The organism is Mesorhizobium sp. M8A.F.Ca.ET.208.01.1.1 (genome assembly GCF_004791315.1).
In the GTDB taxonomy this organism is placed as follows: Bacteria; Pseudomonadota; Alphaproteobacteria; order Rhizobiales; family Rhizobiaceae; genus Mesorhizobium.
Genome location: NZ_SRUT01000001.1, coordinates 56,524 through 114,194, shown reverse-complemented (window position 1 = coordinate 114,194; position 57,671 = coordinate 56,524). Strand labels below are relative to the sequence as shown.

The 57,671-nt window shown below is 64.0% G+C and carries 44 protein-coding genes (2 of these 44 only partly in view); 22 read left to right on the top strand and 22 right to left on the bottom strand.

Annotated features, from left to right (window positions below):
• Positions 1 to 112 carry the 3' end of a DoxX family protein gene (locus tag EN851_RS00530; RefSeq protein WP_135928307.1) on the top strand. It extends 284 nt beyond the left edge of the window, so the window shows 112 of its 396 coding nt (coding positions 285-396); its start codon lies off the left edge, out of view; the stop codon is at positions 110 to 112.
• Between the two features lie 22 nt (positions 113 to 134).
• Here EN851_RS00530 and EN851_RS00525 read toward each other — a convergent pair whose 3' ends face one another.
• Together EN851_RS00525 and EN851_RS00520 are read right to left on the bottom strand one after the other, a co-directional pair.
• Complete coding sequence (locus EN851_RS00525) at positions 135 to 2,576, bottom strand: FAD-dependent oxidoreductase (protein WP_135928306.1); 2,442 nt, start codon at positions 2,574 to 2,576, stop codon at positions 135 to 137.
• Positions 2,577 to 2,645: 69 nt separating this feature from the next.
• Entirely contained in the window at positions 2,646 to 4,184 is a 1,539-nt protein-coding gene (locus EN851_RS00520; protein ID WP_127277959.1) for a trimethylamine methyltransferase family protein, read from the bottom strand.
• A 216-nt stretch (positions 4,185 to 4,400) separates the two neighbouring features.
• Between EN851_RS00520 and EN851_RS00515 the strand changes: the two genes are divergently transcribed.
• A complete protein-coding gene (locus tag EN851_RS00515; protein ID WP_127277960.1) occupies positions 4,401 to 4,991 on the top strand; it encodes a transglycosylase SLT domain-containing protein in 591 nt (196 codons plus the stop codon).
• Between the two features lie 13 nt (positions 4,992 to 5,004).
• On the opposite strand, the gene EN851_RS00510 is transcribed toward EN851_RS00515, so the two are convergent.
• The 6 genes from EN851_RS00510 to EN851_RS00485 all read right to left on the bottom strand — a co-directional run bounded on the left by EN851_RS00510 (position 5,005) and on the right by EN851_RS00485 (position 19,697).
• Complete coding sequence (locus tag EN851_RS00510; protein ID WP_127873172.1) at positions 5,005 to 7,335, bottom strand: ABC transporter ATP-binding protein; 2,331 nt, start codon at positions 7,333 to 7,335, stop codon at positions 5,005 to 5,007.
• Positions 7,336 to 7,383: 48 nt separating this feature from the next.
• On the bottom strand, positions 7,384 to 8,541 hold the full coding sequence (locus tag EN851_RS00505) for an ABC transporter permease (protein WP_127277962.1): 1,158 nt from the start codon (positions 8,539 to 8,541) through the stop codon (positions 7,384 to 7,386).
• An 11-nt stretch (positions 8,542 to 8,552) separates the two neighbouring features.
• Positions 8,553 to 9,587 (bottom strand): ABC transporter permease, encoded by a 1,035-nt coding sequence (locus EN851_RS00500; RefSeq protein ID WP_127277963.1) that lies wholly within the window; start codon positions 9,585 to 9,587, stop codon positions 8,553 to 8,555.
• A gap of 217 nt (positions 9,588 to 9,804) precedes the next feature.
• A complete protein-coding gene (locus tag EN851_RS00495) occupies positions 9,805 to 11,457 on the bottom strand; it encodes an ABC transporter substrate-binding protein (RefSeq protein WP_135928305.1) in 1,653 nt (550 codons plus the stop codon).
• A gap of 252 nt (positions 11,458 to 11,709) precedes the next feature.
• The gene (locus EN851_RS00490) at positions 11,710 to 17,766 is read right to left on the bottom strand and encodes a translocation/assembly module TamB domain-containing protein (RefSeq protein WP_135928304.1); all 6,057 of its coding nucleotides are present in this window, start codon (positions 17,764 to 17,766) and stop codon (positions 11,710 to 11,712) included.
• A 2-nt stretch (positions 17,767 to 17,768) separates the two neighbouring features.
• A complete protein-coding gene (locus EN851_RS00485; protein WP_135928303.1) occupies positions 17,769 to 19,697 on the bottom strand; it encodes an autotransporter assembly complex family protein in 1,929 nt (642 codons plus the stop codon).
• Positions 19,698 to 19,977: 280 nt separating this feature from the next.
• Between EN851_RS00485 and EN851_RS00480 the strand changes: the two genes are divergently transcribed.
• The 7 genes from EN851_RS00480 to EN851_RS00440 all read left to right on the top strand — a co-directional run bounded on the left by EN851_RS00480 (position 19,978) and on the right by EN851_RS00440 (position 32,792).
• A complete protein-coding gene (locus EN851_RS00480; RefSeq protein ID WP_135928302.1) occupies positions 19,978 to 25,458 on the top strand; it encodes an alpha-2-macroglobulin family protein in 5,481 nt (1,826 codons plus the stop codon).
• A 244-nt stretch (positions 25,459 to 25,702) separates the two neighbouring features.
• Positions 25,703 to 27,793: a penicillin-binding protein 1C gene (pbpC, locus tag EN851_RS00470; protein WP_189521738.1), complete on the top strand. Its 2,091-nt coding sequence runs from the start codon at positions 25,703 to 25,705 to the stop codon at positions 27,791 to 27,793.
• A 204-nt stretch (positions 27,794 to 27,997) separates the two neighbouring features.
• Positions 27,998 to 28,747: a M15 family metallopeptidase gene (locus EN851_RS00460; protein WP_135928301.1), complete on the top strand. Its 750-nt coding sequence runs from the start codon at positions 27,998 to 28,000 to the stop codon at positions 28,745 to 28,747.
• Positions 28,748 to 28,958: 211 nt separating this feature from the next.
• Positions 28,959 to 29,987, top strand: a complete 1,029-nt coding sequence (locus EN851_RS00455; protein WP_135928300.1) for a sulfate ABC transporter substrate-binding protein — start codon at positions 28,959 to 28,961, stop codon at positions 29,985 to 29,987.
• A gap of 23 nt (positions 29,988 to 30,010) precedes the next feature.
• Positions 30,011 to 30,862, top strand: coding sequence for a sulfate ABC transporter permease subunit CysT (gene cysT / locus EN851_RS00450; RefSeq protein ID WP_127278933.1), 852 nt, complete (start codon positions 30,011 to 30,013; stop codon positions 30,860 to 30,862).
• Positions 30,855 to 31,739 (top strand): sulfate ABC transporter permease subunit CysW, encoded by an 885-nt coding sequence (cysW, locus tag EN851_RS00445; protein WP_127278934.1) that lies wholly within the window; start codon positions 30,855 to 30,857, stop codon positions 31,737 to 31,739. The genes cysT and cysW overlap by 8 nt, the downstream gene beginning before the upstream one ends.
• Positions 31,740 to 31,751: 12 nt before the next feature.
• Positions 31,752 to 32,792: a sulfate/molybdate ABC transporter ATP-binding protein gene (locus tag EN851_RS00440; RefSeq protein ID WP_127280599.1), complete on the top strand. Its 1,041-nt coding sequence runs from the start codon at positions 31,752 to 31,754 to the stop codon at positions 32,790 to 32,792.
• A 53-nt stretch (positions 32,793 to 32,845) separates the two neighbouring features.
• Here the strand turns inward: EN851_RS00440 and EN851_RS00435 are convergent, their stop codons facing one another.
• Positions 32,846 to 33,322, bottom strand: a complete 477-nt coding sequence (locus EN851_RS00435) for a GNAT family N-acetyltransferase (protein ID WP_135919441.1) — start codon at positions 33,320 to 33,322, stop codon at positions 32,846 to 32,848.
• Positions 33,322 to 33,603 (bottom strand): DUF1778 domain-containing protein, encoded by a 282-nt coding sequence (locus EN851_RS00430; RefSeq protein ID WP_135916677.1) that lies wholly within the window; start codon positions 33,601 to 33,603, stop codon positions 33,322 to 33,324. The genes EN851_RS00435 and EN851_RS00430 overlap by 1 nt, the downstream gene beginning before the upstream one ends.
• Positions 33,604 to 33,839: 236 nt before the next feature.
• Between EN851_RS00430 and EN851_RS00425 the strand changes: the two genes are divergently transcribed.
• The 3 genes from EN851_RS00425 (at position 33,840) to EN851_RS00415 (ending at position 36,686) form a co-directional block, all read left to right on the top strand.
• Positions 33,840 to 34,823 carry a sulfate ABC transporter substrate-binding protein gene (locus EN851_RS00425; RefSeq protein ID WP_127280601.1) on the top strand — a complete coding sequence of 328 codons (984 nt, stop codon included), beginning with the start codon at positions 33,840 to 33,842 and terminating at the stop codon, positions 34,821 to 34,823.
• Between the two features lie 251 nt (positions 34,824 to 35,074).
• Positions 35,075 to 35,524, top strand: coding sequence for an Rrf2 family transcriptional regulator (locus tag EN851_RS00420; protein ID WP_023769580.1), 450 nt, complete (start codon positions 35,075 to 35,077; stop codon positions 35,522 to 35,524).
• Between the two features lie 10 nt (positions 35,525 to 35,534).
• A complete protein-coding gene (locus tag EN851_RS00415; protein WP_135916679.1) occupies positions 35,535 to 36,686 on the top strand; it encodes a hypothetical protein in 1,152 nt (383 codons plus the stop codon).
• Here EN851_RS00415 and EN851_RS00410 read toward each other — a convergent pair.
• The 7 genes from EN851_RS00410 to EN851_RS00380 all read right to left on the bottom strand — a co-directional run bounded on the left by EN851_RS00410 (position 36,681) and on the right by EN851_RS00380 (position 44,654).
• Positions 36,681 to 37,229, bottom strand: coding sequence for a gluconokinase (locus tag EN851_RS00410; RefSeq protein ID WP_127280762.1), 549 nt, complete (start codon positions 37,227 to 37,229; stop codon positions 36,681 to 36,683). The two genes, EN851_RS00415 and EN851_RS00410, sit on opposite strands and share 6 nt — an antisense overlap.
• Positions 37,230 to 37,231: 2 nt before the next feature.
• The gene (locus tag EN851_RS00405; protein ID WP_127873182.1) at positions 37,232 to 38,218 is read right to left on the bottom strand and encodes an ABC transporter permease; all 987 of its coding nucleotides are present in this window, start codon (positions 38,216 to 38,218) and stop codon (positions 37,232 to 37,234) included.
• A complete protein-coding gene (locus EN851_RS00400) occupies positions 38,215 to 39,195 on the bottom strand; it encodes an ABC transporter permease (RefSeq protein WP_127280764.1) in 981 nt (326 codons plus the stop codon). The genes EN851_RS00405 and EN851_RS00400 overlap by 4 nt, the downstream gene beginning before the upstream one ends.
• Positions 39,192 to 40,739 (bottom strand): sugar ABC transporter ATP-binding protein, encoded by a 1,548-nt coding sequence (locus tag EN851_RS00395; RefSeq protein ID WP_135919308.1) that lies wholly within the window; start codon positions 40,737 to 40,739, stop codon positions 39,192 to 39,194. Before EN851_RS00395 ends, EN851_RS00400 begins: the two co-directional genes overlap by 4 nt.
• 78 nt (positions 40,740 to 40,817) lie before the next feature.
• Positions 40,818 to 41,945, bottom strand: a complete 1,128-nt coding sequence (locus EN851_RS00390; protein WP_135866273.1) for a sugar ABC transporter substrate-binding protein — start codon at positions 41,943 to 41,945, stop codon at positions 40,818 to 40,820.
• Between the two features lie 290 nt (positions 41,946 to 42,235).
• Positions 42,236 to 43,264, bottom strand: a complete 1,029-nt coding sequence (locus EN851_RS00385; protein ID WP_135866271.1) for a LacI family DNA-binding transcriptional regulator — start codon at positions 43,262 to 43,264, stop codon at positions 42,236 to 42,238.
• Between the two features lie 160 nt (positions 43,265 to 43,424).
• Positions 43,425 to 44,654 (bottom strand): MFS transporter, encoded by a 1,230-nt coding sequence (locus tag EN851_RS00380; protein WP_127279255.1) that lies wholly within the window; start codon positions 44,652 to 44,654, stop codon positions 43,425 to 43,427.
• Between the two features lie 177 nt (positions 44,655 to 44,831).
• Here EN851_RS00380 and EN851_RS00375 point away from each other — a divergent pair, with 177 nt between their 5' ends.
• Positions 44,832 to 45,122 carry a DUF3175 domain-containing protein gene (locus EN851_RS00375; RefSeq protein WP_135928299.1) on the top strand — a complete coding sequence of 97 codons (291 nt, stop codon included), beginning with the start codon at positions 44,832 to 44,834 and terminating at the stop codon, positions 45,120 to 45,122.
• 41 nt (positions 45,123 to 45,163) lie between these two features.
• Here EN851_RS00375 and EN851_RS00370 read toward each other — a convergent pair whose 3' ends face one another.
• From EN851_RS00370 to EN851_RS00360, 3 genes are all read right to left on the bottom strand, one after another.
• Positions 45,164 to 45,607, bottom strand: a complete 444-nt coding sequence (locus tag EN851_RS00370; protein ID WP_135919311.1) for an SRPBCC family protein — start codon at positions 45,605 to 45,607, stop codon at positions 45,164 to 45,166.
• A 156-nt stretch (positions 45,608 to 45,763) separates the two neighbouring features.
• On the bottom strand, positions 45,764 to 46,540 hold the full coding sequence (locus tag EN851_RS00365) for a FadR/GntR family transcriptional regulator (protein ID WP_135919312.1): 777 nt from the start codon (positions 46,538 to 46,540) through the stop codon (positions 45,764 to 45,766).
• Positions 46,541 to 46,640: 100 nt separating this feature from the next.
• Positions 46,641 to 47,537 carry an NAD(P)-dependent oxidoreductase gene (locus tag EN851_RS00360; RefSeq protein WP_135928298.1) on the bottom strand — a complete coding sequence of 299 codons (897 nt, stop codon included), beginning with the start codon at positions 47,535 to 47,537 and terminating at the stop codon, positions 46,641 to 46,643.
• 120 nt (positions 47,538 to 47,657) lie between these two features.
• On the opposite strand from EN851_RS00360, the gene EN851_RS00355 reads away from it, so the two are divergent.
• Entirely contained in the window at positions 47,658 to 48,596 is a 939-nt protein-coding gene (locus EN851_RS00355) for an NAD(P)-dependent oxidoreductase (protein ID WP_127873189.1), read from the top strand.
• Between the two features lie 18 nt (positions 48,597 to 48,614).
• Here the strand turns inward: EN851_RS00355 and EN851_RS00350 are convergent, their stop codons facing one another.
• On the bottom strand, positions 48,615 to 49,397 hold the full coding sequence (locus tag EN851_RS00350) for a FadR/GntR family transcriptional regulator (RefSeq protein ID WP_127280593.1): 783 nt from the start codon (positions 49,395 to 49,397) through the stop codon (positions 48,615 to 48,617).
• A gap of 188 nt (positions 49,398 to 49,585) precedes the next feature.
• Entirely contained in the window at positions 49,586 to 50,575 is a 990-nt protein-coding gene (locus EN851_RS00345; protein WP_127280594.1) for a sugar-binding protein, read from the bottom strand.
• Between the two features lie 446 nt (positions 50,576 to 51,021).
• Here EN851_RS00345 and EN851_RS00340 point away from each other — a divergent pair, with 446 nt between their 5' ends.
• The 8 genes from EN851_RS00340 to EN851_RS37640 all read left to right on the top strand — a co-directional run.
• A complete protein-coding gene (locus EN851_RS00340) occupies positions 51,022 to 51,765 on the top strand; it encodes an ATP-binding cassette domain-containing protein (protein ID WP_127280595.1) in 744 nt (247 codons plus the stop codon).
• A gap of 52 nt (positions 51,766 to 51,817) precedes the next feature.
• On the top strand, positions 51,818 to 52,816 hold the full coding sequence (locus EN851_RS00335) for an ABC transporter permease (protein ID WP_135916686.1): 999 nt from the start codon (positions 51,818 to 51,820) through the stop codon (positions 52,814 to 52,816).
• Between the two features lie 175 nt (positions 52,817 to 52,991).
• Positions 52,992 to 53,819, top strand: coding sequence for an AraC family transcriptional regulator (locus tag EN851_RS00330; RefSeq protein ID WP_135928297.1), 828 nt, complete (start codon positions 52,992 to 52,994; stop codon positions 53,817 to 53,819).
• A gap of 114 nt (positions 53,820 to 53,933) precedes the next feature.
• The gene (locus EN851_RS00325; protein ID WP_135928296.1) at positions 53,934 to 54,377 is read left to right on the top strand and encodes an SRPBCC family protein; all 444 of its coding nucleotides are present in this window, start codon (positions 53,934 to 53,936) and stop codon (positions 54,375 to 54,377) included.
• A gap of 11 nt (positions 54,378 to 54,388) precedes the next feature.
• Positions 54,389 to 55,183: an FAD binding domain-containing protein gene (locus EN851_RS00320; RefSeq protein ID WP_135928295.1), complete on the top strand. Its 795-nt coding sequence runs from the start codon at positions 54,389 to 54,391 to the stop codon at positions 55,181 to 55,183.
• A gap of 109 nt (positions 55,184 to 55,292) precedes the next feature.
• Positions 55,293 to 55,775: a (2Fe-2S)-binding protein gene (locus EN851_RS00315; RefSeq protein WP_135866259.1), complete on the top strand. Its 483-nt coding sequence runs from the start codon at positions 55,293 to 55,295 to the stop codon at positions 55,773 to 55,775.
• Between the two features lie 12 nt (positions 55,776 to 55,787).
• Positions 55,788 to 57,155 carry a xanthine dehydrogenase family protein molybdopterin-binding subunit gene (locus EN851_RS37645; RefSeq protein WP_135866257.1) on the top strand — a complete coding sequence of 456 codons (1,368 nt, stop codon included), beginning with the start codon at positions 55,788 to 55,790 and terminating at the stop codon, positions 57,153 to 57,155.
• Position 57,156: 1 nt separating this feature from the next.
• Positions 57,157 to 57,671: the 5' portion of a molybdopterin cofactor-binding domain-containing protein gene (locus EN851_RS37640; protein WP_135928294.1), read on the top strand. 487 nt of this gene lie beyond the right edge of the window; 515 of the gene's 1,002 nt are visible here — the first part of the coding sequence; the start codon lies at positions 57,157 to 57,159; its stop codon lies off the right edge, out of view.

Sequence of the window (57,671 nt, the reverse complement as noted above, 5' to 3'; positions counted from 1 at the left end):
CTTCCCCATCAACAACAGCGGCGATTCGGCGATCTCGTTCTGCTTCATCTTCCTCTATCTGGTCTTCGCCGGCGCCGGCGCCTTCGCGCTGGACAACCGCCGCAACGCGTGATCCCCCATGTGGGGGTGAGCCCTCACCCCCGCATCCGTTCGAAATTCGCGTCGAACAGCGGCGCCGCCTGCATGCGCGCCGCATGCCGCTTGCCGAGTAGCTCTATTTCGAAGCCGTGGCTCTCGTCGGCGATCTCCTTCGGCACATAGCCGACGGCAACCGACTTCTTCGAATGATGGGCATAGCCGCCCGACGTCACCCAGCCGCGCACCGCGCCGCCGAACCAGATCGGCTCATCGCCGATGACGTCGGCATCGTCGGAGTCGACGATGAAGGCGCGCAGCCTGAGCTTGCCGCCCTGCTTGCGCTCGGCCAGCGCCGCCGCCTTGCCGATGAAATCCGCGTCCTTGCCGTAAGCGACGAAACGGTCGAGCCCGGCCTCCAGCGGCCCGTAGATCGGCCGGTATTCGCGCCCCCATGAGCCGTAGTTCTTCTCCAGACGCAGCGCGTTGAGCGCGCGCGAGCCGAACAGGCCGATGCCGAACTCTTCTCCCGCCGCCATCAGCGCCTGATAGGCGGCGCGCTGATATTCCGGCGCCACCCAGATCTCGTAGCCGAGATCGCCGGTGTAACTGACGCGGCCGACCAGGCACGGCGCCATGCCGACATCCATCTTGGCTATGGCCATGAACGGAAACGCCGCATTCGATATGTCGGAGCGGGTGGCTTTCGCCAGCACGTCCCTCGCCCTGGGACCGGCGATCGACAGGCCGGTGAGCTTCTGCCCCAGCGCCTCGATGGGGACGGACCCGTCATCGGGCAGATGCTGTTCGAACCAGCGCATGTGATATTGCTCGGCAATGCCGGAACCGGCCAGGAACCAGCCCGCTTCTTCCCGATCTTGGGCGCCCAGATTGGCCAGCGTGAAATCGCCGATCAGCCTGCCGTCTTCCTTGAGCATCGGCGCCAGGGTCATGCGACCGGGCTTCGGCAGCTTGCAGGCGAGCATCCGGTCGAGCCATGCCGCGGCCCCTTCGCCCGTCACCTTGTATTTGGCGAAGCTCGATATCTCCGACAGGCCGACGCCCGAGCGCACCGCCGCCACTTCAGCGGCGACATGGGTGAAGTCGCTCGAGCGCCGCCATGAGAACTCGTCCTTGACGCCTTCCGGCGCGTACCAGAGCGGCACCTCCAGCCCATAGGCGACGCCCCACTGCGCGCCCTTGGCCGACAACAGGTCGTAGACCGGCGTCGTCTTCAGCGGCCGCCCGGCGGGCAGTTCCTCGTTGGGGAAGCGGATCGAAAAGCGCCTGGAATAGTTTTCGCGCACCTTGGCGTTGGTGTAGGCCATGGTCGCCCAGTCGCCGTAGCGGGCCACGTCCATCGCCCATATGTCGGCGCCGGGATCGCCCTCGATCATCCAGTTGGACAGCGCCAGGCCGACGCCACCGCCCTGGCTGAAGCCGGCCATCACGCCGCAGGCGACCCAGAAGCCCGGCAGGCCGCGCACCGGCCCGACCAGCGGATTGCCGTCGGGCGCGAAGGTGAAGGGCCCGTTGATGATCTGCTTGATGCCGGTGTTCTGGAAAGCCGGGAAATGCCGGAAACCGACCTCGAGCGACGGCGCGATACGGTCGATGTCGGGCGCCAGCAATTCATGGCCGAAATTCCATGGCGTGGAGAATTCGGACCAAGGCTTGTTGGCCTTCTCGTAGGTGCCCATCAGCATGCCGCCGCGCTCCTGGCGCAGATAGAGCTCGCCGTCGAAATCGACCGCATGGATGATCTCGGTGCCGGTTTTCTCGTTCCAGGCGGCGACCTCCGGCATGTCCTCGGTGATCAGGTACATGTGTTCCATCGCCAGAACCGGCAGTTCGAGCCCGACCATGCGGCCGACCTCGCGCGCCCACAGGCCGCCGGCATTGACGACATGCTCGGCCACCACCTCGCCCTTGTTGGTAATGACGCGCCACATCCCGTCTGCACGGCGCACAATGTCTTCCACCTTGGTGAACCGTTCGATCTCGGCGCCCAGCTTCCGTGCCGCCTTGGCATAGGCGTGCGTGACGCCCGAGGGATCGAGATGGCCGTCCTCCTTGTTGCGGACGGCGCCGACGAACTGGCTGGGGTCGAGCAGCGGCATCAGTTCGGCCGCCTCTTTCGGCGAGATTTCCTCCAGCTCGATGCCGAGATAACGGCCCTTGGCGACGACCCCGCGCAGCCAGTCGAGCCGCGCCTCGGTGGCAGCCAGAAGCACGCCGCCGGTCAGGTGGACGCCGGTCGCCTGGCCGGACAGCTCCTCGATCTCCTTGTAGAGGTTGATGGTGTATTTCTGCAGCTTGGCGACATTGGGATCGCCATTGATCGTGTGCATGCCGCCGGCGGCGTGCCAGGTCGAGCCGGACGTCAGCTCGTCGCGCTCCAGCAGCACGATGTCCGTCCAGCCATGACGGGCGAGATGGAACAGCACGGAACATCCGACGACGCCGCCGCCAATGACCACGACCTTTGCATGCGATTTCATGGATTTTTCTCTGATATCAATGAGTTGGATGGGTGAGATGAATCGAGACGGGAAGAGCGGACGCTGAAATCACGGCTCGCCCTGCCCGATCGCTTCCTTGCGTCTGGCCACATAGGCCTCGAGCTCTTCGCGCACGGCGATGTCCATCGCCGGCTCGACATAGTCTTCAAGCGCCTTCTTCCACAGCCGCGTCGCGCGCGCCGTCGCGTCGAGGCCGCCGGCCTCTTGCCAGGCCTCGAAATTCTGCCAGTTGGACAGCATCGGCTGGTAGAAGGCGGTCGCATAGCGCTCCAGCGTGTGCGGCTCGCCGAAGAAATGGCCGCCTGTCGGCACCGCACCCAGTGCCTCGACGGCAAGCTCGGCCTCGTCGACCACGATCGGACGCAAAAACTCCATCATGTGCTGGATCATCTCGACGTCGATGATGAATTTCTCGAACGATGCCGTCAGCCCGCCCTCCTGCCAACCGGCGGCGTGGTAGACGAGATTGCCGTGGCCGAGCACCGCGCCCCAGAGCGCCATCAGCGTCTCATAGGCGCCTTGCGCATCGGCGGCGTTGGAAGCCGAGCCGGGCGTCGTCCGGTATGGCAGGCCGTAACGCCGCGCCAATTGCCCCGAGGCGATGTTGGCCTTGGTGTTTTCAGGCGTGCCGAAGGCCGGCGCGCCCGACTTCATGTCGACATTGGAGGTGAAGGCGCCGTACATGACGGGCGCGCCCGGACGTACGAGCTGTGTCAGTACCACGCCGAACAGCGCCTCGGCATTCTGCTGCGCCAGGGCGCCGGCCAGCGTCACCGGGCTCATCGCCCCCATCAGCGTGAACGGCGTCACCGCCACCGACTGGCCGTATTCGGCCATCGTCACCAGCCCCTCGGCCATCATCTCGTCGAAACGGCGCGGCGAGTTGACCGAGATGATGGTGGCGATACCGGGATCGTCGCGCATCTGATCCAGCGTCAGCCCGCGCGAAATCGCCATCATCTCGATGCCATCCAGCGCCCTGCCCCGGCCGATCGCCGAGACATGAAAACTCTTGTCGGTCAGCGTCAGATTGGTGAAGTAGGTGTCGAGATGGCGTGAGTTGGCCGGCAGCTCGACCGGCGCGCAGACCTGATTGCCGAGCATGTGGATACAGTTGAAATGCTGCGCCAGCCGGGTGAGATCGGCATAGTCGCGCAGGTTGCCGGCACGACGGCCGCGCTCCATGTCGTGCACGTTCGGCGGCCCGGCGACCAAGGTGAAATTAATGGTATTGCCGCCGAGGTGGATCGACTTGGCCGGATTGCGCGGTGTCAGCGTGTAAGTGGTCCGCGTCGTCTTCAGCGCCTCTTCCACCATGCCGCGATCGACGCGCACATTCGCCGTCGCATGGTCGACCGTGGCTCCGGCCTTCTCGAACAGCGACAGCGCCCTCCGGCTCATCACCTCGATGCCGAAATTCTCCAATATGTGCATCGACGCCTGATGGATCGCCTCGATCTGGTCGGACGACAACAGCGCCATCGGCGGATAGGGATTCGTCACCCGTCTGGGCGGCAGCTGCGCGATGGGCGCTGGCCCCCTGTTGCTGGTGCGCTCGGCGCCGCGCTTGCGTCTTGGTTCGGTCATGCCGGCATCAAAGCTTCGGCAGTGCGGCCGGTCTGTCAGAAATACGCCGTTTGCCGGCGTGATTTTAGCCAAGGCGGCATTTTCTCGACACCAGTTTATAAAAGGCGACCGTGTGCGTCGGAATATTGATATGATGTTTTCTCATCTGCTCGTGCCGACGAAGCGTTAACGGCCGCAGCAAGATTCCCTTTATGATTTCGGCCTATTGCTCCTCCCATGCGTAGGTCGAGTTTTAGTAAAATTGTAGCGGTTTGCGCGCTGTTGGCGCTTTCGGCTTGCGCCACCGCGCCCAGCCACATCAACAATGTCTGCGCCGTCTTCGACCAGAATGACGGCTGGTTCGACAATTGGCAGTCGGCCGCCGAGCGCTCGTCGCGGAAATACGGCGTGCCGGTGCCGGTGCTGATGGCCACCGTACGCAAGGAATCCGGCTTCAAGAGCAACGCCCGGCCGCCGCGCACCAAGCTGCTTGGCTTCATCCCCTGGAAGCACGTCTCCTCGGCTACCGGCTTCTCGCAGGCACTGGACGGAACCTGGTCGCAATATCAGCGCGAAACCGGCAACTGGGCGGCACGGCGGACGAAATTCGCCGATGCCGTCGATTTCGTCGGCTGGTATCATTCCAAGACAGCCGACAGCTACGGCGTCGCGCGCAACGACACCTACAACCTCTACCTCGCCTACTATCTCGGCTGGAGCGCCTATGGCCGCGGCAACCGTGGCGACGCCGGCGTGCAGGGTTACGCCCGGGCCACCGACAAGATGGCCCGCGACTATGACGCGCAGCTACGGCAATGCGGCTCCTGATACCTGCTTCAGGTTAGTGCCGCCGCGTCGTGTCTTTCGGCTTCGAAACACCGGTCTCCGAAACCTCGTCGCGCACTTCGTGGCGCCGGGCTCGCATGCCCGCCTCGCCCTGCTCCGCGGCGTCCCCGATCTGGTCGGCTTCCGCGCTGCCCTTTTTGCCACGTGGCCGGTTGGGCGCTGTCCCCGCCAAGCCCGGTCCGGTGCCGTGCGCATCGTCCGGCACGCCCTCATGCGCGGCATGTTCCTTGTCGAACTTGATGACCGGCTCCATGGTCTTGAGCACGTCGTCGGAAAGCCAGCACAGGCTCATATGGCCGTCGCCGAGATTCTTCACCGGCGGCACCTTGGTTTCGCAGAGATTGTCGGGCACCAGCTTCTTGTAGCCGCAGCGGGTCTGGAACGGACAGCCGGTGGGCGGGTTCATCGCCGAGGGGATGTCGCCTTCCAGCACGATGTGCTTCTTCACCACGCTGGTGTCGGCAATCGGGATCGCCGACAGCAGCGCCTCGGTATAGGGATGATAGGGCGGCGCGAAGATCTGGTCTGTCGTGCCCTGCTCGACGATATAGCCGAGATACATCACGACGACGCGGTCGGCGATGTAGCGCACGACGGACAGATCGTGGCTGATGAACAGCATCGTCGTCTTGTTCTTGCGCTGGATGTCCATCAGCAATTCGGTCACCGCCGCCTGCACCGAAACGTCGAGGGCCGAAACCGGCTCGTCGGCCACGACAACCTTGGCGTCGCCGGCAAAGGCGCGCGCCACGCCGATGCGCTGCTTCTGGCCGCCGGAAAGCTGGCGCGGCTTGCGGGTCTCGAAGGCGCGCGGCAACTTCACCAGGTCGAGCAGCTCCAGCATGCGCTTGCGCCGGTCGGCGACCGTCTTTCCGACATTGAATTTTTCCAGCGTGCGGATGATCTGCGACCCGACCGAATGGCTGGGGTTGAGCGTATCGAACGGATTCTGGAACACCATCTGGATCGACGACACGGTGTCGACGCTGCGGCTCTCGATGCCGGTCGACTGGATTTGCTTGTTGCCCAGCGTCACGGTGCCGGCACTTGCCGTCTCAAGTCCGAGCAGCACCTTGGCCAGCGTCGATTTTCCGCAGCCGGATTCGCCGACGATGGCGACCGTCTCGGATTCGCGCGCCATGAACGATATCGTCTCGTTGGCCTTGACGACGCGGCCCTCGCTCGAGCCGAACACCTCGCTGCCGCCGACCTTGTAGTATTTCCTGAGATCCTCGATCTTGAGCACCGGCGCGCCGGGCACGACCTTTTCGTTGACCTTCTTGGCGCCGGGCGGCAGCGCTTCCCAGTCGATCTCGTTGAAGCGTACGCAGCGCGAGAAATGGCCCTCGTGTCCGGCGACTTCGACCATCGGGATTTCGGCGGCGTTGCAGACGCCCTCGACGAAATGGTGACAGCGCGGACCGAAATTGCAGCCCTTCGGCCGCTCATGCGGCAGCGGCAACTGGCCGGGGATGGAGATCAACGGCCGTGAATTTTTGTCGGCGCCCGGCAGCGGGATCGAGCGGAACAGCCCTTGCGTATAGGGATGGCGCATCCGGTCGAACACGTCCTTGATCTTCCCGGTCTCCACCGCCTCGCCCGAATACATCACGGTGATGCGGTCGCAGGTCTCGAGGATAAGGCCGAGATTGTGCGACACGAAGATCATCGACGTGCCGAACTTCTCGCCCAGCCCCTTGACCAGTTCGACGATGCCCGCTTCCACCGTCACATCGAGCGCCGTCGTCGGCTCGTCGAGCAGAAGCAGCGCCGGCTTCGACAGCAGCGCCATCGCAATGACGATGCGCTGCTGCTGGCCGCCGGAGAGCTGGTGCGGATAGGAGCGCATCATGCGCTCGGGATCGGGCAGCTTGACCGCGCTCACCATTTCGAGGGAGCGTTTGTAGGCCTCTTCCTTCGACACCTTGTCGTGGATCAGCGGCACTTCCATCAACTGCTGGCCGACCTTCATCGCCGGATTGAGGCTGGCCATCGGCTCCTGGTAGATCATGGCGATCTTGTTGCCGCGGATGGCGCGCAGCTCCTCGTCGGAGAGCTCGCCCATGTCCTTGCCCTGGAACTTGATCCTGCCGCCGACGATCTTCCCGATGTTGGACAGGTCGCGCATGATGCCGAGCGACACGGTCGACTTGCCGCAGCCGGATTCCCCGACGATGCCCATCGCCTCGCCCGGCATGACCGTGCAGGAAAAATCCATCACCGCCGGTATCTCGCCCTTGCGGGTGAAAAAGGAGATCGACAGGTTCTCGATCTCGATGATCGGCCCACTGGTCGGCTTGGCGGGATTTCGAACTGCCTCGTTCATGGGTCGCTCCAATCCAAATTGTACCAGACGCGGGTCAAAGCCCGTCAATCAGTCTTTCATCGATTGTTCACGCAGCGAGTCGGCCAACAGGTTGAGCCCCAGCACGAACGACATCAGCGCGATCGTCGGCGGCAGCGCCGGATGGATGAAGGAGCGCAGCAGCCGGCTGGCATCCTTGATCGCCGTGCCCCAGTCGGGGCTTTCCGGTGCCAGGCCGAGGCCGAAATAGCCCAGCGTGCCGAGCAGGATGGTGGTGTAGCCGATACGCAGGCAGGCATCGACGATCAGCGGTCCGCGTGCATTGGGCAGGATCTCCCACAGCATGATGTACCAGGGCGATTCACCGCGCGTCTGCGCCGCGGCCACATAGTCGCGCGTCTTGATATCCATCACCAGGCCGCGCACGATGCGGAACACGCCCGGGCTGGAGGCAAACACCACCGCCACGAAGATGTTGAGCTGGTTGGGATCGATGTGGACGATGTGCAGCGGGTCCTTGTCGAACACGAGGCCAAGATAGATCCAGCCGCCGACGATGAGGGTGATGCCGAGCAGGATGTACAGCCGGTCCGGCCGGTTCTTGTAGCGTGTCCAGAACAACACGCTGAAGAAGATGATCGGAAACAGGAAGAACACGCCGGCCATGGCATAGGGGATCGGCGTGTCCATGATGCCCGGCGTCACCAGCAGGTAGAACAGCAGGATCACCGGGAAGGCCAGCACGAGATTGGCCAGGAACGACAATACCGTGTCGATCTTGCCGCCGTAATAGCCGGCAGGCAGGCCAAGCGTGATACCGACCATCAGCGCGAAGCCGGTCGCCGCCGGCGCAATGATCAGCACGATCTGGCTGCCATAGACCATACGCGAAAACACGTCGCGTGCCAGCTTGTCGCCGCCGAAGAGATAGACAAGCCCCGATTGCGGTTCGATGGCGCCGGGCAGCGTGTCCTTCATGATCGGGATCTGGCCAAGCGGATCGAAGGGCGAGATGGTCGAGGCGAAGATCGCCGTGAACAGCCAGAACAGGCAGATGCCGACGCCGACGATGCCGACGCCGCTGTCGAACAGCTGGCCGTAGAGCGCCAGCTTCTTCCTGTAGAGGAAGCTCGCTCCCATGACGATGAAAAGCGCGACCCAGACCGGCCAGAAGCGCCACAGCACTTCGAGGATGATGGTGGAGGCGCCGATATATTGAGCTTGCATGCGCCTTCTCCCTACTGAACCCGGATGCGCGGATTGAGGAATGCGTAGCCGACGTCGGAAATGAGCTGCGTGATCAAGACGATGAACACCGAGACCAGCGAACAGCCCAGCAGAAGATCGATGTCGTTGTTGCCGGCGGCCTCGACCAGCGTATAGCCGAAGCCCTGGTAGCGGAACATCACCTCGACGATGACGACGCCGGTGAGCAGCCAGGGAAATTGCAGCATGATGACGGTGAATGGTGCGATCAGCGCGTTGCGCAGCGCATGTTTCACCACCACGCCGCCGAAGGAAATACCCTTCAACCGGGCGGTGCGGATATATTGCTGCGTCATCACCTCGACCATTGAGGCACGAGTCATGCGGGCGATGTAGCCGATGCCGTAGATCGCCAGCGTCATCACCGGCAGGGTGAAATTGTAGAAGGTGATGCCCTGGCTGGCCGACGCGGCCGAGCCGTTCAACCAGCCGAGCCATGAGGCGAAGATGACGGTGAAGATGACCCCCGACACATATTCCGGCGTCGCCGTCGAGGCGATCGAGGCCACCGAAAGCACGCGGTCGGTTCGCGACCCCTCGCGCATGCCGGCCAGGATGCCGATCAAGAGCGATACCGGCACCATCACCGCCAACACACAGAACATCAGGATCCCGGTCGCGCCAAGTGCCGGGAACAGCTTGGAGGCGACGGTCGTCTTGAACTTGGTCGAGCAACCGAAATCCCCTTCGAGGACGCCGGAGAAAGTTGGTACGGCCGGATCGTTGCAGAAAGTGAAACGCTGCGTCGGCTTGCCGGTCGCCGGGTCGGTCACCGGCTGCTTGGGCAGCAGGCCCAGCCACTGTCCGTAGCGGACGAAGAAATTCTGCCGGTAGCCATGGTTGATCAGCCAGTCCTCCAGCTGTTCGGCCGAAGTGTGCATTTCCGTCTGGCTGATCGCCAGCTTCTTCAGATTGGGTTCGAGGTTGATCAGGAAGAAGACGATCATCGTCAGGCACAGCATCGTCAATGCCATGGTGCCGAGACGCCTGAGAACGAAAGAAAGCATGGCGGCCCCCTGCCGATGGGGTTGGGTTTTGAGCCGGCTTCAAAGCCTCGCCTGCCGTCACCGGCGGACTGGCCGTCAAACAGGCCCTCGAATGCGATCAACCCTGTTTTTATTGCATGGCCTTCCCGGGTGAGTCCGTATTTTTTGCGGACGAACCTGCAATGGCGACGCAGAGAGGGAGGGAAAGGGGCAATGCCCCTTTCCCCGGCCCGATCGATCAGGCCTGATCGAGCCAGACCTTGCCGTAGTCGCGCTCGAAGGTCGGATGCATCTTGTAGTTTTGCACCGCCTTGACCGAGTGGCTGTAGAGCTTGCGCCAGTAGGGCTGGATGATGATGCCGGAAGCCTGCAGGATCTCCTCGATGTCCTTCATCATTTCCTTGCGCTTGGCAGCGTCGGCAACGGCGAGTGCCGCATTGAGCTTGGCATCCCAGTCGCGGTTCGACCAGCCAGCCTCGTTCCAGGCCTCGCCGGTGCGATAGGCGATGGCCAGAACCTGGACGCCGAGCGGACGCATGTTCCAGTTGGTCATTGACAGCGGATACTTCGTCCAGTCGTTCCAGAACGTCGAGCCCGGCAGCACCGTGCGCTTCACCTTGATCCCGGCCTCCCGCAGCTGGGCGGCGATCGCGTCGCCGGTGTTCTTGTGCCAGTCTTCGTCGACGGTGATCAGCTCGTGTTCGAAGTCGGCTTGGCCGGCTTCCGCCATCAGCGCCTTCGCCTTGGCCGGATCACGGGCAACCTTAGGCAGTTCGTAATATTCCGGATGGATCGAGCAGACATGGTGGTTTTCGGCGACCGAGCCGGCATTGCCATAGCCGAGCTGCAGGACGACATTGTTGTCGACCGCGAGCTGCAACGCATTGCGCACCTTCTGGTCGCCATAGGGCTTGTTGTTGACGTTGGTGCGGCAGACGATGGTCGAAGCCGTGACGATTTCCGACTTGACCAGGTCCATCTTGTCGAGGATCGACACATAGTCGGCCGACGTTTCGAAATTGGTGTGCACTTCTCCAGCCTCGAAAGCGCTGACCATGGCCGCCGGATCGGTGCCGTAGTCGATGAATTCGATGCCGTCGAGGAACACTTCGCCGTCCCACCACTTGTTGTCTTCGCGGCGCTTGTAGACGACTTTCTGGCCGACGTCGTAGGAGACGAGCTCAAATGGACCGGTGCCGATCGGGCAGTTCTTGAAGTCGCCGCCCTTCTCGTCGAAAGTCTTGTGGACGATCAGGCCGGGATAGTCGCACATGTTGGGGATGAGCGCGATGTCAGGCTTGCCGAGCTTGAGCACGACCGTGTGGTCGTCCGGCATGGTCACGGCGCTTTCGTCGAGCTTGTCATCCTTGACCAGCGAGCCGAGACGGCCGGGCATCGAATTGCCTTCGGCCTTCTTGTCGGCCCAGCGCTTCAGGTTGAAGACGACGTCAGAGGCTGTGAAGGGGTCGCCGTTGGACCAGGTCACACCCTTGCGCACATGCAGCGTATACTGGGTGGCGTCGTCGTTCACGTCCCAGCTTTCCAGCAGATAAGGGCGGAACGTATATTCGCTCGTATACTTGACCAGCGGCTCGAGCGCCTGGCGCTCGGCATTGGCAATTTCCGACCAGTCGGCCTTGCGAGGATCCTTGGGATCCTTGATCCACTGCGCGACCTTCAGCGTGCCGCCTTTCTTGCCTTTTACCTCTTCTGCCCTTGCCGGCGTCGGATCGGCGAGACCGAGAAGGCCATAAGCCATCGCCGTCGAGGCGCCGAAGACGCTTGCCATGGCCAGGAATTCGCGGCGATCAACCTTGCCTGCCTTGGCTTCTTCGGCCATGGCCAGGATATGATCCGGAACGCTGTCGCCGTTGCTCTTATAAATTGTCATGACTAACTCCCATTGTTGGCTTTCCGCCGATTAACATTCCGCATCCGGGCCATGATGTCAAAGACGGCATGGATTGGGAACATGTGAGCGAATGTGCAACTTTGAACGGGGGGCAGTTCGCGTGATAGCGACAGTCTTGGCGCAAAATTGCTAGTGCGCCCAGATTTCGCCAAAATCTCTTCGGGCGATTAAATTGAGACATTTGCACCGGTTACGACAGCGCCAGTCGAGGCCAAGGCAGGGGCCAGGCCGTCAATATTCCTTCTCGTAGAAGATGCCGCCCTTGGCTTCACCGGCGTCCGTCGCCTCGCCGCGCAATTTGACGCCGCGCCCGACATTGAGGTCGATGGTCGCCTTGCCGGAACCCGGCTTGTCGCCCTTCTGGATGGTCACATAGGTGCGGTCGTTGAGATATTTGCCGGCCGAAACCGCCGTGCCGCCCTTGTCGTCGGTGGTGACATCGAGATCGTCGACGCCGATGGCGCTGCGCAGATTCTCCAGCAGCGACGTCGAGCCGCCGACGCCGGCCAGTTGCCCGGCCGCTTCTGCCAGCTGCGCGATCTGCAACGGCGAGAGGTTCGACATCGACCGCCCGAAGATCAGTTGCGCCAGCACTTCATCCTCCGGCAGCGCCGGCACCGAACTGAAGGTGAATTTCGGATTTGTCGCCTCGCCTGACACCACGATGGTGACGGTCGCGCCGGTCGTGGTCGTCGTCGCCGTCAGATTGAGGTAAGGCACCAGCGAGCCGGAGAACCCGACCGTGCCTTCGGTGAAGGTCAGCCGCTTGCCAAGGATCGACAGCCGGCCGCGCTGCAAGGTGAAGGTGCCGACGGCTTGCGGCGACGAGGCCGGGCCGGTCAGCCTGAGCGAGCCGCCGAGTTCGGCGTCGACACCCCTGCCCTGGATGAAGATCTGGTTCGGCGCATTGACCGTGACGTCGAGCGCAAGGCCGCTGCCGCCGCTCTTGCCGCTGGTCGTCGCCGGGCGCAGCGCCTTGTCCTGTGCCTTGACCGGACCCGGCGCATTCTTGTGCTTGACGTCAAGCGCCGAGAGCGAGCCCGGCAATTTGTCCGGAACCGTGATGACGGTCTTGGCCAGGTTGACGGTGCCGGCAATCGCCGGCGCCGAAGTCAGCGGCCCTTTGATCGTCAGGTCGCCGCCAAGGTTGGCGGTCACCACGCGTCCATCCGTGTAGCGGCCATCGGTGAGCTTGATCGACAGGTCGGCTGGGAAGCCTTGCGCCGGATTGATGCCGACGGTACCGCTGGCCGACAGGCTGCCGCGCGTCGACAGGGTTCCGGTCAACCGTTTTATCGTGGCGACGCCGTTGCCTATCGAGACATCGGCCGCGATATCGTTGACTGCAAGGCCCGAGCGTGCGTCGACCAGCCGCGCACCGGAGGTTTTGACGCTGCCGCCGATCACCGGCGATGTCGCTGGACCGCGCACCTGGACATTCACGTTGGCGTTGCCGGTCAGCGACAAGCCCTGCGCGGCAAGTTTCTCACTGAGAAGGCCGAACGGCACGGCGCCATTGAAGTCGAGCACCAGCGCCGGAGTGCCCACCGTCGTCACCGTGCCGCCACCCTTGAGGCCAAGCCCGGCGCCGTCGCTGACATTGGCGTCGAAGGTCAGCTTGTTGCCGGCAAAGGTACCCGTCGAGGCAACACTCACCGCGCCGACGCCGGCGCTACGGGTCTGCGACGTCTGCACCCCGGCCGCGTCGATGTTGAAAGCAATGGCGGGGCTCGCCGGTGCGCCCGTCACCTTTACCGTGCCGGAGATGGAACCCGCTGCATCGAGCCCGGGTGAGAAACTGTTGGCGAGCGACATCGGCACGCGCGCCAGCACTGCATTGATGTCGAGCGCCTGCCCGACCTTGCCGGTTACCGTCGCGGTGCCGCCGCCAAGATTGAGCACCAGCCTGTCCAGCGTCGTCGTGCCATTGGCGATGCTGACGGTCGAGGCCTGGGCGATGGCCGCCTTGATGCCCTGGACGGTCGCCTGCCCTGACGCAAGCTCGATGGTGGTGGTGCCACCGGCTACCTTCACGCGTCCGGCTGCCCTGGCTGGAATGCCCTTCACCGTGGCGCCGCCGGAGAAGCCGGTCCAGTCGCCGTCGCGTTTCAAATCGACATCGATGCCGCGGATCACGGTGCCGCCCGATGTGACGGTATCGGCGCGGATCTTGCCCGAGATGACCGGAGCCGCGAGATAGTTGGCGATCAGCGCATCTATGGAAACGGCCTTCGCCTGGAGGTCGCCGCGCGTGATCGAGGCGGTAGCCGCCTTGATGGCGACCTGGGGTGCCGCCCCGGTCTTCGAGAAGGCGATCGTGCCGCGCACGTCGCCTTCCGCCTTTTCCAGCGCCAGCGCGGCGAGCGGCCCGATATCGGGCAGGTCGAGCGAGATGGTACCTTCGGGCACGAACTTGTCGTCCAGTGCCAGATCGCCTGAAATCCTGTTCTTGCCTAGGGACAGGAGCAGGCCATTGATGGCGCTCTTGCCGTTCGCCGTTGCCAGCACGGCACTCCCCTGCAGCGCCTGGCCGGCGACATTGCCGGTAAGCTGGACATTGGCCGCCGGATTGGCGGCGTCCGCCTTGCCGGTGGCGGTGAGCTTCAATCCGGTTATCTCGCGCGATGCCACCGAGAGCTTGTCGCTGTTGATGGTAAGCGACAGGTCGGGCGCCATGGCCGGCCCTTGCGCGCTCAGCGCGAAAGCGATGGCGCCCGTGGCATCCTTCGACAATCGCGAGATGTCACTCAGCGCACCCCTGATGTCGGCGGTCACCTTGTTGTCGGCAAGGCTTGCCTGCCCATCGGCGCTCAGCGGGCCCGAAGTGAGCTTCAATCCACCTATGTTGAGATTGCCGTTGGGCTCGCGCTTCAGAGTGGCGCTTATCTGGGCGCGGTCGCCAAGCATGCCGCGTGCCGCCGCCGGCAACGCAGACGATGGCGCATCCGCCTTCAGGTTGAGGTCGATGGCACCGTCACGCAGCGATACCTGGCCGGCGACCTGGCTGCTGAGCGCATCGCTTTTCAGCGTACCGCTGTCGATGGCGACGGCGTCGGCGCTCAGCCGGGCGGTGAGCGCCGCCGTGACCTTGCCCGCGATGAGCGGCGCGATCGTCGGATTGTCGAGCCCAACCTTGTCGACCGACACCGTTCCGGAAACCGGCCCGGCGCGATTCCTGAGATCGAACGCATCCGAGTGCAGGGTCAGGGTAAGTCCGTCCACCTTTGCCGGGCTGGTGACGACCGAGGGCAGGATCGCGGAAAGGTCCAGCCGGGCATGCGTGCTTTCGCCCGCGATTTTGGCCGACACTGACCGGACCTCGATCTTGACCGGGCTCTCGGTGCTTCCGACCGTCAGCGGCAGGCTGGGGCCGGACGAGGTCAGATCGATCGCGAAATCGCTGGCCCCGTTCGGGTTGATGGTTCCGGCGGCCTGGCCGGAGACCTTGTCGCCGGAGAGGGTGGCATGGTCGAGGACAACGCCGCCGGCAATCGTGTAGCTGCCGGCCGCATCGACGGCGAGTGGTCCGAGCCCCGCCTGTCGGGTCTGGCTGGTCTCGGCGCCGGCCAGCTTCGCGTTGAACCGGATGTCGGGAGCGGCCGGCGCTCCCCTCACTTCAGCGATACCGTCAAGCGTTCCCGCGGCATCCAGGCCAGGCGAAAACGCATTGGCAAGGGCGGCAGGCAAAGCGGAGACCTGCGCCGCCAGATCGAGCGTCTCGCCGGCACTGCCCGACAGCGCCACCCGGCCGCCGCCAACGTCGAGCGCCAGCCTGTCGATATTGGCCGTGCCGTTGGCGATGGACAGTGCCGACGGCTCGGCAATCGCCGCCTTGATGCCGCGAACGGTGGCTTCGCCCGAAGCAATCTCGACGCTGGTGGTGCCCTCGGCAATCTTAACCCGGCCGGCAGCGGTCGCAGGAATGCCCGCGATCGTGGCGCCGCCAGTGAAATTGGTCCAGTCGCCGTCGCGCTTGAGGTCGACGCCGATGGCGCCGATTTCGGTGCTTCCCGAAGTGACCGCATCGGCCTTGATGGTGCCCGACATCGCCGGCGCCTTGAGATAATTGGCGATCAGCGCTTTGATGGCGATCGCCTTGGCAGTCACCTCGCCACGCGCGACCGATGTGCTCTTGGTATCGATGGCAATGGAGGATGCGTCGCCGTCCTTGGCAAAGAGGATGGTGCCGTTGATGTCGCCGGTCACCGCCTGGCCGGCGAGCGCGGCCAACTGGTCGATTGCCGGTGCGGCGAGCGTCAGCGTGCCCAGGGGCATGAACTTGTCGTCGAGCGCCAGGTCGCCCGAGACCTTGTTGTCGCCCAGCGAGACCAGGAAGCCGTTGATCGAGCGCTTGCCCTCGCTGGTCACCAGGGCCGCCTTGATGTCGAGCGGCTGGTCGTTGACGGCGCCAGTCAGCGAGACGTTGGCGGAAGGGTTGGTTATGTCGGCCTTGCCACTCGCGGTCAGCTTGATGGCCTTCACCGTGCGGCCCGAAGCGGTCAGGCTGTCGCTGTCGGCGCTAACGGTGAAATCCGGAGCGGTGATCGCGCCGGTTGCCGACAGCGCGAAATCGACCCCGCCGGCAACCGGCACACCGACCGTCGGCGACAACACCGAAACGTCGCCCAATTTGCCCTTGATGTCGGCCTGGATGTCCGTGCCTTGCATGCTGGCCGTACCGCTGGCGCTGAGCGATCCGGAAGTGAGTTCGATCGAGTTCGCAGCGAAAGATCCCTGCGGATCGCGCGATGCAGCGGCCGAGAATTTCACCCTCCCGCCGAGCACCGAGGCGATCTGCTGCGGGAACGCGGTCGCCACGGCATCGGCATTCATTTTGAGCTGCATCGACATGTCGGCCAGCGCCACCGTCGCCGTGAGCGACGCATTGAGCGCATCGGAGCGCAGCGTACCCTGATCGATGGCAATAATGGCGTCCTTGCTGATTGAGCCGGCCAGATCGACGTCGACCTTGCCGGTGATCAGCGGCGCCAGTGTCGCGACGTCGGTTTTCAGGCCGCCCGCCTCCAGCTTGACGGCAACCGGGCCGGCGCGATTCTGGATATCGAAACCATCGGAATGGATTTGCGCCGCCAGATCATCCAGCCGCGTGCCGCCGACAACGATCGAAACGAACGAGGCGCCGATGTCGACGATCGGCGCCTTGCCGTCGCCGAAGGCGCGTGCGGTGGCGTTCTTGATCGCGAGCGTGATCGGCTGCGCCTTGCTGCCGACGCTGATCACCACGGGCGGGCCCTTGGCGGCGAGTTCGACCGAGAGATCGCTGGCACCGGCAGGATCGGCAATGCCGGCGGCGGTGCCATGTACCGCATCGCTCTCGATGCTGGCCCGGTCGATGCTGATGCCGCCCGCCGATGTGGCGGTGCCCGCGACATCGAAGCTGGTCTTGCCGGCAAACAGCGGCTTCAGGTTTTCCGGCAGGAAGCGCGCAAAATCGCCGTCGCCCTTGGCCTCGACATGATTGCCCTTGTCGGTGAGCTGGTGGCGGCCGGTAAGTTGGGTGACGATCCGATGGTCGACGAGGAAGGTGCCGACACCGCTCCAGTTGGCAAGCGGTCCGCTGCCCGAAACGACGATGTCGACCGGCGGCGCATCCGGCAGCTTGAGCAGGTTGGCAATGATGCCGCCGGCCGGCTCCGACGCCTTGAGGTCGAGGTCCAGCTTGTTGTCGGCGGGCGCGAAATGGATCTTGGCGTCGACATTGCCTTGCTTGCCGTCGTGGCGGGTGACGTTGAGCACCGTCTGGACCGCCAGTGGCGCGGCATCGGCCCTGAGCATTCCCTTGGCTGCGAGCTCGGCGATACCGCTGCCGGCCAGTTGCTCGCCGAGCGCGATTTCCGGCAGGTCGATCTGCTTGATGTCGATGGAGACAGGCAGAGTCGTCGTGCCGCCCTGCGCCGGCGGCTGCGAACCGGCCACCGGCAGGCGCGCCAGTTCGATGCGCCCGGCGGCGATCCGGTCGGCGCTGAAGCTTTTCGACAGCAGCGCCGTCGGCGACCAGTCGACGGCCACCTTGCGCGCCACCAGCCAGGCGCCCTCGCGATCCTCAAGCACGACATGGTCGACGCTGAGATTACCCGACCAGATGCCGTCGATGCCGCTGACGGTGACCTTGCGATCGTCGCTCGAGGCGAGCCGCGAGATGATGCCGGCGAGATTGTCGCGCCCACGCTCGGTCTTGGTCAGCACGACGAGCGCGCCGATCGCGCCCGCGACCATGATTAGCAGCGTGTAGAGGACAATGCGAAGGATGCGCCAGACCGTTTTCATCGTCAGAAGGCCTGGCCAATGCCGGCATAGATGCCGAAATGCGGGTCGCCGGGATCACGGTTGAGCGGCACGGCCGCGTCGATGCGCAGCGGCCCGAACGGCGTGACATAGCGCAGGCCGACACCGGCGCCAACCTTGACGTCGGAGAAGTTGGGAACCGACTTGGTCGATACCGTGCCGGCATCGACGAAGGGCACGATGCCGATCGTGTCGGTGACGGCGATGCGCATCTCCACAGAGGTCTCGAAGAAGGACAGGCCGCCGATCGGCTGGCCGGCGAAATCCTTTGGGCCGATGCCCTGATAGGCATAGCCGCGCACCGAGCCGCCGCCGCCCGAATAGAAGCGCCGGTCGGCCGGGACGTTCTGCAGCCCGGTACCGACGATCGAGCCGATGGCGACACGCTCAGCCAGCACGAATTTCGACGCGGTATCCAGCGACTGATAGGCCGATCCCTCGCCCTTCAGCTTGAGGAAGGCCGCACCACTCAGTATGTCGTAACTCGGCTCGGCATAGGCGAGCACCCTGAAGCCCCTGGTCGGGTTCAACCTGCTGTCCCTGTTGTCATAGACATATTGCAGCGGAATGCTGGCGATCAGGTAGGTGTGCTTGCCGAAGGCGTCATGGATGCGCGAATAATCGAGCGCTACCTCGGCCGACACGGTCTGCTTCTTGTCGAGTTCGTAGGACAGGCCGGTGCTGCCCTTGACCGAGAAATGGTCGTACGCATCCGGATGCTCGAGCACGGTCTTGACGCTGGCGAAGAACTTCGACGCCGGTCCGATCACGCCGGGTTTCTCGAACATGATGCCGGCATTGTAGTTCAGTTCGGACAGATTGTTGCTGCCGATGCCGCTGATGGCGCCGTCGATGCGCAGCTTTTCCGCGCGGCCAAACAGGTTGCGGTGCCCCCAGTAGCCCTCGAGGCCAAGCCCCTCGGTGTTCGAGAAGGTGCCGCCAAGGCCGAAAAAGCGCGGCTTGCGCTCGCTGACCTGGACGCCGATCGGAATGTTGCCGTCGGCGTCGAGCTTGTCGGCTTCCTTGAACGTCACGCTGTTGAAGACCTCGAGCGCCAGCAGCCTGTCGCGCGCGTCGCTGATCTCCTGTGGCGAGTATTGCCTGCCGCGCTTCAGCCCGGTCATGTATTCGGTGAAGTCCCTGTCGACCTTCTCGGTGCCTTCCACGGTGGTCGCGCCATAGCCGGCGACCGGCCCGGCTGCGACCGTCAGCGTCACATCGAGCGTCGATGTGGCATGGTCGGCGACGATATGCCGGTCGGTCACCTTGGCCAGCGGCCTGCCCTGCTCCTTCAGCGTCCGCACGATCAGCGCCTCGGCCTTGAGCACCGCGCCCGATCCGGCGTCGCCGCCGGATATCAGCCCATAATCGGCGCTCATCAGCCCCGCCGCGTCGCCCTCCAGCCGGATGTCGCCAAGGGTGAATTTGGGGCCTGTGGCGATATTGATCGCCACAGGGATAGGCTGCGGCCCCTTGAACTCGGCGTCCGGAGGCAGTTCGTCGAGCGGCTTGCCGTCGATGGTGATGGTGACGACGCCTTCATAGCGGGCATCGGCATAAAGTGCGGCGACCAGCTGTTCGCGGTCGCCGCGCGCCTTGGCCATCAGCCCGAGCGAACCCGAAACGGGCCGGTCCTCGTCGCCTTTCAGCGCCGAGGCGTTTTCGAGCTTCTTGACGAGGTCCTTGTCGGCGTCGGGCGCGGAGATAGTCACCGCGTAGCGCAGCGGATCGACAATGTCCGCGTCCTCGTCGCTGGACGATCCCCACAGCTTGATGCCGAAAAGCTCGAACGCGGCCACGGATCTTGATTCGGCGATCAGCGCGGTCCCGCACATCATGGCCAAAAGCAGGGCGCGCGGAAGCACGCGCCCTGGCGCGGTCCCTCCTGACATCTGCTCTTCATGCGCCGGCATTAAGACAACCTAGGTTACAAAACTAAAATTGGAATGAAGTTCTGAAGCGCTCGTAAAGGGGCCACAATCCAATTGTCTGAAATAGGGTGGGCTTGGAATTCACACCTTCTGCGTTTCCGCAAGAAAGCGTGATCCCCTTCCCGTGGAGGTTACTGTCCGCATACCGGTCCTTGGCCGGAAAATAAACCGTTGGCAGGCGGAGACCTGCCGCGTCCGCGCGTTGACAAGCCTGACTGAAGCTTGAACATGCCCGGACGTCTGCAATTGTCTGGAGGGTGTTATGGCAATGCGCGCGGCTCGTGGTCTGTCGATTCTCGTCCTTCTTTTCTTTGCCTGGGGTAGCGTCGCGCAAGCGGCGGAAGCGCGAAGAATCGCAACGACGGACAATTCCGATTATTTCGGCTTCGATCTCAGGTCCGACCAGAACGTCACGCTCGACCAGTGCAAGACGACATGCCTCGGCGATCCGACCTGCCGCGCCTTCACCTACAACACCAAGGCCAAATGGTGCTTTCTCAAATCCGACTATAACCAGTTGAAATCCTTCAACGGCGCGGTCGCCGGCAAGGTCGTCAACATCGACGGCGATCCAGATATCGGCGCGCCGCCGGAACTCGCCTTCTTCCCCAACTGGATGGCCGACCAGGCCCAGCAATACCGCAACAAGCTGCTTGGCCCTGCCTTTGACAAGCCGACGGAGGGCATGGCGGCGCTGATCAACTCGGCCGAACAAGCCGTACAGACCGGCGACCATCGCTCCGCCATGCAGAAATACGAGGCCGCTGTCTCGGTCATGCCGGATGACGGCCAGCTCTGGCTCAAGCTGGCGCGCGAAACGCTGGCCGTACAGCCCGCCGCGAGCACCTCCGAAGCCTCAACTTTGCCGTCAAACGCCACGTCGGCCGCCTTCAACGCCTACAAGTTGCTGCGCACCACCAAGACGCGCGCCGAAGTGCTGGCGCTGCTCGGCAATGGTCTCGACAAGCGCGATCTCTACCGGCCGGCGCTGCAGGCCTATGAAGCCAGCCTTGCGCTGGAAAGCTCGCCCGCGGTCCAGGCCGACTATGCTGATCTGAAGGCCCGCAAGGGATTCCGCGTCATCGATCACTCTGTCGATGCCGACACCAGCGCGCCGCGCATCTGCGCGCAATTCTCCGAGGATCTGGTCAAGACCGGCGTCGACTACGCGCAGTTCGTCACCGTCGACAACGCCGCGCCCAAGGGCATCGAGGCCAAGGACAAGCAGATCTGCGTCGAAGGGCTCGAACACGGCCAGCACTATGACGTCACCTTCCGCGCCGGCCTGCCGGCCGCGATCGGCGAAGTGACCGCTGCCCCCGTGGTGCTGTCGATCTATGTGCAGGACCGCGCGCCATCCGCCCGCTTCACCGGCGACAGCTTCGTGCTGCCGGCCGGCGCGCGCCGCGGCATCCCGGTCGTCACCGTCAACACGAACGCCGCCGAGATGAAGCTCTACCGCATCGGCGACCGCTCGCTGGCGCAGTTGCTGTCGGGCTATCAGTTCCTGCACCAGCTCGACGGCTATGACATTTCCAACATTTCCGAGCAGATGGGCGCGCCGGTCTGGCAGGGCCAGCTCGACATCGTCAACGATCTCAACAAGGAGGTCACCACCTCGTTCCCGGTCGACGAAGCGCTGCCGCAGCGCAAGCCCGGCGTCTATGTGCTGACCGCCAAGGCCGTCAACGACAAGAGCGACGACTACGGCTCGCTGGCCACGCAGTGGTTCGTCGTCTCCGACATCGGCCTGTCGACCTATACCGGCCAGGACGGGCTCAACGTCTTTGCCCGTTCGCTGGGTAGCGCCAAGCCGATTGCCGGGGCCGAACTGACGCTGGTTGCCCGTAACAACGAAGTTCTCGGAACCGCGACGTCGGATGCGAACGGCCATGCCGTCTTCAACCCCGGCCTGACGCGCGGTGACGGCGGCATGGTGCCGGCCGTGCTGATGGCCAAGCAGGGGGACAATGATTTCGTCTTCCTCGATATGTCAAAGGCCGGCTTCGACCTGTCCGACCGCGGCGTCACCGGACGCGCCGCACCGGGCGCGCTCGACGTCTATGCCTGGACCGAACGCGGCATCTATCGCGCCGGTGAGGACGTCCATGTCGCCGCGCTTGCCCGCGACGGCGCGGCCAAGGCGGTCGAGAACCTGCCGCTGACCTTTATCTTCTCGCGTCCCGATGGCGTCGAGGACCGCCGCATCGTCAGCGACGGCGCATCGGCCGGCGGTCACACCGTCGACCTGCCGCTTGAAGCCAACGCCATGCGCGGCACATGGTCGGTGTCGATCCACACCGACCCCAAGCAGCCGGCGGTTGCCAGCCAGATGTTCCTGGTCGAGGACTTCGTGCCGGATCGCATCGAGTTCGACATGAAGGCCGACAAGCAGGAGATTGCGCGGGGCGAAACCGCCAACATCAACATTGACGGCCGCTTCCTCTATGGCGCGCCGGCGGCGGGCCTGGCGCTGGAAGGCGAACTGACCCTGTCGACGTCCCGGGACTGGGACCGCTTCCCCGACTTTTCCTTCGGCCTCGCCGACGAGCAGTCGGCGGAGCCCACGGTCACGCCGCTCACCGATCTGCCGGTGGTCGGCGACGACGGCAAAGCGACCTTCCCGATCTCCGTCGACCAATTGCCCTCGACCACCAAGCTGGTCGACGGCAAGGTGACGGTGCGCATGCGCGAAACCGGTGGCCGCGCCATCGAGCGTTCGCTCAACATCGGCATCCGCCCGCAAGGCCATATGATCGGCATTCGTCCGGATTTCGCCGATGGTGAAGTGCCGCAGGGCGGCACGGCCAAGTTCAGCCTGATCGCCGTCGATCCCGACGGCAAGCGCGAGGCGCTGAAAGGCGCGCAGTGGACGCTGGTCAAGGTCGAACGCAATTATCAGTGGTACCGCTCCAACAACTCCTGGAACTACGAGCCGGTGAGCTTCACCAAATCGATCGCCAACGGCCAGATCGATCTCAACGCCGATGGCGACGCCGCCGTCTCCGTACCTGTCGACTGGGGCCAGTACAGGCTCGAGGTCGAGACATCGGATCCCGAGGGGCCGGCGACCAGCTATGAATTCGACGCCGGCTGGTATGTCGCCTCGACCACCACCGAAACGCCTGACGGCCTGGAGATTGCCCTGGACAAGGACAATTATGCCGCGGGCGAAGTGGCAAAGCTGAAAATCTCGCCGCATTTTGCCGGCGAATTACTGATCAACATCGGCTCCGACAAGCTCCTGAAAACCATCACGGCGACCGTGCCGGCCGGCGGCAGCACCGTCGACATCCCGGTCGGCGACGACTGGGGCGCCGGCGCCTATGTCACGGCAACCCTTTTCCGGCCGGGCGACGCGCAGGAAACGCGCATGCCCGCCCGCGCCATCGGCGTGAAATGGCTGACCGTCGATCCGGGCGCCAAGAAGCTTGCCGTCACGCTCACGCCGCCGGACAAGACAATGCCGCGCCAGCAGCTGTCGATCCCGGTTTCCGTGGCCGGCGTGCAGCCGGGCACCAACGCCTATGTCACCGTTGCCGCCGTCGATGTCGGCATCCTCAACCTGACCAACTACAAGGCGCCGGATCCGGAGAACTGGTTCTTTGGCCAGCGCATGCTGGGCATGGAGATCCGCGACATCTACGGCCGCCTGATCGATGGCTCGCTGGGCACCACCGGCAAGCTCAGGACCGGCGGTGACGGCGCCAACATGCAGACGCAAGGCAGCCCGCCCACTGAAAAACTGGTCGCCTTCTTCTCCGGCATCGTCCAGCTCGACGCCGACGGCAAGGCGCGGATCGACTTCGACATCCCGCAGTTCAACGGCACCGTGCGCGTCATGGCTGTCGCCTGGACCAAGGAGGCGATCGGCCATGCCCAGTCGGACGTGATCGTGCGTGATCCCGTTGTGATCACCGCCGGCCTGCCGCGCTTCCTGGCGCCTGGCGACAACGCCGTCATGCGTCTCGACGTTGCCGACACCGACGGACCGGCCGGCGACTATGCGCTGTCGATCGATACGACGGGGGACCTGTCGACAGGTGACAAGCCCCTGCCCCAGAAGCTGACGCTCGCCCAGGGCAAGCGCCAGACCTTGACCGTGCCGCTGATCGCAAAGACGGCGGGCAATGCCTCGCTGACCATCAAGCTGGCGCATGCGGACGGCACCAAGGTCGAGCAGACGCTCTATGTCCCGGTGCGTCCGGCCCAATTGCCGGTCACCACGCGCCTTGTAGTCGACCTCAAGGGCAATGGCGGCGCGCTTCGCGTCGACAAGGAGCTGCTGGCTGCCAGCCTGCTCGAAGGCGCATCGGTCAGCGTCGGCGTTTCGCAGGCTGCGGCCTTCGACGTGCCGTCGCTCTTGATGACGCTCGATCGTTACCCCTATGGTTGCGCCGAGCAGACCACCAGCCGCGCCATGCCGCTTCTCTACGTCAACGAGATGGCATCAGGCGTCGGCATGGAAAGCGACCCTGAACTGCACGGGCGCATCCAGGATGCGATCTACAAGGTCCTGAGCTACCAGTCCTCGAGCGGCAGCTTCGGCCTGTGGGGTCCGGGCTCCGGCGATCTGTGGCTCGACGCCTATGTCAGCGAATTCCTGACCAGGGCGCGGGAGCAGAAATACGACGTGCCGGCTCTGGCGATGAACCAGGCCCTGAACAACCTGCAGAACTCGCTCGGCTACGACCAGAGCGTACAGGACCGCGGTAGCGAGATCGCCTACGCCCTCTACGTGCTGGCCCGCAACAAGAAGGCCTCGATCGGCGATCTGCGCTACTACGCCGACACCCAGCTCGAAGCCTTCTCGAGCCCGATGGCCGTCGCCCAGTTGGCGGCGAGCCTTGCGCTCTATGGCGACACGCAGCGTTCGGAGGCGACGTTCAAGACCGCGCTGCAACTGGCCAAGTCGAGCACCGACTACGACTGGTACCGTTCCGACTACGGCTCGGCATTGCGTGACGGCGCGGCGATGCTGTCGCTGGCGGCGGAATCGAAGCCGGTATCGACGATCGTGCCCGAGCTGATCAAGCTGGTGACAAGGAAACGCGCCGACGCCCGCTGGACCAGCACCCAGGACGATTCCTGGATGCTGCTGGCGGCGCGTGCGCTGAAGGAGGGCAATGACTCCATCGCGCTGACCGTCAACGGCGCGCCGCATTCCGGCGGCTATTCCAACCAGGTCAACGGCTCCGACCTGGTCGACAGCCCGCTCGAAATCGCCAACACCGGCAAGACCCCGCTGCAGGCCGTCGTCACCACCGTGGCGTCGCCGATCCAGCCCTTGCCGGCCGGCGGCGACGGCTTCACCATCAGCCGCACCTACTACAAGCTCGATGGCACGGAAGCCAATGTGACTGAGGCCACCCAGAACGAACGCTATGTCGTCGTGCTCAAGGTCACCGAGCAGAACAGCTGGCCGTCGCGCCTGCTGGTTACCGACCTGTTGCCGGCCGGCTTCGAGATCGACAATCCGGGGCTGGTTTCCAGCGCCCAGTTGACGAACTTCTCCTGGCTGGCACAGACCGACGCCGCGCATCTGGAGTTCCGCGACGACCGCTTCGTCGCGGCATTCAACCCGGCCGACGGCGACCACGACCACAATCTGACGCTTGCCTATGTCGTGCGCGCCGTCACGCCGGGCACCTATGCCCATCCGGCGGCAACGGTGGAGGACATGTACCGGCCGCAATATTCGGCCCGCACCGCCACCGGCATGATGGAGATCAAGGCGCCGTAAGGTGCCTTGGCGGATATGAACGTGAGGCTTGCGCTGCCCCTCATTGCCCTGCCGGGCATTTCTCCCCGTATAGTGACGGGGAGAAAGGGGCTAGCGCCGACCGCCGCGACAGCTCCCTTCTCCCCGTCACTATTCGGGGAGGTGAGCCGTGGTCCGCGCAGCGGACGAAAAGCCAATTGCTTGGCTTTTCGAACGGCGAACGCCCGAAGGGCCGTCGTGCCGGCAGGCGGATGAGGGCAGCGCCATGCTCTCCAAGAAATTCATTTGGCGGGCCGCCATTGCGGGAGCATCGCTAGCCGTCGTTGCGGCAATCGCCACCGCCGCCCTCTGGGAACTCGACCGCGCCTTCCCCCCACCATTGCCCGCAACTCTGACCGTCTCCGCCGAAGTCCAGGACCGCGACGGCCAGCTGTTGCGCGCCTTCGCCACCCCGGACGGCTACTGGCGGCTCGAAACCCATCTCGACCAGGTCGACAAGCAGTTCGTCGACATGTTGGTGACCTACGAGGACAAGCGTTTCTGGGACCATGAGGGCGTCGATGTGCTGGCTCTCGCCCGCGCCGCCGGCCAATTCGCCACCAGCGGCCATATCGTTTCCGGCGGCTCGACCCTGTCGATGCAGCTTGCCCGGCTGATCGAGCCGCGCGAAAGCCGCAGCCTCGGCTCCAAGGTCAAGCAGATGCTGCGCGCCATCCAGATCGAGCGGCGGCTGTCCAAGCGCGACATCCTCGAGCGCTATCTCACGCTGGCGCCCTATGGCGGCAACCTGGAAGGCGTGCGCGCCGCCTCGCTCGCCTATTTCGGCAAGGAACCGAAGCGGCTCACCGTTTCCGAGTCCGCCCTTCTCGTCGCCCTCCCCCAATTGCCGGAAAAGCGCCGACCCGACCGCAACCTCCAGATCGCCCATGCCGCGCGCGATCGTGTGCTGAGCCGCATGGTCTCGTCAGGCCTGATCGGCGAACGCGAGGCGGCGCGCGCGGCGCTCGACGACGTGTCGGGGCTGCGCCGCACCTTGCCGGCTCTTGCCGCGCATGCCTCCTATGCGATGCTGCCCAGGGCCGTCCCCGGCCAGCCGCTCAAGCTGACGATCCGCAAAAGCGTCCAGCAAGGACTGGAACAGGTGGCGCGCGATGCCGCCACCAAGCTCGGGCCGCGTCTGTCCGTCGCCATGGTGCTGGCCGATGCCCGCACCGGCGACATTCTGGGCGAAGTCGGCTCGGCCAATTTCTTCGATTCCAGCCGTTCCGGCTGGATCGACATGACCAAGGTCGTGCGCTCGCCCGGCTCGACGCTGAAGCCGTTCATCTACGGCCTCGCCTTCGAGCAGGGACTGGTGGCGCAGGAAACGCTGATCGAGGACAGCCCGGTCGATTTCAGCGGCTACAGGCCGAAGAATTTCGACATGGGCTATCAGGGCGACGTCTCGATCCGCCAGGCTTTGCAACTATCGCTCAACGTGCCGGCGATCCGCGTGCTCGACGCCGTCGGCCCGGCGCGGCTGACGGCGCGTTTCCGTCAGGCGGGCGTCAACCCGATCCTGCCGGTCAATGAAGCGCCCGGCCTGGCCATCGGCCTCGGCGGCGTCGGCGTCACGCTGCGCGACCTGGTCCAGTTCTACACAGGGCTCGCCAATGGCGGCAAGACGCATTCGCTGCATGACGGCACCGAGCCGGCCAACGCCGCGAGTTCGACCACCACCATCCTCAACGACCAGGCCAACTGGCAGATCGTCGACATTTTGTCGGGTGTGAAGCCACCCGAAGGCGCCCTGCAGCGCGGCATTGCCTACAAGACTGGCACCTCTTACGGCTACCGTGACGCCTGGTCGGTCGGCTTCGACGGCCGCTATGTGCTGGGTGTCTGGGTCGGCCGGCCCGATGCCGGCGCGGTGCCTGGTCTTTCCGGCTATGTCTCAGCCGCCCCGATCCTGTTCGAAGGCTTTGTCCGCTCGGGGCTGGCGACCGTACCGCTGCCGGGCAAACCGCCCGGCGCCTTCACCCCCAAGCGCGAGGACCTGCCGGTGACGCTTGCCCGCTTCGGCGCCGGCGCGGATGGCCTGGTGCAGGCGACCCCGACCGAACCCGCGCCGACCATCATCTTCCCGCCGGATGGCGCCCGCGTCGATCTCGCCACCAACTCGGCCGATGCGTCGCCACTGGTGCTGAAGCTCCAAGGCGGCCGGGCGCCGTTCCGCTGGCTGGCCAACGGCAAGCCGCTCATCGGCCTCGATCGCCGCCGCACCGCGACATGGCAGCCCGACGGCGCGGGTTACTCGACGCTGACCGTCATCGACGCGGCGGGACGGGCGGCCAGTGTGAAAGTGTTCGTTGAATAGGCTGCGTCAAGGGATTCAGGAGACTGGCCTTTCGAGGTCCGGGAATAAGGGATAAATTGCCTGATGTCCGGTGCGAGGCGCCCCCCTCTGGCCTGCCGGCCATCTCCCCCTCAAGGGGGGAGATCGGATGGCCAGGCCGCTTTCGGCAATGACCAACGGCGGCGCGCGACGCAAAAGCTGCCAATCTCCCCCCTCGAGGGGGAGATGCCCGGCAGGGCAGAGGGGGGCGTGCCACGCCATACCTTACGCAGTATAGCCGCCATTTTAGCGGCTTTCTTCGCAGTCACTCTTCCCGCCTCGGCCGATCCCCTGCCCACCGGCTTCGTCCGATTGGCCGCCATCGATGCCTCGATCCGCCAGGACATCCGCTATTCCGGCGCCGACAATTTTCTGCATCGCAAGGTAAGCGGCTATGATGCGCCGGTCTGCATCCTCGCCCGGCAGGCGGCCTTAGCCGTTGCCGGGGTCCAGAAGGCAATGGTCGCCAGGGGCATGACGCTGATCGTGTTCGACTGCTATCGCCCTGCCCGCTCCGTGGCCGACATGGGCGATTGGACGACCGCAGGCGGGCCGCCTGACCCGCAATGGTATCCGCAGGTCAAGCGCGGCGACCTCATCGCCGAGGGCTATGTCGCCCGCCAGTCGGCACATTCGCGCGGCTCGACCGTCGATATCGCCATCGCACCGGCCGACAGTATGTCCGTGCCGAAACCGGCCTGCGGCGCGGTCGATGCCAACACCCTCGATTTCGGCACCGGCTTCGACTGCTTCGACCGGACGAGTGAGACCGCGCATCGCCCGCTCGGCACCGAAGCGGCGGCAAACCGCAAGCTCCTTGTCGATGCCATGCGTGCGGGAGGTTTCAGGAACTACGCGCGAGAATGGTGGCATTTTACGCTCGACCAAGAGCCATTTCAAAAGCAGCGCTTCGATTTCCCGGTGACCGCCGAGTAACCCGCCCAGAGCAGACTTGCCCGGCAACCGCGCGTCCCTAGATAGGCCACAGGGCGGACCGACTCCGGCGCGGAGCAACCGCGAGGAAAATATTTCTCATAGCCGCGGCAGAACGCCGGAGATTTTCTCCAGGGAGGCAAAAAAGGCAACATTCAATGCATCTAATTTCTATAATTTCGGTAGATTTGGCGCGGGTTCAACGGAGGCAGAAATGATCAAACCTCATTTCAGGAAACTGCTCGGCGCACTGGTCGCCACATCTGTCCAGTTCGGCACGCTCGGTTTCGCGTTTGCCGACACCACCATTCTCAACGTGTCCTACGATCCGACGCGCGAGCTCTACAAGGCTTATGACGAGGCCTTCGCCGCGCATTGGAAGACAGAAACCGGCGAGACGGTGACGATCCAGCAGTCACATGGCGGATCGGGCGCCCAGGCCCGCGCCGTGATCGACGGCCTCGACGCCGATGTGGTGACGCTGGCTCTCGAAGGCGACATCAATGCCATCGTCTCCAAATCGAAAAAGATCAATCCCGATTGGCGCAAGAAATTCGAAAACAATTCAGCGCCTTACACCTCGACCATCATCTTCCTTGTCCGCAAGGGCAATCCCAAGGGCATCCACGACTGGAACGACCTCGTCAAGGACGGCGTCCAGGTGATCACGCCCAACCCCAAGACGTCGGGCGGCGCGCGTTGGAACTATCTCGCGGCCTGGGCCTATGCCAACGCCAATGATGGCGGCGACGAAGCCAAGACCAAGGAATTCGTCGGCAAGCTCTATGCCAATGCTCCCGTGCTCGACACCGGTGCGCGCGGCTCGACAGTGACCTTCGCGCAAAAAGGCCTTGGCGACGTGCTGATCGCCTGGGAAAACGATGCCTATCTGGCGCTCGACGAGTTTGGCGCCGACAATTTCGACATCGTCTATCCGCCGACCTCGATCCTGGCCGAGCCGCCGGTGGCCGTGGTCGATGCCAATGTCGACGCCAAGGGCACGCGCAAGGTGGCCGAGGCCTATCTGAGCTACCTCTATTCCAAGGAAGGCCAGACCATCATCGCCAAGAACCATTACCGGCCGTCCAAGCCCGAACTGGTTCCGCCCGAGGATCTCGCCAAGCTGCCGCCTATCAAGCTGATCACCATCGACGACCCGCTTTTCGGTGGTTGGAAGAAGGCACAGCCTTATCATTTCGGCGACGGTGGTATATTCGACCAGATCTACAAACCGGCCCAGTGAGCTAAAACCTAGATCAGGACGATATGACCACAGCACCCGCGCAGGCGGGGTGGCGGTTCAGACAGCCGAGCGTCATTCCGGGTTTCGGATTGACGCTCGGCTTCTCGCTTGCCTACCTCACCCTCATCATCCTCATACCGCTATCCGGGCTGATCTGGCGTTCGGCCGCTCTCGGCTGGATCGATTTCTGGGCCATCGCCACCGATCGCCGCACCCTCAACGCACTTGAAATCAGCTTCGGCACCGCCTTCATCGCGGCTGTCGTCAATGTCGTTTTCGGCACGCTCGTCGCCTGGGTGCTGGTGCGTTACCGCTTTCCCGGCCGCCGCATCGTCGATGCCATGGTCGACCTGCCATTCGCGCTGCCGACGGCGGTGGCCGGCATCGCGCTGACCACGCTCTACGCGCCGAACGGCTGGATCGGCAAATTGCTGATGCCGCTCGGCATCAAGGTCGCCTACACGCCGCTCGGCATCGTCATCGCGCTGGTCTTCATCGGCTTGCCCTTCGTCGTGCGCACCGTGCAGCCGATCATGGAGGAAATCGACAAGGAGGTGGAGGAAGCAGCCGCCACGCTTGGCGCCAGCCGCTTCCAGATCATCACCCGCGTGCTCTTTCCGGGCCTGGCGCCGGCCATCATCACCGGCTTCTCGCTCGCCTTCGCGCGCGGCGTCGGCGAATACGGCTCGGTCATCTTCATCGCCGGCAACCTGCCCTACAAATCCGAGATCGCACCGCTTCTGATCGTTATCCGGCTGGAGGAATACAATTACCCAGCGGCGACCGCGATCGCGGCAATCATGCTGGCGCTGTCGTTCGTCATGCTGCTGGTCGTCAATCTGGTGCAGACATGGAGCCGCAAGCGCTATGGCTGATCCCGAGATCAAATCCTACGAACCGTATCACGAGAGCCGCTCGGCGGCGGTGACCGAAAGCCGCCCGGCGCAGGCCGTGCTGATGGCCATCGCTTTCGCATTCCTCGGCATCTTCCTGCTTTTGCCGCTGATCATCGTCTTCCACGAGGCGCTGGCGAAAGGCGTCGGCGCCTATACGCAAGCACTGGGCGAACCGGACGCACGCTCGGCCATCCACCTGACACTGCTTGTCGCGGCGATCTCGGTGCCTCTCAATGTCGTCTTCGGCATCTCCGCCGCCTGGGCGATCGCCAAGTTCGAATTCAAGGGCAAGGCGTTTCTCACCACGCTGATCGACCTGCCCTTCTCGGTCTCGCCCGTCATTTCGGGTCTGGTCTATGTGCTTCTGTTCGGCGCCCAGGGGTTGCTTGGCGAGTGGCTGAAGGCACATGGCATCCAGATCTTGTTCGCCGTGCCGGGCATTGTGCTGGCCACCGTCTTCGTCACCTTCCCCTTCGTCGCCCGCGAACTGATCCCGCTGATGCAGGAACAGGGCAATGGCGACGAGGAGGCCGCCCTTTCGCTCGGCGCCAATGGCTGGCAGACCTTCTGGTTTGTGACCTTGCCCAACGTCAAATGGGGCCTGCTCTACGGCGTGCTTTTGTGCAATGCGCGCGCCATGGGCGAGTTCGGCGCGGTTTCGGTGGTGTCGGGCCACATACGCGGCCTGACCAACACCATGCCGCTGCATGTCGAAATCCTCTACAACGAGTACAACGCCGTCGGCGCTTTCGCCGTCGCCTCGCTGCTTGCCGGGCTGGCGCTCGTCACACTGGTCTTGAAAACACTGCTCGAGATGCGCTACGGCGCCGAACTCGCCGCGACGCGCGGACATTAGAAGGTTCATTGTATGGAAGTTCGCGTTGCCAACGTGCGCAAGGAATTCGAGCGGTTTCCGGCGCTTCACGACGTGTCGCTCGACATCAAGTCGGGCGAATTGATTGCGTTGCTGGGACCATCCGGCTCCGGCAAGACGACCTTGCTCAGACTGATCGCCGGGCTGGAGCGGCCGACACGCGGGAAAATCTTCTTTGGTGACGAGGACGCTTCGCAGAAATCGATCCAGGAGCGCAATGTCGGCTTCGTCTTCCAGCACTACGCGCTGTTCCGTCATATGACGGTGGCTGACAATATCGGCTTCGGCCTCAAGGTGCGGCACGGACCGTCGCGGCCGCCAGCAGCGGAGATCCGCCGCCGTGCTTCCGAGCTTCTCGATCTCGTCCAGCTTTCAGGGCTGGAGAAGCGCTATCCCGCGCAGCTTTCGGGCGGCCAGCGCCAGCGCGTGGCGCTCGCCCGCGCCATGGCCATCGAACCCAAGGTGCTGCTGCTCGACGAGCCGTTCGGCGCGCTCGACGCGCAGGTGCGCCGGGAACTGCGCCGCTGGCTGCGGGAAATCCATGACGCCACCGGCCACACCACCGTCTTCGTCACCCACGATCAGGAAGAGGCGCTGGAACTGGCCGACCGTGTCGTGGTGATGAGCCAGGGCCGTATCGAGCAGGTCGGCACCGCCGACGACATCTACGACACGCCGAATTCGCCCTTCGTCTACGGCTTCATCGGCGAATCGAGCTCCCTTCCGGTCAAGGTCGAGAATGGCGAGATCTGGCTGGCCGACCGTCCAATCGGATTGTCGGCGCCGCACGCGTCCGAGGGCGATGCGATGCTTTACTTCCGTCCGCATGATGTCGAACTGCTGGACGGCTGCAGCGGCTGCATCGCCGGCACCGTGGCGGCCAGCCGCCGCGTCGCCGGCACAAGGCGCGTCGAACTTGAAATCGGCGGCGAACGCCAGCGGGTCGAGATTGAGCTGCCGGTCGACCATCCGGCAGCGCAGAAGAGCCGCGTGGCGTTCCGCCCGGGGCGCTGGAAGCTGTTCCCGGCTGCATAGCGATCGGACCACGGTGAATCCGCCCCAGGGATGTCCCGGTCGGTGGCGGTCTTTCACCTGGCCTTCAACGACAACACCAGGGTCATCGGGTTTTTCGGGGAGGCCGCAAAGCCGTAGTGCTCGTAAAAGGCTTTCGCTTCATCCGATATGGCATGAACAAAAATTCCGCGAATACCGAGGATCGTCGCGGCTTGACTGGCGCGCAGGACGGCATCTTGCAGAAGCGCCGCGCCCAGCCCCTTCCGTTGCCAGCTTCCATCCACCGCGAGACGCCCGAGCACGACCATCGGAATGGGATCTGGCATGTTGCGGCGAACAATGCCGGGCGCTTCCGCCAGATCAAGCCCGCCCGAAGACAAGCAGTAGTAGCCGACAACGCGTGTGCCTTCCGCCACCACATAAGTACGCGATGCGCCACTGACCTGGTTGGCCCGTGCCCTGCGGCGAAGCCATTGGTCGAGACTTTCTGTTCCGCTTTGGAAAAGGCCGAGATCGTGGTTTTCTGCCAGGGGCGTGGGCGCCGATAGCATCAGTCCCGCCATGGCTTGGGCACGTTCATGAGGCGCCCAAAACCTTCCCCGCTCGGCGGTTTATCGAGGATGTCGAGATAATGCCGGTAACTCTCCGGATCCACCTTGATCAGGGTCTGGTCGAGTAGCGTGTCCTCGGCCGCACGATAGGCGGCGTCGATCATGAAGTCGGAGCGGGTTTTCCCACGTATTTTCGCGGCGCGGTCGATCAGTATGCGCATATCCTCTCGGATGCGCAGATTGACAGGCTTGGCGTGGGTTTCGGGCGCGGCTTTCGTCATGGAAGACTCCTTTCCGCCACCATAACATTGCGCATACACAATGTGTATCTATTTGTGGCTTTTATCAGAAACAGGCTGAAGAGGACCGACCTCAAAAGGTGAAAGAAAAAACTACGATATGTCTGTTTGGGAAACAGTTTTCTAGCAACACTGGTCTAGTCCTGAATCCATGCCTCGCCGCTCCTTCGCGCCCCGGCTATGGTCTGGCAATAGAGCATTACATCCGGAGCCTTTTCATGAAGCGATTTTTCCTCGGCGTTGCCGCCGCCGGTCTCCTCCTCGCATCCTCCCAAGCCTGGTCGGCCGACAAGCTGCTGAACGCCTCCTATGACGTCGGCCGCGAACTGTTCGTGCAGGTCAACAAGGCCTTCATATCAGAGCATCCGGGCGTCACCGTCGACCAGTCGCATGCCGGCACTTCGGCGCAGGCGCGCGCCATCGCCGAGGGCCTCGGCGCCGATGTCGTCACCTTCAACCAGGTCACCGACGTCGACTTCCTGGTCAAGAAGGGCCTTGTCTCCGCCGACTGGCAGAAGGACTTTCCCGACAATGCCTCGCCCTTCTATTCGCTGCCGTCGTTTCTCGTCCGTGCCGGCAACCCCAAGCACATCAAGGACTGGAACGATCTCGTGCGCGACGACGTGCAGGTGATCTTCCCCAACCCGAAAACGTCGGGCAATGCGCGCTACACCTATCTCGCGGCCACCGCCTACGCCAAGGAAGCCTTCAAGGGCGACGACGCCAAGGTGAAGGAGTTCATCACCAAGCTGTTCAACAACGTGCCGATCTTCGACACAGGCGGGCGGGCCGCCACCACCACCTTCGTGCAGCGCGAGATCGGCGACGTGCTGATCACCTTCGAATCCGAGACGCGCGGCATCCGCAAGGAATATGGCGACGACAAATTCGAGCAGGTCACGCCTTCGGTCAGCCTTCTGGCGGAGTTCCCGGTAGCGATCGTCGACAAGGTCGCCGACGAGCACGGCACGCGCGATCTGGCCAAGAGCTATCTCGACTTTCTCTATACGCCCGAGGGCCAGGGCATCGCCGCCGACAACGGCTTGCGCGCACGCGACGCGGCTGTCGCGGCCAAATACAAGGCCGATTTTCCGGATGTGCGCCTGCTGACGGTGGAAGACGTCTTCGGCGGTTGGGACAAGGTCCAAAAGGAGCATTTCGCCGCCGGCGGCCTGCTCGACCAGGCCTATGGCAGCCGCTAAAATCTCCGCGGACCGTTAGAACGATCAGAAAAGCCGGCCGTGGGCCGGCTTTTCTTGTTTATGCAGGCGATAAGGCAAATCCGGCGCCCTCCGTGCAAAACGTTACAAAGAATCAACGCGTTTGTGCCTAACATGCGTTCCAATGGCTTTGTTTTCGCGAAACGGCGGCGTGCGGAAGCAATGCCGTCATCATTTGCACACAAACAGCCGCCAGATGCGGGGTGGTTGGGGCTTCAACGGGTTATCAGGGCATGCTGACGAAAAAAGGCAAATACGGCCTCAAGGCCCTCGTGCATCTTTCCAATCTTCCGGTTGGCCAACTGGCCTTCGTCAACGACATCGCCGTCGCCAACAACATCCCGAAGAAATTCCTCGATGCCATACTGGGCGAATTGCGCAACGCCGGCTTCGTCCAGAGCCGCAAGGGCAAGGAAGGCGGCTATCGCCTCGCCCGCCCGGCTTCCGAGATCAAGATCGGCCATGTCGTGCGCGTGCTCGACGGGCCGCTGGCGCCGATACCTTGCGCCAGCCGCACGCAGTATCAGCGCTGCGAGGATTGCGACGAGGCGACCTGCCAGGTCCGGCACATGATGCTGGAAGTGCGCCAGGCGATCGCCGAGGTGCTGGACAACCGTAGCCTCGCCGCCATGCGCGATGCCGATAATGACGATTTCCCGGTCGAGTTGACTTCACAAATCTAGAGCCGGGTGGATGAGGCTGTCGAGGTTTACGAAATCCCGAAAAGCCGCCCGCAAGCAGCCATCGGCAGCCAGCTTTCGCACCGAAATCATCGCCGACGTCTTTGTTCCCGAATATGCCGAGGACGTGCGCTTCTTCAGCCGCAAGCTGGCCAATCCCGGCAGGCTCCGCCGCTTCTCCACCAGGGATCTTCGCGAAAGCCTGATTACCCTCTTCTACCTCGCGGTCGCGGCAGCGCTGCCGGTGCGCTGGTGGTCGCCGATCTGCGATTGGGCGTCGAGGTTTCGCTTGAAGCGCCATATGCGCAAGGACTTCCGCGCCTATGCCGCCGCAACGCGCGCGGTGCTCGGCGACGGCATCGATGCGCGCAAGCTGTTCGAGGCAATGCTCACGGCGCGCCATCGCCGCCGCATGCAACTTGCCGCGCATCTGGTCGCCGGCCGTTGGACGCCGACGATCCGGCTGGAGGGCCTCGAAGGCTTGCAGGCAGCCTTGCAACGCGGCCACGGCGCGATCCTCTGGTGCGATCAGTTCACCGCCCAGACGATGATCGGCAAGCGCGCCATACACGAGGCCGGCATCGAAGCGCATCAGGTCAGCGTCAACACGCATGGCGTGTCCGAGACGGTGTTCGGCCAGCGCTTCCTCAACCCGCCAATGATTCATGTCGAGAACCGGTTCCTGAAAAGCCGAATCGTCTTCGACCGTGACGACGCCTATCAGGTCACCATCCGCATTCAGAAGATGCTGAAGCAGAACGGCGTCGTGCTGATGACCAACACCATCCACGCCGGCTCGACCTTCACCGAAACCGCACTGGGCGAAAGCGGCTGGACCCACCTTGCCTCGGCACCGGCGAATTTCGCCGCCCGAGGCAAGACGGCCCTGTTTGCCATGTCGACTTTCGAGGACGTGCCCTTCCGGCAATACCGGGCCGTCTTGAGCCCCGAACTGGTGCCGCCAGCACCGGCGCTCACGGCAGTGAACACAACCAGGGACGGAGCCAAGAACATGGCCCTGCAAGCACACTACATCCTGCTGAAACGCGACCGCTTGCTGGAGGCGCTGAAGCAGTGCCCCGAGCAGATGATGTCCTGGTCGCGCCATGAGCGGTTGACCGAAGCTCAGGACGGCATCGGCATCAGCGGAGAAGAAGGCTCATGAGCGGCGCATCGAGCGCAATGCCTGGGTGACGAGTTCGTCGACCGGCTGCGTCGCGTCGAGCGTCAATGCCCGCTCGTCTTGGCCCGGCGGCTCCAGGATGGCGAACTGGCTGTCGACCAGGCTTGCCGGCATGAAATGGCCCTTGCGGTTGCCGACGCGCCGCCGCGCGGTGGCCGGATCGATCTCCAGATAGAGGAAGACGATATCGGGGCAAAAGCCGCGCAGCCGCTCGCGATAGCCGCGCTTCAGCGCCGAGCAGGCGGCGACCACACCTTGGCCGTTGCCGATCGACGCCGCGATCTGCTCGCCGATCGCGTCGAGCCAGCCCTCGCGCAGTTGATCGGTGAGCGGCTCGCCCCGCGCCATGCGGGCGACGTTTTCGGGCGGATGCAGCCTGTCGCCCTCGATAAAGACGGCACCCAGCGCGGCGGCCAGCGCGAGACCGAAGGCTGACTTGCCACAGCCGGCGACGCCCATCACCACGATAGCCGGAGGTGCCAAACCGGAAGCGCCCGTCGGCGCCTGCGCTGCCTTTTCGTCCACCGTCAGCGGCTCGCCGGCGCGCGGCCGTAGAGAAGGAGCATGGCGACGATGACGACGCCATAGATGATCTGCCGTCCCGCCTCGGGCATCTGCATGACCGACAGGATGGATTGCAGCAGCGTGATCAGGATCACGCCCGCGACCGTGCCGAGATAGGAGCCGCGCCCACCCAGGATCGAGGTGCCACCGAGCACGACGGCCGCGATCGACGGCAGCAGATAGGCATCCCCCATAGATTGCGCCGCCTTGGAGGCGTAACCCGCCAGCAGCACGCCGCCAAAGGCGGAGAGCCCGCCGGAGACGGCAAAGGCGATCATCACCACGCGTCTTGTGTCGATGCCGGAGAGATAGGCGGCGCGCTCGCGGTTGCCGATGCCATAGACCGCGCGGCCAAAACCGCTGCGGGTCAGCACGAACACCATCGCGGCCCCGATCAGCGCCCAGATGATGACCGCGTTGGGGACGCCCGGAATGGTGAAGCCGGTGGCCAGGTAGCGCATGGCGCCAGTGGCCGAATCCTGCGGCGAGAATCCCCCGGTGTAGACCACCATCAGCCCTTGCGCGACGGCGTTGGTGGCCAGCGTGATGATCATCGAGGGGATGCGCAGATAGGCGACGCCAATGCCGTTGACGACGCCGATCAGCACGCCACAGAAGATGCCGAACGGGATCGCCAGCGCCACGCCGGCCGGACCATAGGCCGCCGCCGCGCAGGCCATCATCGCGCCCGCCGCCACCGACCACGGCACCGACAGGTCGATCTGGCCGAGCAGGATGACCAGCATCATGCCGGTGGCAATGACGCCAAGGAACGAAGCCACCTTGAGCTGCTGCAAGAGATATTCAGGCGACAGGAAGCTGCGCGAATAGAGGCTGCCCACCAACAGCAGCACCACGATGCAGGCAAAGGCCGTCAGCACCGCCGGATCGGCGCGGCGGATGAATTTCGGCATGCGGCCGGCAATGCCGCCCAAGGTCGTCTCGCTCACAGGAACCACTCCAGCCGGTTGCGGACCCGAAACAGGGCGAAGGCGCCGAGGCTGACGGCGACCAGCAGGATAACGCCCTGGAACAGCGGCTGCCAGAGCGGATCGAAGTCGAAGACGAACAGAAGATCGCCGATCGTGCGGAAGGCCAGCGCGCCGAAGATGGCGCCGATGGCACTGCCCTTGCCACCGAACAAGGAGACGCCACCCAGCACCACGGCCGCGATCGAAAACAGCGTGTAGGCGTTGCCGCTGGCATAGGCTGCCTCCCCCGTATAGGTGAAGAAGGTGAGGAACAGCCCGCCGATCGCGGCCAGCAGGCCGGCCAGTGTGTAGGCGGCAAACTTGCCGCGACGGATCGGCACGCCAGACATGTAGGCAGCCGTTTCCGAAGAGCCGGCCGCGTAGGCGGCACGGCCGAGTACCGAACGGCTGAACGGCACCCAGATCAACAGCACGACCGCCAGCAGCACGACCAGGCTTGCCGGCACCAGATCGAAAAAACGTCCTGTCATGGCATCGGCCAGGTCCTCGTTGACCGAGCCGCCCGGGAATGGGCGCAGCAGGAGGCCCACTCCGTAATAGACCGCGCCGGTGGCGATGGTGGCGACGATCGGCTGCAGCCGCCCATAGATGACGATGGCGCCGTTGATGGCGCCGCACAGAAGGCCCGCCGCCAGCACGGCGATGACGCCGAGCGTGGTCTGCATCGGCGTGCCCACCACCAGCCAGGAGGCCAGGCAGTTGGTGAGCAGGAAGATCATGCCGACGGACAGGTCGATGCCGGAGGTGATGACGACCAGTGTCTGCGCCATGGCGACGAAGGCAAGCAGCACGCCCTTGTTCGCGGCCGTCTGCACGACATTGGCGGTGAAGCCCGCCGGATGGTTGGAGGTGTAGATGACGAACATGACGATGAAGATGCCGAGCGCCAGCAGCGTTCCGCGCTGCTCGGCCAGCCAGTAGCGCCAATCTTTCACGCTTCCGCTCCCAGGCCCACCGGGCTCTCCTCGCCATGGATGTTGAGCGCGCTCGATATCAGCGCCCGTTCGGTGATCTCGGCGCCGACCAGTTCGCGCTTGACCGCCCCGTCATAGAGCACCAGCACGCGGTCGCAGCAGCCGATCAACTCGTCATAATCGGTCGAATAGAACAGGATCGCCGCGCCCGCGTCCGCCAGCTTGCGCATCAGCTGATAGATTTCCTGCTTGGTGCCGACATCGATCCCGCGCGTCGGATCGTTGAGCAGGATGATGCGCGGCTGGCGCATCAGCCATTTGGCGATGACCACCTTCTGCTGGTTGCCGCCCGACAGCGCGCCGACCGGGATGTCGAGACCGGCCGTCTTGATCGCCAGCAGGCCGACCATGTCGTCGATCAGCCGCTGCTCGGTGGCGCGGTCGATGATGCCCCCTTTCGACAGCCGGTCAAGCGCGGCGAAGGACAGGTTTTCGCGCACCGTCATCGGCAGCATCAGGCCTTCGGTCTTGCGGTCTTCCGGGATGAGCGCCATGCCGATGCCATCCTCGCGGGCCGCCGCCGGGCTGGTAATCGTCACCGGCTTGCCGTCGATCAGCACCTCGCCCGAGAGGCCACGCAGCACACCGAAGAAAGCAAGCAGCAGTTCGCGCTGGCCCTGGCCGTCGAGCCCCCCGAGGCCGACGACCTCTCCTGCCCTGACGGTCAGCGAGATGTTGTCCAACCGGTCGGCCCAGGACAATTTGCGCGCCTCGAGCCTGGGGGCGGCGTTGGCCGCTGCCGCCGGCGGCTTGGGCGGAAAGATATGGCTGTACTCGCGGCCGATCATCAGTTCGACCACCTCGTTGTCGCTCTTCGAGCCGGCCTTGTAGCTGGCGACGTTGCGCCCATTGCGGAACACCGTGCAGTGGTCGGCGAGTTCGGCGATCTCGTTCATGCGGTGCGAGATGTAGAGCAGCGCCAGCCCTTCCGAACGCAGCCGCTTCAGCACGCCGAAAATCTTCGAGACATCGGCGGCAGTCAGCGCCGACGTCGCCTCGTCGAGGATGAGGATACGCGGCTTGCGCGCCAAGGCCTTGGCGATCTCCACCATCTGGCGCCGTGACAGCGGCAGGTCCTTAACCAGCGCCAGCGGATGGATGTCGGCGGCGCCCGCCCGCGCCAGCGCGTCCTCGGCGATGCGGCGCTGCGCCTTGCGATCGATCATGCCGAAGCGTTTGGGTGGATCCGAAATGACGATGTTGTCGGCAACGCTGAGTTCGGGGATCAGCGACAATTCCTGGAAGATGCAGACGATGCCGGCCTTGTTCGCCGCACCGGGCGAAGCGAAGGTCACTTCGCGCCCATCCAGCATCATGCGGCCTTCATCAGGCGCCACGACACCCGCCATGACCTTGATCAGCGTCGACTTGCCAGCCCCGTTTTCACCGAGGATGGCATGGATGCTGCCGGTCTCGACCGTCAGCTCGGCCTTTTCCAGCGCCCGCACGCCGCCATAGCGCTTGGAAATGCCTTCCATGCGAAAGAGTGGAGCCGCACCGTCCATCAACCCTCCCAGGGGCAATCATGGGATTTCAGGGCTGGCGCCGCGGGTTGACCCGCGGCGCCGGCGATAGCAGTGAGCCTACTGGTTTTCCTTGGTCTGCCCCATGATTTCCTGGGCGCTGAAATTGATGCCGCAGGTTGGGAAGGAGTTGCCGACGAAGAAATTGTCGGACTGGTCGGGGAAGAAATCCTGGCCAGCCTTGAAGTTCGGATCCTCCACAATAGCCAGCGGCAGCTTCACCGATTGCGGCACGACATTGCCTTCGAGGGCCGCGATTGCCGTCTTGATTGCCACCGCCACCTGGGCGGGGCCGGTGCCAGCCGAAGAGCACTTCAAGCCGTCGCCGGCATGCGCGGCACAGAACTTGCGAAAACCGTTCTCCGTCTCGCCGCCGAACGGAACGAATGGATGCTTGGCATCCATCATCGCCTGCACGATGCCGGTGTCGCCGCCTTGCCCGGTGATGCCGTCGAACGGTCCGTTTGTGGCAATCGCGTCCGCCGTGGCTTTCTGGGCAACGCCGTCGTCCCATTTGCCGACCACCTCGGTGACTTCCCATTTCTTGCCGGAGCCGTCGAGGACCTCGTGGATGCCGGCATGACGGTCCGTGTCGACGGAAGTGCCGGCGACGCCGCGCACTTCGAGTACCTTTCCGCCGTTCGGGACATGCGAGACCAACCACTTGCCCCACAACGCGCCAAGGCCCTTCTGGTCGACGTTGACGTTGATGGCATCCTTGGTGTCGAGGATGTTGTCGAAGGCGACCAGCACGACACCGGCCTCCTTCGCACGCTTGATGACTGGTCCGAATGCGGTCGGGTTCTGCGCGTTGACGACGATCGCGTCAAAGCCGGAATCGATGAAATTGTTGATCGCGGAGATCTGCGCCGGGACGTCCTCGCCGGTCGACACAACCTTGAATTCCTTCAGCTTTTTGGCGACATCCGGCTGTGCCGCATACGCCTTGGCGGTCTGCACCATCTGGATGCGCCAGGTGTTGGCGATGTAGCCGTTGGCCAACGCAATGCGGTATGGTCCGGCCTTCTTGGGAAACTTGAAGAATTGCGTATCGGCTGCCCATGGGGCAAAGCAGTCCGGCTCGGCTGCCGGTCCCTTGACGATTTCCGGGCCTCCGGCCATCGCCGCTGAGCTCAACATGACGAATGCAGTGGCGGCAACGATGCCACCAACGAGTGACTTGATCATCGATATTCCTCCCAGTTGCAGTTCTGACTTGTTTGTTTAGCTGCAGTAGAATGACGTGTTCGCCCCAGCACCTCCCGCCCTGGCCGGCCACGCACGTCAGGTGGCCAGCACCGACCTCTCCCTCCTCGTTGCTTCCTTAAGCTGCAACGAAAGTATCATATTATCAATAATAAACAAGGAAAATTCTGTCGCTTATGTATAATAAACAGCGCTTAGACTTGATGCCGGTTCGAATGGTAGCGCTACCAAGAATGCCTGTAAAGGCTGATTTCAGCAGGGTCTAAACTGCTTCAGCGTGCCGTGCTCTCGCGCCGCTTGAGCTCGAAGCCGAGGTCGACGACACGCTCCTGCGGCCGATCACCGGCGATGGCCGCCAGCGCCATGGCGACAGCGCGCCTGCCGATTTCGTAGCGATGGGTGCGGATGCTGGTGATCGACGGAAATGCCACCTGCATCATCTCGAGATCGTTGAAGCCGACGATGCCGATGGTCTTCGGCACATCGATCGAGGCGCGATGGCATTCAAACAGCACACCGAGCGCGATATCGTCATTGTTGCAGAAAACGCCGTCGAGCGTCGGCATCTTGGCAAGGGCGTCGCGGAACAATTCACGGCCAAGCGACACGCTGGAAAGCACCGGCGTGGTGGTGACCAGGCGCGGGTCGAACAGCCCGGCCCTCTCCATCGCCGCGCGGTAACCAGCCAGGCGCCGCTGCGAGCGCGGATCCATGCGTGCACCGATGAAACCGATCCGGCGATACCCCGCCTCGATCAGGTGCTCGGTCGCCGTCCTGCCGCCGTCGAGATGCGAGAAGCCGACCATCATGTCCACGGGATCGGGTCCGGTCTCCATCACCTGAACCACCGGGCAACCGGCATTCTCCAAGAGCTTTCGCGAGGTGGGCGTCTGGTCGATGCCGGCAACGATCAGCGCTGCCGGCCGCTGGGAGCCGAACAGCTGCAGCAGCCGCTCTTCCTCCAGTCCGGAATAGTGCGTGTTGCCGAGCTGAATGCGGAAGGGGCTGTCCGACAGGCTGTCATAGATGCCGCGCACCACCTCGGCGAAGACGTTGTTGGTCAGCGAAGGCACCAACACGCCGAACACTTCAGCCCGCGCCGAGGCCAACGCGCGTGCGTTCGGGTCCGGCACATAGCCAAGTTCTTCGACGGCGGCCAGGATCTGGCGGCGCAGTTCCTCGGAAACGCGCACCGGCTCGCGCAGCGCGCGCGAAACGGTGATGGCGCCGACGCCTGCCTTGCGTGCCACATCCGATATGGTCGGGCGGCCACCGCCCCGGCGCGAGCGCGGCTTGATCAAGGCCTTGGCCCATGCGCATGGCCATCGAAGCGCGCCCGCAATGCGATATTTCCAGCTGTCGCCATCTCACCGGCCTGTTGCCGCACCCATCGGCCCCTGGCGTCGCGCAGGGACTGGCTGTTGTCAAGCCGAGCCACCGAGTGGCTGTGCCTGGCCTTCCTCAGGCGGCTAAGGCGGCCCTGTGCCTCGCCTTCCACATGAACAGGCCGATCGCCAGTATGTTCAAGAGGTTCCAGGCGATGCCGTTCAGGAACGCGGCGGCGTACGAGCCGGTCAGGTCGTAGATCCAGCCCGACATCCAGCCGCCGATCGCCATGCCGAAAATCGTCGCCATCATGACGATACCGATACGCTGGCCGGCCTCCTTGGCCGGCAGGTACTCGCGCACGATGATCGCATAGCAAGGCACGATGCCGCCTTGTGACAGGCCGAAGACCAGCGACACGACATAGAGCGAGGCGAGCCCGTCGAACGGGATATAGAACAGCAATGACAGGCATTGCAGCACCGAGCCGATGAGCAGGGTTTTGACGCCGCCGATGCGGTCGGCGACGAAGCCCGAGGCAAGCCGGCTGACGACGCCCGCCGCCATCATGATCGACAGCATGTCGGCGCCATGCGCCATGCCGTAGCCAAGATCCATGCAATAGGCGACGATGTGAACCTGGGGCATCGACATCGCCACGCAGCAACCCAAGCCGGCGACGACCAGCAGCGCCTGCATTGCCCCCGGCGACATAGGAATCGGCTGCACCGACCGGCTTCCGGGCGAGCCGGCGGCAGCCGCTTCCGGCGCGCCGCGCCGCAGCAACAACACCAGCGGCACCATGGTGACCAGGCAGAAGACGCCGATTGCCGCATAGGTGAAGCGCCAGCCTTCCGCCTTGATCAGCGTCGGCATGATGGTGGGCCAGATCGCTCCGGCGAGGTAATTGCCGGCCGCCGCCGCCGTGACGGCGACGCCGCGGCGACGATTGAACCAGTGCGAGATATCGGCGATCAACGGTCCGAAGATCACCGATGTGCCGAGACCGATCAGCACCCCTTGGGCAAGGGTGAATTGCAGGATCGAGGTCGACAGCGCCGCGAGCAGGAGGCCGGCGGAGAGCGCGATCGAGGAGAACAGCGCCGGAATCCAGTAACCCATGCGGTCGATGGCGCGGCCGACCAGCACATTGCCGGCGGCAAAGCCGACCATGGTCGCGGTGTAGGGCATGGATGCCGCGGCGCGGTCGACGCCGAACTCGGCCTGTACCGCCGGCAGCACCACGACAACGGCCCACATGCCGACCGCGCCGATTGTCGCCAGCAGCATCGAGATGGCCAGCCGCATCCAGGCGTAGGAGCTGTCGATACCGGGACTGGGCCGGCTCAAGTCGGTTCGGGTCAAAGGCGTTTCCTGTCGGCGGTCTCGAAAACCGGTCGCCGTTGTCGCCACTATCCGCGCATTCCCCGTCCATAGCAGCGCCACGACAGGCAAATCCGTGGCTCCAGAGCGGAAAGGCAGGTGGGAACCGACATCCATGTGTGGAGTTTCCGATCAGCAACCCCGCAAAGGAGTCCAGCCATGACCGCCACCAAGCAGAAATGGTCGGCCGAGGTAACCGAGCACAGCGATGCGATGGATCTCGAGGAGCATGTCTTCGAATCCGACGACGCCAAGAAGATTGCCGCCTCGCTCAAGCGGTCGGCCGAACACAGCCACCGCCGCAAGGCCGAACCCTTCCAGTCCGCCATATCGATGCTGAATTTCTACATCAACAGGGCCGGCAAGAACCTGCCCGCGGCGCGCAAGAAGGTCCTCGAGGACGCCAAGGACGAACTGCGCGAAGCATTCGGGCGGCCAAAGGAGGACTAGCCGCCCTCGCCCGCCAATGGCTCCTGACTGGACAGGGCGTCCTATTGCTTGATGTCGGGTTCGACGAGCCTGGCCAGGTTCCGCAGCGATTCCTGCCAGCCGAGATAGCAAGCTTCCGCCGGAATGACATCCGGGATACCGGCCTGGGTGATGTTCACTTCGGTGCCCACGGACACTTTCTTCAACGTCACGGTCACCTCGATCTCGCCGGGCAAGTTGGGATCGTCGAACCTGTCGGTGTAGCGCAGGAGTTCGCCCGCGACGAGCTCGACATACTCACCGCCAAACGAGTGGCTGTCGCCAGTGGTGAAGTTGCGGAACGACATCTTGAACGTGCCGCCGACCTTGCCCTCGAAGTGATGGACCGTGCAGGTGAAACCGTTCGGCGGAAGCCATTTGGCAAGCGCATCGGCCTCGAGGAACGCACGGTAGACCTTCTCCGGGCTGGTGGTCAGAACGCGATGCAGACGAACGGTGCTGGGCATGTCGATACTCCTTCGTGGTCTCTGTTCGATACCCCAAGGACGGTTATCACACGGCCGATCCGACACAGGCTTTTGAGTTTTTTGACGGTGGCGGCCTCAATTGCTTCGAGCCGGCAAGGCGGAAACACCCGCGCAAATGGCTGTGTCGCTGAAGTTCTATCGCGAACGAATGACGTTGTCGGTATTGGCCAGCAGCTTGCGCACGGCATTGCGCGCCGCATCCGGCCGCTGCAGGCGAATATTCTTTTCGATTGCCTCGTGCATCTTCTGGGCGAGCTGCAAATCGTCGAGTTCGCGGGTCGTGTAGGCAAACAGGTGATCGAAGGCGGATTCGATCAGCACGCCGAGCGGGACCAGCAGGTCATTGCCGGAGGCACGCAGGATTGCGAGGTGGAAGCGGGTGTCGGCGCGGGTCCGTTCCTGCAGACTTTTCGCCTCGCCCATCTCCCGGCAAGCCTGGCTGATCTCGGCCATCTGCTCGTCGGTCCGCCGCATGGCGGCAAAGGCGGTCGCTTCCGGCTCGATGATGTGGCGGAATTCCTGCACCGTCCTCAGGAACACCTCGCGGTCGGGCGACGTCGCGTACCAGGCGAGCACATCGCGGTCGAGCAGGTTCCAGCGTTCTTTCGGTTCGACCCAACTGCCGATCTTGGGGCGCGATGCCAGCAGGCTCTTGGCCATCAGCATCTTGATCGCCTCGCGCACCGCCGACCGGCTGACGCTGAAGGTCTCCGACCACTTGGCTTCGTTGGGCAGGATGGTGCCGGGCGGATAGTCGCCGCGCACGATCCTGAGCCCGATCTCGCTGGCCAGCGACGTGTGTACGCTGGAGCCGGGAATGCGCGCCGCGTCGGGCCGGCGAACACCTGCCGGGCGTTCGCCGGCTTCAGCCTTTTTGGGCGATTTTTCCTTGTTCGGCCTCGCGTCCCGCATGAATTCCAGAAAGGCCGGTTTAGGGAAGCTGTCAAGCGCGGTGCGGCCATTGGGCGGCAAAGCCGGCTTCTATGCACAACCCAGCGCGATTCGACCTCGCTCAGGCGGTCTTGACGTATTTGCGCCAGCTATGCTCCGGCCGGAAGCCGAGCATGTTGCGCGCCTTGCGGTTCGATAGCAGCGTCTCGTATTCGCCGAGTTCGCCCTTGACCGGCACGCCGGGATAGAACCGCTTCAGGAGTTCGGCGGTCGGCAGATCGGACGAGGTGTCGTCATTGGCGGCGTTGAACACCTGGTAGCCCAGCCCGTCCTTCTCGATGGCGCGCAGCGTGATCTGGCCAAGGTCGCGCGCGTCGATGTAGCTCCAGGCGATACGTTTGCGAAAGCCCGGGTCGGCGAACCATTTCGGAAACAGCGAATACTCGTGCGGCTCGATGACGTTGCCGATGCGCAAGGCATAGATGTCCGTGCCGTTGCGCTGCGCGAAGGCGCGCGCCGTCTTTTCGTTGACGATCTTGGACAGCGCATAGCTGTCCATCGGATCGACGTCATATTCCTCGTCGAGCGGAAAGTGCGTGGGGTCGCGCGGCTCGTTGGCGAACACCAGGCCGTAGGTCGTCTCGCTGGAAGCGATGATCACCTTGGGGATGCCGAGCTTCACCGCGGCCTCGATGACGTTGTAGGTGCCCATCGCGTTGATGCGGAACACCTCGTTGTCGGGTGTGATCATGATGCGTGGGATGGCGGCGAAATGCACCACGGCGTCGACGGGCTGCGGCCGCAGCGACGGATCGAATTCGTGCAGCCCCATATAGCTCGACAGCGCGTTGAACACCTGGCCGCTGTCGGTGATGTCGGTGATCAGCGTGCGCACCTTGGGATTGTCGAGCGGTTTGGTGTCGATGTTGAGCACCTGGCAGCCCTGCTCCACCAGATATTGCACGACGTGGCGTCCAGCCTTGCCGCTGCCGCCGGTGAACATGATCCGCTTGGTCATTTCTGGTCTCCACGAAAGTCCTGGGATTTACGTCTATTGTCAGACAATATTGCTTTCTGCAACCGTCTATGGCTAAAACAGCGGCAACATTATCGATAATCACAGGACAGGACAGACAGCATGAACACCACCGCCACCAGCGAGACAATCGGCTTTGTCGGCCTTGGCCTGATGGGTCACGGCATCGCCAAGAACATCGTCGACAAGGGCTATTCCCTGACCTTTCTCGGCCGCAAGAACCGCAAGCCGGCGGAGGATCTTCTCGGCCGGGGCGCTCGTGAGGCATCGACCTCCCGAGACGTGGCGGCCGCATCCGATATCGTCTTCATCTGCGTCACCGGCTCGCGCGAGGTGGAGGCCATTATTCGCGGTCCCGGCGGCCTCAAGGAGGGTTTGAAGAAGGGGTCGGTCGTCGTCGACTGCTCGACCTCGGATCCGGTCTCGACGGTGGCGCTCGCGGCCGAACTCAAGGCGCTCGGCGTCGACTATGTCGACGCGCCGCTAAGCCGCACGCCGAAGGAAGCGTGGGAAGGCACGCTCGACGCCATGGTCGGCGCGCCCGACGCCGTCTTCGCCAGGGTCAAGCCGGTGATCGACACCTGGGCTGGCCGCATCGTCCATATCGGCGACACCGGCGACGGCCATCGCATGAAGCTGCTCAACAATTTCATCTCGCTCGGTTACGCCGCCATCTATTCCGAGGCATTGGCGCTGGCCGAGAAGGTCGGCATCTCGCCGCCGCGTTTCGACAGCGTCATCCGCAACGGCCGCATGGATTGCGGCTTCTACCAGACCTTCATGCGCTGGACGCTGGAAGGCGACCGCGACGCCCACAAATTCACCATCGCCAATGCCTTCAAGGACCTGACCTATCTGGAATCGATGGCGGGCGCGGCGGGCATCGCCAACCCGCTCGGCAACGCCACCAAGAATTCCTTCGCCGGCGCCCATGCCACCGGGCCGGCCGAGCAGTTCGTGCCGATGCTGGCGACTCATATCGCCAAGGTGAATGGTATCGACCTGATGCCGATGAAGGATGGCAAGAAGCAGACGATCTGAGGCCCCGGACGGCTGGCCTTACCGCCGGCCTCTTCCGATCCCCTCATCGGTGTCGGCGAGCAGCTTGTGCACGGCGTTGCGGGCGGCTGCCGGCCGCTGCAGGCGGATGCTCTTCTCGATCGCCTCGTGCAGATTCTGCGCCCGCCGCTGATCGCCGACCTGGCGCGTGGTGAAAGCGAAGAGATGGTCGAGCGCCGATTCGATCAGCACGCCGAGCGGCACCAGCAGGTCGTTGCCCGACGCCCGCAGGATGGCGAGGTGGAAGCGCGTATCGGCACGGATGCGCTCGGCCAGGTTGGCCGCCTCCCCCATCTCGCGGCACGCCAGGCTGATCTCGGCCATCTCCTCGTCGCTGCGCCGCATCGCGGCAAAGGCGGAGGCCTCCGGTTCGATGATGTGACGGAACTCCTGCACGGTGCGCAGGAACGCCTCGCGATCCGGTGCGGTCGCGTACCAGGCCAGCACGTCGCGGTCGAGCAGGTTCCAGCGCTCCTTCGGCTCGACCCAGCTGCCGATCTTGGGACGCGATGCCAGAAGGCTCTTGGCCATCAGCATCTTGATCGCCTCGCGCACCGCCGAACGGCTGACATTGAAGGTTTCGGCCCATTTGGCCTCATTTGGCAGGATGCTGCCGGGCGGATAGTCGCCGCGCACGATCCTGAGCCCGATCTCGCTGGCGAGCGATGCATGAACGCTGGACCCGGGAAAGTGCGCCGCATCCGCCCTGCGGACGACCGCCGTATCGCGGTTGGCTTGCGCCTTCGCCCGACCAGCCTGTTTCTTTGCCTTTTCGTCCGGCATCCACGTTCCAATAGGTCGGCCGTCTGTCGCCCGGATTGATCCGGAGCCGCGCGGCGCGCCGATCCCGTTGCCGAAAAACCAAACCATGGGCGCGACAAAGCCGGAGCCGCTGGCCCCTGAAGCGTCTGCCCCAATCATCCGACGAGGTGGAGGGGCGCCCGCTTGGCGGGCGCCCCTGATCGAAAACCCTACTTCTGGATGCAGGTGTCGACCGTGTCCTTGGTGCATTCGTCGAGACCGGTGAACACCGGATCGTCAACCTTCTTGCCCGTGACCAGGTCGATCATCACCGATGGCGCCTTGTAGCCCATTTCGAAGGGCCGCTGGCCGACCAGCGCGGTGACAAGGCCGTCCCTGGCGATCGCCACCTCGTCGCCGATCGTGTCGGCGGCGCCGATGACGAAGTCGTTCTTGGCCAGCCGGTCCTTCAGCGGTCCGACCAGGTCGCGATAGGGCTGCGGCGCGCCGAACAGCGGCCAGCCGCCCATGATGCCGAACGCGTCGAGCTTGGGATTGGCGGCGAGGATGTCGGTCATCGCCTGAACGCCCTTGGCGCCGTCGTCATTGGTGAACACCGGGCAGCCGGCGACTTCCGTCCAGCCGCCTTCGCCGGCAAGGGCCGCGAGGCCCTCCTTGCCCGTCAGCGCGTCGCGCATGCCTTGCGCGCGGCGCAGGATGTTGTCGGCCGCCGGATTGCCCTCGATGGTGCAGATCGTGCCGCCGTTCGGCTTGGCCTTCTTGATGTACTCGCCGATCTTCTTGCCCATCAGATAGTTGTCGGTGCCGAGATAGGTCTTGCGCAGCGCCGCGTCTTCCTTGGCGAGGTCGGCGTCGACGGTCATGATCGGAATCGACGGATTGGCGCTCTTGATCGTCTGCGCGATCAGCGGCGCGTTGGACGGCGAGATCGCCATCGCCACCGTGTCGGCCTTGCTCAGCATATCCTGCACGATCTGCGCCTCGCCGGCCTCGTCGGAAGTCGATGCCGGGCCGGTGTAGAAGCATTCATATTCCGAGCTGGCGTTTTCCTTGTTCCACTTCTCGCAGCCCTGGTGGATGGCTTCGAAGAACGGATTGTCGAGACCTTTCACCACGATGACGAGCTGCTTCTTGGCCAAAGCCGGCCCGGCGCCCAGCGCCATGGCGGCGACGGCGGCGAGCAATACTGTTTTCCTCATGTCAGTCCTCCCTTGGAAACAGACGGACACGGCGTGCCCGCCACACAAACCAGCCAGGATGCGAGATGACTGAGACGCGTGCGCTCATTCAATCCGGCCAGGCCGATAAGCATTTTCAGATGCGACCAGTTCAGCGATGACGCCGCACGATCGCCAAAACCTTCCGAACGGTGGCGCCGCCGATGGCGTCGTCAAGGCCGGCATGTCTTCCTCCGACGCTCAACTAATAACGGCTTGCCGCCAACGTCAATTGCTATTTGTCCTACAAAACTGATTTTTCAAAAACAGCACGCCACTATTCGTCTGACAATTGCCCGTCGACAATTGACGCCCGCGACGCCATTCGCGTAAATGACGGCATCGCTGTCCCGGGAGGAGTTGGGAAGGCGAATGGATGCCGTCGCCTGTCCGCGGGCGGATGGGCCTGATATGGGAGGCAAAGACTGGTGGCGGTTCTCGAACTCACCAACATCTCGAAGCATTTCGGCGCCATCCAGGCGGTCAACGACGTGTCGCTGTCGATCGAGCCCGGACAGGTTGTCGGCCTGATGGGAGACAATGGCGCCGGCAAATCGACGCTGGTCAAGATGATAGCCGGCAATTTCCGGCCGAGCCATGGCACGATGCGGATGGATGACAAGGAGCTGATCCTGCATAAGCCGGTCGAGGCGCGCCAGCACGGCATCGAGATCGTTCACCAGGACCTGGCGCTCTGCAACAATCTGACTGCGGCGGCCAATGTCTATCTCGGCCGCGAATTGCGCCGCGGCGTCGGCCCGTTCCGCATCCTCGACTACGCCGCCATGTACAAGCGCGCCGGCCAGATCTTCGCCGAACTGAAATCCGAGACCCGCCCGCGCGACCTCGTCAAGCAGATGTCGGGCGGCCAGCGCCAGGCGGTGGCGATCGCTCGCACCATGCTGTCTCAGGCCAAGATCGTGCTGATGGACGAGCCGACGGCGGCGATCTCGGTGCGGCAGGTCGCCGAAGTGCTGAACCTCATCCGTCATCTGCGCGACCAGGGCATCGCTGTCGTGCTGATCAGCCACCGCATGCCCGACGTCTTCGACGTCGCCGACCGCGTCATCGTCATGCGGCGCGGCCGGAAGGTCGCCGACAAGGCGATCGCGTCGAGTTCGCCCGAAGAGGTCACCGGGCTGATCACCGGCGCCATCGAGCAGGTGGCATGAGAATGGCGAACCCGGATTTCACCGCGCATCGGCAGCGCAGGAAAGGTCGATAATGGCAGTCACCCTTGACCAGACGATCGCGCAGAAGCAGCACACCTTGCTGTCGCGCCTGTTCTCCAGCCAGACTTTCTGGGTGGTGATCGCCGTCATCCTGGCCTGTATTTTCCTGTCCTTCGCCACCGATGCCTTCGCCACATCGAAGAACCTCTACAACATCACCCGCAACATCACCTTCGTCGCCATCGTCGCGCTCGGCATGACCTTCGTCATCATCACCGGCGGCATCGACCTGTCTGTCGGTTCGGTGCTGTGCCTATGCTCGATGGTGCTGGCGGTCACCATGCATGCCGGTTATTCGATCGAGATCGGCATTCTGGCCACTATCGCCACCGCGCTCGTCATCGGCGCCTTCAATGGCATTTTTATCGCCTACCTGGGCTTTCCGCCCTTCGTGGTGACGCTCGGCATGCTGTCGATCGCCCGTAGCCTTGCCATGGTCGCCTCAAACAACACCGTCGTCTTCCAGTTCGGGCCGGACCACAACAAGCTGCTGGCGCTCGGCGGCGGCGCCTGGGTGTTCGGCATCGCCAATCCGGTGCTCTACATGATCATCCTGGCGCTGATCACCGGCTTCATCCTGCGCTGGACGAAGTTCGGCCGCCATATCTTCGCCATTGGCGGCAACGAGCACGCGGCGACGCTGACCGGCGTACCGGTCAAGCAGATCAAGGTCGCCGTCTACATGATCTCGGCGCTGTCAGCCGGCATTGCCGGCATCATCGAGACCGGGTGGCTCGGCGCCGTCACCACCAATCTCGGCAACGGCATGGAACTGCAAGTGATCGCCGCCACCGTCATCGGCGGCGCCAATCTGGCCGGCGGCGTCGGCACCGCCTTCGGCGCCATTGTCGGTGCTGCCCTCATCGAGGTGATCCGAAACAGCCTTGGCCTGCTTGGCATCAACGCCTTCTGGCAAGGCACCTTCATCGGCGGCGCCATCCTGCTGGCGGTTCTGTTCGACCGCATCCGCAATTTCAGGCGCAGCGACTGAGAGCACGTCGTCGAAGCGCTATTCGTTCTGGTTCCTATCGCTCAGTCTGAAAATCGGCTGAAGCCGACCGCCATTGGTTTCGGCCAACGACCGATGCCTTGACGGATACCGAAAACCGGCCGCACAATCCCCCTGCAGGCGAAGGGAGGCCAGTCGCCTGCGGGAGGATATACCCATGACGGAAGCGATCAGGCTCTACTGGGGCCGGTTCGGACATGTTTCTGTCCTGAATGTCGCGAGCGACTTCGTCACCCATGCCCATGTCGAGGCGCATCTGATCATCTGGCTCGAAGGCACCGCCGGCGAGATGACCATCGGCCGTGAGACGGTCCGCCTCGGCCCGGGTACCGCCGCCGGCATCAACTCGCTCCAGCCGCATAGCCACGTCCTGTCCCAGGACGGACGGCCGGGCCTGTTCCTGGCCTTCTACATCGACCCGGACTGGGCGCGCCGGCGCCGCGACCTGCCGTCCAGCGCGCCGCTGTTCTCACAGGCGGCGATCGCGCTCGAGCCGTGGCTGCACCAGGCCGCCGCCAGCCTGCTCGATCATCTCACCGACAATGAAAGCGTCGACGACGTCGCCAACTACGAGATCGAGCGGTTCATCGACTCGGTGCTCGATGCCGCCGACGCCTCGGCGCCGCAGGAAGCGCGCGGCCGTATCAACACCATGCAGGATTTCCGCGTCCGCAAGGCGATCCAGCTGATGAAGGCCAATGTCTGCGAGCGCATCTCCTTCGACGATGTAGCCCGCAGCGTCGGCCTGTCGCGGCCGCATTTCTTCGCCTTGTTCAAGGAACAGACCAATCTGACGCCAAACGTCTACTGGAACACGCTGCGCATGGAGGAAGCCGTGCGGCAGCTGCAATGGTCGCAGGAGCCGCTGATCTCGGTCGCCTGCAATCTCGGCTTCACCACGCAGGGCAATTTCTCGCGCTTCTTCCGCGACCATGTCGGCGTGCCGCCGACGCTCTACCGCGAGGCCGCGCGGGCCACGGCCTGAGTCGGCGCCATCTGTTTTTCAGACTGGTTGATACGCGCTCAAGACGCATTGATAAGCGCTGCCCGCTCTAGCGCCCTACCCTTGCCGCAACGAAAATCCGCAAGGGAACATCATATGCCCAAGGTCACCATCTCCAGCGTCATCGACGCGCCGGTCGAAAAGGTCTGGGCGCGCATACGCGACTTCAACGGGCTGCCGGGCTGGCACCCGCGCATGGTCGAGAGCCATATCGAGGACGGCAAGGATGCCAGCGCGATCGGCTGCGTGCGCAACTTCCAGCTCGCCAGCGGCGCGCGCCTGCGCGAAAAACTGCTCGACTTTTCCGATGACGCTTTCCTCGTCAGCTATTCCATCCTGGAGACGCCGCAGCCGCTCACCAACCACAAGGCGACGCTGCAGCTCAGGCGCGTCACCGACGGCGACCGCACCTATGCCGAATGGACCGCCAGCTTCGACGCCGCACCGGAGGAAGCCGACAAGCTGGCCGAGGGCATGGGCGCCAATGTCTTCCAAGGCGGCTTCAATGCCCTTAAGACCCATTTCGCCGGCCAGAGCTGAAGGAGCGGGCCATGGCACTGGCGCTGCAGACTTTTACAACGGTAAAGGACGCCAATGCTGCGCTGACGGCGGCTGGCAGCCGCTATCTCGGCGGCGGGACGCTTGTAGTTCGAGCCGCCAATGAAGGCGATATCTCCGTCGCCACTCTTGTCCGCGCCACCGACCCAGCCCTGTCCACCATCGCCCTGTCCTGCGGCAAGGTCCGCATCGGCGCCTCGGCGACCATGGCGGAGATCGCCCGCCATCCGGAGCTCGCTACCCTTGCCAAGGCCGCGCGCGCCGTCGGCGGTCCGGCGATCCGCAACATGGCGACTGTCGGCGGCAATCTGTTCGCGCCGTCGCCCTATGGTGATTTTGCCGTAGCCCTGCTGGCGCTCGACGCAACGGTCGGCACCGATGACGGCGACACGCCCATCGAAACCTTCCTGGCCGGGCGGGACAACAGCCGCGCCATCGTCACGTCGGTCAGTTTCATGCTTCCGAGGGCCGGCAGTTTCCGCTTCCTCAAAGTGTCTCGGGTCAAGCCCAAGGGGGTCTCGGTGCTGAGCATTGCGATCGTTCTCGAACAGGCTGGAAACGGGACCGTCTCCTCGGCGCGGATCGCGCTCGGCTGCATGGCCGATCGGCCGGTGCGCGCCAGGGCGGCGGAAAACGCACTGCTGGGAAAAACGCTTGATCAAGACGGCATCGCGGCAGCGCTGGCCGTCGCCACCGAAGGCACCGCGCCGATCACCGATCCAATCGCCAGCGCCTGGTACCGCGCCGAAGTGCTGCCGGTCCATCTCGGCCGGCTGCTGCTCGGCTGATGCTTGTCGCCCAAAAGTGTGAAGCGGTTCTGGGAGAACGACAAGCACAAAAATGAACACGTCGGGGGGCGCGCGCTTGCCCTGCGGGGCAGGCGCGCAAGGAGGAAGAATGGCAAAGGTCCCGGTTCAATTCACGCTCAATGGCTCTGAAAAGGCCGAATTCGTAGACGGCGGCACCACGCTGCTCAACGCCTTGCGCGACAAGATCGGCGACACCTCGCCGAAGGGCGGCTGCCACCAAGGCACGTGCGGTGCCTGCTCCGTCATCGTCGACGGTGAGTTGAGGCTCTCCTGCCTGACGCTGGCCGAAACCTGCAACGGCGCAACGATCACCACCACATCGGGCCTTGCCGAAGGCGGCGTGTTGCACCCGCTGCAGCGCGCCTTCCTCGACACTTTCGCCAGCCAATGCGGCTTCTGCACGCCGGGCATGATCATGGCCGCCAAGGTGCTGCTCGACCACACGCCCAACCCCAGCCGCGACGAGGTCGTCGAAGCGCTGTCCGGGAACATCTGCCGCTGCACCGGTTACGAGCCGATCATCCAGGCGGTGCTCACCGCCGCCCGCGCCAACTCGCAGAACGCGGCCTGAGGGACCAAAAGAATGGAACTGCGCAAGAGCTACTTCGCCGATGTCCGCAAGGACGATCTGCACGAGATCGGCCAGGCCCGGCCACGCTCGGATTCGCCCGGCCACGTCACCGGCAAGACCACCTTTTTCGCCGACCGTAACTTCCCCGGCATGCTGCATCTGAAGATGGTGCGCAGCCCGCACCACCATGCCCGCATCCGCTCGATCGACACCTCCGAGGCCGAAAAGCATCCGGGCGTCGTCAAGGTGCTGACGGCCAAGGACGTGCCGCACAATGTCTACACCATCCTGATCTTGATCCAGATCGGACCCGAGGATGAGACGGTGCTGGCCGACGGCAAGGTGCGCTGGAAGGGCGAGGCCGTGGTGGCGGTGCTGGCCGAAACCGAGCGGGCCGCCCAGGAAGCCGCCGCCAAGGTCAAGGTCGACTACGAAGTGCTGCCAGCGGTGTTCGACATGGAGGAAGCACTGAAGCCCGGCGCGCCCATCGTCAACGAATATCACGGCCAGAATTATTACCTCTATGACAGCGGCGAGTGCCGCAAGGTGCGCTTCGGCGATGTCGAGGCGGGCTTTGCCGAGGCCGATCACGTGCTGGAGCAAAGCTATCAGTCGTCACCCATCGAGCACGCGCCGACCGAGACCACCGGCTGCGTGGTGGCGCCCGAAGGCAATGATCGCTTCACCTGCTACACCAACACCCAGGCGATGTTCTTCACCCTCGACAACACTTCGATCATCCTGCAGATGCCGGGCTCGAAGCTGCATTTCGTCGGCGGCACCGTCGGCGGCGGCTTTGGCGGCAAGGTCGATGTCATCGTCGAGCCGATCGCCATCCTCGGCGCAAAATTAACCGGGCGACCGGTCTGTTTTATCTACAGCCGGGAGGAGGAGATGCAGATCTCCTCGCCGCGCGCGGCCGAAAAAGTCGTCATCAAAGACGGCGTCATGAAGGACGGCCGCATCGTAGCGCGCAAAGTCACAGGCTACACCGATGCCGGCGCCTACTCTCGCCACTCGCCCTATGGCGCGCAGAAGGGCGCCGGGCACTATCCCGGCCCCTACACCATTCCCAATGTCTGGATCGACACCTACTGCGTCTACACCAACCGCACCCCGTCGTCGGCCATGCGCGGCTTCGGCGTCACCATCGGCGACTTCGCGCTGGAGGTGCAGATGGACAAGCTGGCGCGGCTGATCGCCATGGACCCGCTCGAATTCCGCTTCATCAACGCCTATCGCGACGGCGACATGAAAGCGCATCGCCAGCCGACCGAGGGCGCGGCACTGATCGAGTGCATGCAGGAAGCAGCGCGCGCCGCCAACTGGCCGGTGGCGGAGAAATACATGGCGATGTCCTCCTACAAGAAGGGAGCCTGAGATGGCGATCCGGCGTGGACGCGGCGTCGCCGCGATCAACTACCCCACGGGCATGAATCTCGGCGGCGATCCGACCCAGGCGCTGGTGCATTCGACCCCGACCGGCAATTTCATGGTGACGCTTTCCAGTGTCGATCTCGGCCAGGGCATGAAGCAGATCATGGCGCAGATCTGCGCCGAGACAATCGGCGTGCCGACCGACCGCGTCGTCGTCGACACCGCCGACACCGACACCGGCCCGCACTGCATGGGCACCTTCGCCTCGCGCGGCACCCACCGCGCTGGCAATGCCGTGATCCAGGCCGCCAAGGAGGCCCGTCAGGTGATGCTGGAAGTGGCCGCTGAAGAGCTGGAGGTGAATGCCTCGGACCTCGAAACCGACGGCCAGGGCAACATATTGGTCAAGGGCGCGCCGCAAAAGTCGATCTCGATCTTCGACGTCGCGCTGTCGGCGCATTTCAAACGCGGCCGCTCGATCTCCGGCCGCGGCATGTTTTTGATCCCCCGCTCCTATCC

Coding starts and splice junctions, on each gene's coding strand:
- EN851_RS00525 (WP_135928306.1), bottom strand. CDS start 2,576: ATGAAATCGCATGCAAAGGTCGTGGTCATTGGCGGCGGCGTCGTCGGA.
- EN851_RS00520 (WP_127277959.1), bottom strand. CDS start 4,184: ATGACCGAACCAAGACGCAAGCGCGGCGCCGAGCGCACCAGCAACAGG.
- EN851_RS00515 (WP_127277960.1), top strand. CDS start 4,401: ATGCGTAGGTCGAGTTTTAGTAAAATTGTAGCGGTTTGCGCGCTGTTG.
- EN851_RS00510 (WP_127873172.1), bottom strand. CDS start 7,335: ATGAACGAGGCAGTTCGAAATCCCGCCAAGCCGACCAGTGGGCCGATC.
- EN851_RS00505 (WP_127277962.1), bottom strand. CDS start 8,541: ATGCAAGCTCAATATATCGGCGCCTCCACCATCATCCTCGAAGTGCTG.
- EN851_RS00500 (WP_127277963.1), bottom strand. CDS start 9,587: ATGCTTTCTTTCGTTCTCAGGCGTCTCGGCACCATGGCATTGACGATG.
- EN851_RS00495 (WP_135928305.1), bottom strand. CDS start 11,457: ATGACAATTTATAAGAGCAACGGCGACAGCGTTCCGGATCATATCCTG.
- EN851_RS00490 (WP_135928304.1), bottom strand. CDS start 17,766: ATGAAAACGGTCTGGCGCATCCTTCGCATTGTCCTCTACACGCTGCTA.
- EN851_RS00485 (WP_135928303.1), bottom strand. CDS start 19,697: ATGCCGGCGCATGAAGAGCAGATGTCAGGAGGGACCGCGCCAGGGCGC.
- EN851_RS00480 (WP_135928302.1), top strand. CDS start 19,978: ATGGCAATGCGCGCGGCTCGTGGTCTGTCGATTCTCGTCCTTCTTTTC.
- pbpC (WP_189521738.1), top strand. CDS start 25,703: ATGCTCTCCAAGAAATTCATTTGGCGGGCCGCCATTGCGGGAGCATCG.
- EN851_RS00460 (WP_135928301.1), top strand. CDS start 27,998: ATGCCCGGCAGGGCAGAGGGGGGCGTGCCACGCCATACCTTACGCAGT.
- EN851_RS00455 (WP_135928300.1), top strand. CDS start 28,959: ATGATCAAACCTCATTTCAGGAAACTGCTCGGCGCACTGGTCGCCACA.
- cysT (WP_127278933.1), top strand. CDS start 30,011: ATGACCACAGCACCCGCGCAGGCGGGGTGGCGGTTCAGACAGCCGAGC.
- cysW (WP_127278934.1), top strand. CDS start 30,855: ATGGCTGATCCCGAGATCAAATCCTACGAACCGTATCACGAGAGCCGC.
- EN851_RS00440 (WP_127280599.1), top strand. CDS start 31,752: ATGGAAGTTCGCGTTGCCAACGTGCGCAAGGAATTCGAGCGGTTTCCG.
- EN851_RS00435 (WP_135919441.1), bottom strand. CDS start 33,322: ATGCTATCGGCGCCCACGCCCCTGGCAGAAAACCACGATCTCGGCCTT.
- EN851_RS00430 (WP_135916677.1), bottom strand. CDS start 33,603: ATGACGAAAGCCGCGCCCGAAACCCACGCCAAGCCTGTCAATCTGCGC.
- EN851_RS00425 (WP_127280601.1), top strand. CDS start 33,840: ATGAAGCGATTTTTCCTCGGCGTTGCCGCCGCCGGTCTCCTCCTCGCA.
- EN851_RS00420 (WP_023769580.1), top strand. CDS start 35,075: ATGCTGACGAAAAAAGGCAAATACGGCCTCAAGGCCCTCGTGCATCTT.
- EN851_RS00415 (WP_135916679.1), top strand. CDS start 35,535: ATGAGGCTGTCGAGGTTTACGAAATCCCGAAAAGCCGCCCGCAAGCAG.
- EN851_RS00395 (WP_135919308.1), bottom strand. CDS start 40,739: ATGGACGGTGCGGCTCCACTCTTTCGCATGGAAGGCATTTCCAAGCGC.
- EN851_RS00390 (WP_135866273.1), bottom strand. CDS start 41,945: ATGATCAAGTCACTCGTTGGTGGCATCGTTGCCGCCACTGCATTCGTC.
- EN851_RS00375 (WP_135928299.1), top strand. CDS start 44,832: ATGACCGCCACCAAGCAGAAATGGTCGGCCGAGGTAACCGAGCACAGC.
- EN851_RS00370 (WP_135919311.1), bottom strand. CDS start 45,607: ATGCCCAGCACCGTTCGTCTGCATCGCGTTCTGACCACCAGCCCGGAG.
- EN851_RS00365 (WP_135919312.1), bottom strand. CDS start 46,540: ATGCGGGACGCGAGGCCGAACAAGGAAAAATCGCCCAAAAAGGCTGAA.
- EN851_RS00360 (WP_135928298.1), bottom strand. CDS start 47,537: ATGACCAAGCGGATCATGTTCACCGGCGGCAGCGGCAAGGCTGGACGC.
- EN851_RS00355 (WP_127873189.1), top strand. CDS start 47,658: ATGAACACCACCGCCACCAGCGAGACAATCGGCTTTGTCGGCCTTGGC.
- EN851_RS00350 (WP_127280593.1), bottom strand. CDS start 49,397: ATGCCGGACGAAAAGGCAAAGAAACAGGCTGGTCGGGCGAAGGCGCAA.
- EN851_RS00345 (WP_127280594.1), bottom strand. CDS start 50,575: ATGAGGAAAACAGTATTGCTCGCCGCCGTCGCCGCCATGGCGCTGGGC.
- EN851_RS00335 (WP_135916686.1), top strand. CDS start 51,818: ATGGCAGTCACCCTTGACCAGACGATCGCGCAGAAGCAGCACACCTTG.
- EN851_RS00330 (WP_135928297.1), top strand. CDS start 52,992: ATGACGGAAGCGATCAGGCTCTACTGGGGCCGGTTCGGACATGTTTCT.
- EN851_RS00325 (WP_135928296.1), top strand. CDS start 53,934: ATGCCCAAGGTCACCATCTCCAGCGTCATCGACGCGCCGGTCGAAAAG.
- EN851_RS00320 (WP_135928295.1), top strand. CDS start 54,389: ATGGCACTGGCGCTGCAGACTTTTACAACGGTAAAGGACGCCAATGCT.
- EN851_RS00315 (WP_135866259.1), top strand. CDS start 55,293: ATGGCAAAGGTCCCGGTTCAATTCACGCTCAATGGCTCTGAAAAGGCC.
- EN851_RS37645 (WP_135866257.1), top strand. CDS start 55,788: ATGGAACTGCGCAAGAGCTACTTCGCCGATGTCCGCAAGGACGATCTG.